This window comes from Nostoc sp., from assembly GCF_036919895.1.
GTDB lineage: Bacteria > Cyanobacteriota > Cyanobacteriia > Cyanobacteriales > Nostocaceae > Nostoc.
The window spans coordinates 1-57,671 of record NZ_JBALBW010000022.1 but is presented as its reverse complement, the minus strand read 5'-3'; the positions used below and the strand labels follow the sequence as shown (position 1 = coordinate 57,671).

Sequence of the window (57,671 nt, the reverse complement as noted above, 5' to 3'; positions counted from 1 at the left end):
TTCGGTGTTTGACATCTGGTAAATTACTCAAAATATCAGCATATTTTTCTAATTGTCCCGGTACTGCTGTAGAGCCAATTTTTGATTCAATAAATATTACATCTGTGCTTAAGCCATTTGATAATTCAACCACAATATCAAATCTACTATCCTCAGTATGGCTTGCTAGTGCTGGATGTTCTTGTTGAGTTGAAATCTTGATGCTGGAATAATTATCATCACTAATGATTGAGTGATGTTTTAGCCAATCAATTAAAATATCCTTATTCAAGGATAAAAAATAAGCAACAATCTCAGTAAAAAAATCTTCACGCGGTTTGTTTCCTGAATGCAGATTGAGTAAATTCGTGAACAAAGACATTTATTTTAAGTATTTAAGGTAATTCCAAAAAAGTTACACACAATAATTAAGCTTGTAGTCCTGATGGAACAAGACTACTGGAAATTTTTATAAGTTCTGTTTGTATTCGATATTACTAACGTTGCAGCAGTTATAACTTAGCCGATCGCAGTTTGACAAGATTACTGTATGATACTTACAACAAATAGGGGTAAAATTTTTACCCCTACAAAATTGTGTATTATTTTAAGAATAGCTAGGAAGGTTACTACTATTGAGTTAAATGACTTTCTAGCAAAGATGCGATCGCATCAGGATGAATATTCTTGTATTTCTTTTTACCAAGGTGTAAAACACAGTTGGGAGCGCTGCTACAGCATTTTTGGCAACTAGTATGTTCAATGGTAACTTTGTCTAACAAACCGCGATCGCACAAAGTTTTTTCTAATTCTGATAATAACCCTTTACCACCACGTTTCAGGCAACCGCCCTTTTGACATACCATAATCCTCGCTTTAGGTTGAGGTGGTAAATCTTGCTTTGGACACCCATTAATTGATGTTACCTGATAGGCTTTAATTTTAATTTCACTTGTACGCGAATCTATCTTACTATAACCACAAACGCGAACTTGCTGGCCAGGAACTAAGGATGAACTTAGAGAACGGCGCAACTCTTTAGACAGTTTAATTTCCACATTTCCAGATGGAACTGCTAATTGCAAGTATTTATATTTTCCTGATTCACCACCAACAAAACCTAGTAACTGTCCCTCAAGGTTCAATTCTGATAACGTCAAATGTTTGTCACCCATGATTGATAAAAAGTTATTGGGGATTGGGGATTGGGGATTGAGGATTGGGAATTGGGAATTGGGGATTAGGGATTGGGGATTGGGGATTGGGTACTGAGAAAGTATTCTTAAATACTTATTTATTTCCTAGTCCCCAGTCCCCAGTCCCTAGTCCCCAGTCCCCAGTCCCCAATCCCCTTACGCGAGGCGTTTAGCTTCTACTGTTTGAGGTAAATTTGCTGCATCTGGCAAATCACGAAATTCCAATTCCCAACCATTTGCTAGGGTGAGAATTTTGCCATCATTTCCATCGGTTTGTTTGACGACTTCTTCTTCAAGGTCTTTTTTAGCAACGTAGACTACTAAAGTACCGGCATCATTCATCCGTAGCATTACTTTCATGAGATTCCTCAACAGATTCTAGTTCTTTTTTCATACAGCCGACGACGAATCCTGTTTCCAAGAAATGCACAGCATATATATAGGAACTCTGCAAATATGTTCCTATACTGGCTATGTAGCCGATATCTCCTTTGTTCACTAAAACTTGCCCAACTTCTTTACCAGGGAAAGTACCATCGTTCTTAAGCAGTTTCCGAACTCTGACTTTTTCACCAATTTCAAAAGCAGGTGGCAAGTTTAGCTCTAATTCATCGCGTTGCATGAGAGTACCTCTGTTCTCTGACCAAATTCAACAATTCTTCTGTCGTCAGGCTGCGTTTTTTCTGTACCGATTGATGGCGCACTGCGTCTAAAACAGATTGGGTTTCTTGGGAGTTCAAGAAAATTCCATGCTGTTCTAGCAAGTTTGAAACCAAATGCCGTCCAGAATGTTTACCTAATACTAAACGCCGTTCCCAACCTACCTCTTCGGGAGCAAATGGTTCGTAGGTAATGGGATTTTGCAATACCCCGTGAGCATGGATGCCAGATTCGTGAGCAAAGGTATTTTCGCCAACGATCGCTTTCCAAGGTGGTACGCTAGCACCTGATGCGGCTGCAACTAGTTGAGACAGTTCCAGTAAACCGGGAGTGTTGATGCCTAAATCAACGCCATAGATGCGTTTTATCGCCATGACAACTTCTTCTAAAGCTGCATTTCCCGCCCTTTCACCTAATCCGTTGACTGTGGTATTTACTGATAAGGCTCCGGCTTTGATACCCGCAAGGGCGTTGGCTGTTGCCATACCAAAATCATTGTGGGTGTGGATTTCTAGGGGAATCATCAAAGCTGAAACCAGCCGTTTGACCTTGGTGTAGGTGGTGAAAGGATCGAGAACTCCTACGGTGTCGCAGAAGCGGAACCGGGATGCACCCCATTCTTGGGCATAAAGCGCTACATCTAAGAGGAAGTTTTCATCAGCCCTGGAAGAATCTTCGCCACCAACTGCTACCCAAAGACCTTGATCGACGGCGAAGCTGATGCAGTCTTTGAGTTTTTGCAAACTTACTCGCCATTGACCGTGGAATTTAGCGGCGATTTGGATACCAGAGACGGGAATGGCGATATGTACCCGGTTCAGTCCGCAAGCAATAGAAGCCTTAATATCTGAGATGACAGCGCGGTTCCAGCCGAGGAGTTTTGCTTGTAAACCCAAGTCAGAAATTGCGGCGATCGCACGGGTTTCTTCGTCGCCCATTGCTGGTATACCGACTTCTAATTCGGGAATACCAATGGAATCGAGAAACTTAGCGATCGCAACCTTTTCTTCTAGGGTAAAAGCAACACCTGCTGCCTGTTCGCCATCACGTAATGTAGTGTCATTAATTATGATTTGATTCATTGCAAATATCCCTCTCTTGGAAGTATTCTTAATATCCTTTCTCTCTACAATCCCCAGCGATGGCAAATGCTAAAAATATCACAATTCATAATGTAGGATACATGATCCTTAATTATTGCCCTATTAGCAGCATCACATCTGTATGACAGGGATCTAAAACCATGTATAATTTACTAATCGTTTTTACCGATGTCAGTTGTAATTTGTTCGAGTAGCAACGAACTAATGTAACTATTAGCAAATCCCGAACAAAGTAAAACACAGAAACCAGCAATTAAGGATGTAATCATCTTTGTAACCTCAGATTTTGTAGAGCATTGGTGTGTAGTTTAGGCAGGTAATGGGACTCAGAGGTACAGGGGACAAATTAGTTAACTGTGTTCTGCTAGCCAATCAAAAATCTTTCCTAGCTGCTCCAAATCAACTAAACCATACTGCCAGAGGAGCATAGGTAGTGGGCCATTTTCTAATTCACGGTGTCGCAGAGCTACAGCAATATCAGCATTTGAAAGTTCAAGTTCGTTTTGCAAAAAATTGAGGAGTTTTATATCTCTATTCCGAGTCGCCATAAATGATTGAACTTTCAATTTCTTAATTTGGGAAAAACTTAAAAATCAGAAATTCCAATTTTTAATTGTTGCTATATGTCAGGGAAGTTTCAGATTTAGGAGAAGAAACAAAATCTAAATTCCATCTAATCCATCTCAGTCTGCAACAAATTCTGCAAGTATACAGTAGCTTCAAACTCTAAACCTATTCGAGCTTTGTGCATCTATGAACAAAAAGGATAAAGTGCAGTGATTTCGTCATGAATTCAAGATTAATAGTCTCTGAATTAGAAGATTCAAGGCTCATCGCTATAAATCCAGCAACGCTCTAGCCACTCTAATAATTCCTGACGAGAACCAAGAAGTTGCATAACTGTACTGCGAATTAGAATTGCTTCCACCAAATTGTTCACTTGCACTCGTAAAGAACCATCGGGGGGACAGCAGCTCTTTATTTTTAACTCTTGCAGTCGGTGATAGATTCGCCAGCGATCGCTCAAAGGTATCTGCAAAACTTGATCGCCTAAAAAGTCATTTGTCATTTGTCATTTGTCCTTTGCTAATGACTAATGACTCTTGTCTTACAATTTGCAGTTGTTTTTCGAGTTCTTCAACGCGCGAGAGCAAAGAACGAATCACGGTTGCTTCCATATCGGGTAGCTTTCCATGTTCTAAAGGAGAAAGACTAGCGTTTTGATTTCGGGAAATAATTCGACCGGGAACGCCCACAACTGTGCAATCATTGGGGATATCCCGCAAGACAATGGAACCTGCGCCAATACGGACGCGATCGCCAATTTGCAGATTACCCAAAACTTTCGCACCCGCCCCAATCACTGCATTTTTGCCCACCGTCGGATGACGCTTACCAGTTTCTTTACCAGTTCCGCCAAGGGTAACGCCCTGGTAAATCAGCGTATAGTCGCCGACGATCGCAGTTTCGCCAATCACAACACCCATTCCGTGGTCGATAAACACGCCCTGGCCAATCTCTGCACCTGGGTGAATTTCAATTCCCGTCAAAAATCTCCCTAAATGGGAAATGAAACGGGGGATAAAACCCACTCCTCGACCATGTAACCAGTGAGCAAAACGATGCAAACAGAGTGCGTGCAATCCGGGATAGCAAAACACCACCTCTAGCCAATTCCGGGCTGCGGGATCGCGCTCAAAAATAATGCGAAAATCACTCAATAATGGCTCAAAAAAAACGCCTGAGAGTAAATTTTTCAGCATGGATCTATGTGCAGAATCCTGCGTTTTGGTAGTTTTGGGATCGCTAATACTGTCTAAAGACTCTTGCATCGGTAATGTCTATCTGGTAAATGAGTCATCTGCTATTTTTATGCTTATATCAGGTGACTTCCAACTCGATACCAAACCCAATGATGATTGGATTTATTGGATTGATTAAAGTTGTACTCAAACGCCAAAACCCCGACTTAACATCAAGTTAAAATTTGTCTGGGGTTAGGGGCGCTAGTATTTAACGATAGGGGTACTAGTATTTTTAGGGCAGGGGTTAAGAATTTTTGTTCACGCTACAAGAAACTTTACCCGTAAGCCTTTGCTAAGTTTTCGTCAAGATATTTTGCAATATATTAAGCTGTACTCAGATGCACTCAAATATGATTTTGATCAGGCTATAAATACATTTTTGTATATGCTACTACTATTAGTATCCTATTATTTCGTTGGGCGAAAGACAGGTTTCTTTATTTTCTTTTAGGATTTGCTGTCTGTATGCAGATATACGTTTCAAAATATAGTCATAGCTCGTAGTGAATATCTTATTATATAGATGTGTTGAAGGAAAGCATTGCAATGAGTGTAAATATACCCCCTGGCAGAGTTGGGGCTAAGAACTAACTTTGAATACCTTCATCATTTTTTCAATTGTTCTAAATAAACAGCAACCTCTATCATAATGCTGTTACATATTCGTTAAGAATAGTTACAAATTCTTAACCCAAGGAAATATTTTTTATGTCAGTTTCACTTGAAAATAATGCACCCCATCAGGTTGTTATTGTTGGTGGTGGTTTTGGTGGACTGTATGCAGCAAAGGGTCTGAATGCAGCGAATGTAAATGTTACTCTAATTGACAAACGTAACTTTCACCTATTTCAGCCGCTTTTATATCAAGTTGCCACAGGTACGCTATCACCTTCTGATATTTCCGCACCATTGCGATCTGTATTTAGCAAAAGCAAGAATACAAAAGTGTTATTGGGAGAAGTAAATGAGATCGATCCAAAAGCGCAACAAGTTATTTTGGGCGATGAAATAGTACCTTATGATACATTAATTGTTGCCACAGGTGCTAACCATTCCTATTTTGGTAAAGATCACTGGGAAAAAGTTGCTCCTGGTTTGAAAACTGTGGAAGATGCCATAGAAATGCGTCGTCGGATATTTGGCGCATTTGAAGCAGCAGAAAAAGAAACCGATCCAGAAAAACGCCGTGCTTTCTTGAATTTCGTGATTGTGGGGGGTGGCCCGACTGGTGTAGAATTAGCAGGTGCGATCGCAGAATTGGCATACAAAACTCTCAAAGAAGATTTCCGCAGCATCGACACTTCAGAAACGAGAATTTTACTATTACAAGGAGGCCCTCGCATCCTCCCACACATGGCACCAGAGTTATCGGCATCAGCAGCAGTATCTTTGCAATCGTTGGGTATAGAACTCCACACTCACACCAGAGTGACAAATATTGAAGGTGATATTGTTACTTTCAAGCAAGACAATGAATTTACAGAAATTGCCTCAAAAACTATCTTGTGGGCAGCTGGTGTTCAAGGTTCCCCAATGGGGAAAGTCTTAAAAGAAAGTACAGGTGTAGAGTGCGATTTCTCAGGGCGGGTAATTGTAGAACCTGACTTGTCTATCGAGGGTTATAACAACATTTTCGTAATTGGAGATTTAGCTAACTTCTCTCACCAAGATAGTAAAGTCTTACCTGGTGTTGCACCTGTAGCTAAACAACAAGGAGAGTATGTAGGTAAATTAATTCAACGACGGCTTCAAGGTAAGACTTTGCCACAATTTCGTTACAGCGATGTAGGTAGTTTGGCGATGATTGGGCAAAATTTAGCTGTTGTAGATTTAGGCATAATCAAACTCACAGGTTTCCTTGCTTGGGCATTTTGGCTACTAGTCCACATCTACTTCTTAATCGAGTTTGACACCAAATTACTAGTAGTCTTTCAGTGGGCGTGGAATTATATCACTCGTAATCGTCGCTCTAGATTGATTACAGGTAGAGAAGCTTTTGTAGAACCAAAAACTGTTAAAGATAGGGTGCAAGAGCCTTCTGTGACAACTCTGTAACAGCAAGGGACTGGGGACTGGGGACTGGGGACTGGGTGAAAAGCCTTTTTGTGTCTAAGTTTCATCATCTGTTGATGTCCTAACCACCAAGGCTTGTGCTATATCACAGCATTAGTCAATTATGGTACAAAGGTTATTGAAGTGATGAGTATTGCGTGGTGGTAAATCTTGGGCGAAGATTGCTGTTCCAAGAAAAGAATATGGGGATGAAATACCGCCCTAAGCAATTTTGGCAATTTGGCATTTCATAACTTCGAGCTACTGTTTCAATGGAGATATCAACACAACGGGACAGTGAAGAAGTTGTACGAGGGATAGAGCAAAACTTCCCGCTTCTGGTGTCCCACCTATGCCAGTTGTCAAATGAGTGCTGTAGAAAAGCTCTACATAATTGATACAGCACTCAACAGGGTTCAGTTCCCGCTCTGCAACTGGCTAGAAATCAACAAAACCAAATATAATCTCAAAAAGTGAAAGATGTAGTTGGCATTTTTCTAGCAGCGATCGCTTAATTTCAATTTTCGACACTCTTTAATGAGTATCAAAGAGTCTTTAATGAAGCTCAAAGACTCTTTAATGAGTATCAAAGAGTCTTTAATGAGGTTCAAAGAGTCTTTAATGAGGTTCAAAGAGTCTTTAATGAGTATCAAAGACTCTTTAATGAGTATCAAAGACTCTTTAATGAGGTTCAAAGACTCTTTAATGAGGTTCAAAGACTCTTTAATGAGTATCAAAGGCTCATTAATGAGGTTCAAAGGCTCATTAATAAGTATTAATTCGTTAAGAACCAGATGCAGTTTTTGTTGGTCTACCTTTGATAGCTTTAAAGCGTTCGCCCAACTGTTCAGCGACAATTTTTAAGCCTGGAGTCTTTTTCGATGCTGTCTTTACGTAGTTATAAACTGTCAAACTGCTAGTCATAGCTTCACTACCGACTGCCATTAGGGTATCATCGACTTGTTCGGCGAGTTGTTGCACTGAGATTAAAAGTTCGGTAAGCGCAGTGGCCAATTGATAATCCCGGACAAGTTCTTCAACGTCAAAAGTGGCTGGAAGAATTTCGCGGTTAGACTGAGCAGCAGTGACGCTATTGTTTACAAAAGCTAGACTTTTATCGCCCATTTTTAGCAACTTGCGCCGTTCTTCAGTGCTAAGAGTAATCAGAAAGGGCATCTTTTGTTGGACTGTCTGTAACGCAGCTTTAATTTCTTGGATATCTTGTGGCGAAAGGGTGGCTGCAATATTTTGATAGGACATTGTATATTTACCTTGGGAGTTCTAATGGTGAAGTAGCAATAGTTGCTAAGTATAGAATTCCCATTGGTGGGTGCGATCGCACATTATAATATGAAGATTGGACAATTAGAAAATTTGTAGGTTGGGTTGAACGGAGTGAAACCCAACAAAACCGGAAAATGTTGGGTTTCGTTCCTCAACCCAACCTACACTAAAGCTGGATATAAACAATACTCGCATAGGTGGGCGGCGCGATCGCAAACTAAACGCCGCAGTTCTGCATTAATATATAGACGAGACACTTTGAATACTCACTTAGAGTTAACGTACTGATTAGCTCTTGCTTTTGCTAAAGTCATAATATGGTCTAGCGTCAGGAAATGATCTAACTCTCGCTGGTCACTTCCTGTAAGACCTTCAGTTTTTGCCCGATAAACTAAATCCTCTAAACGGTCTTTGGCTGCATCTGATAGTTTGAAATCGATAACACTTTGGGGAGTGGTTCCAGCAGCAATAAACTCTATAATTTCGTCGTAGACTTTAGTGGTATTTACAGATTTAGTCATGAGATTACCTCTTTTTATTTAATTTTACTGATTTACAACCCTACTTTTAACGACTTTTCTAGCGTCTTAGTTTTAGAGGATGTTTTAAAAGTCTTCTGGTCGGTAGCAAAACATTTTAGATCCCCCTAAATCCCCCTTCAAAAGGGGGACTTTGATTCTGGTTCCCCCCTTTTGAAGGGGGGTTAGGGGGGATCAATAACTACTTAAATAGATAATACTAAGCTTTTCTTTTGCATCTGTTTACATTTTCACTCCCCTGATTTACCACTACTCTCTTTGTTTATCTATGCAACTTCCAAAGATTTCCCTAGCGTTTTAGGCTCTGGTAGAGGTTCACCGTCAGCTAAAGATGATTCAATCAGCATTTCTAAAACTTCTTGAGCATTTTTAAGAGCGTCTTCATAAGTTTCTCCGTGAGTGCAAGGCTGCATTATATCCGTAAACTCAGGTAAGAAAACCACATAACATTGATCTGCCTCTGACCATTGAATCACGATTGTATATTTCATTCTTCTGTCTCCTCGTCTTCTTTAATTTTATTTAGTTCTTCAAGTGCTGCATTGACTTGTTTTTCTAAATAAGGTTTGGCATCGCTACCATCTTTACCAGCAATAATGATAGCTTTAGGCAATTGCGGATGTATCCATTTACTGTGGCTACCCTTTGCAGGTTTATAAGTAAACCCTGCTTGCAGCAACAAGCTTTTGAGTTCTCTGATTTTCTTGGGCATATACTCAGCTTACATTTACCCTTCCCACTGCTTTAACTTCTTCTGAGCATACTCCCGCACTTGCTCATCTGGGTCATTGTCGGCGCGATCGCGCAACAGTGGTAAAGTCTGGTCATGCTGAGGAAATTGCTTGATAATTATCTCTAGTGCAATGTGCCGAGGATTAGTTTGCCAAGTTGTCATACGCTTAAAAGGGTCATTAATAGAGAGACTCAACAAAAATTCAAATATCCAAGCCTCATCTTTCCACCCCCAAACTAATTGCTCTAATGCTACCCGTCGCACAGACCAATCATAATCAAACTGAACGCATCTTTTGAGATAAAGTAAGGTTTCTGGGTCACTTTTCCAACCTTTAGCTAATGCTTGCACTGCTCCAAATCGTACACTAGCATCAGAGGAGACAGAGCAGGTTTTGAGCCACGATAAAGTTTCAGGGTCGTCTTTCCACTCCTTGGCTAACTCTTGCACTGCTGTATTTTGTATATCCCAATCTCCATAGAAATAAGCAAGATTTTTGAGCCATAGTAAAGTTTCCGGGTCATCTTTCCAAGTATTTGTAATTGCTGTAACAGCTTTAGTACGAATTTCACGAATTAGATCAAATTCCTTACCTGAAGCCATATATCCATATCTCAATAAATCCTTTATACAATTGTGTAATTCATTAGCCGTTGACGCGATCGCCGAACGATTTCTCACCTCTACAAGGCACTTAGCCGCTAAAAAGAGGTTGACAAACTTTTCCTCTTCGCCATCTTGCGCCATTAAATACTCAAGAATTTCGCCAACAAATTTAGATTCAATCATTCCCGCAATTAGCAGCAAGACTTCATGCCAACTTTCATCTTTCCAGTGTTTGCCAAAAACTTCATTCTTAAGTTCCTCAATAGTCAGCGTTTGCGTTTCTTTAAACTGCCAGACAAACTCCCAAGCACAGAAATATTCTAAAAATGTCCGATGCACAAAAGCATAATAATCGGCACCCAGGAAACATAACATAAAGTTGCGAGTCCGCAGTTGATTAATCATCACCCGCGCAACATCTCTGGGTTTATCAAATTCTATAGTTCTCAGATAGTCAGTCAGAACTTTGACTAAATCATTCTCATTAATCAAATTCCCTGCCAAACCTTTCTCACCAGTTTGCATAAGATAAGCAACCTGACGCAACATCGCTTGCTTATCTTTATAATCAATCGTTTTAGGATCTAACCTCTTATCTTCTGTCAAAGCGCGTTCCACATCCCATTGATGCAGCAACACCCGCGATGCTTGATTATAAAGCTCCGCTCTATCTCTTGGTAGCTCTTGATTCCGATTAAGAATTGCCATCATCGTCAACAGCAAAGGATTTCCCGCCAATTCTGCAATAGATTTGGAAGCTACAATTCCTCTTTTTAGCCGTTCCCGTTTTCTCTCTTTATCTACAGCATCGGTAAAAGTTAACTCATGCCAACGGTTGATAAAATCTTGAATTTGTTCTGAGTCTAAATCTTGTAATATAAAGTGGCGAAACTCAGCATTAAGCAATCGTTGCGGTTTATAGCCAATAATCCGAGAAGTGACAATTACCTGCACATCAGGATAGTCATTAGTAAAGCGATGAATATCAGTAATTACATCCTCTCGCTTACCAGGGTCAAATACCTCATCCAAACCATCAAACATCACTAAGGCATTACCAGCTTTTAATTGTTTATCTAATTCAAGCTGATTGAGATGATGAACTGCACCACTACATTGATGAAAGAATTCGAGAAAATTATTGCACTCTTTATCTTCCCGTCGCCGCATATAAGTGCGTAATTCAATTAGCAAGGGAATTGGTAATGATATAACATTATCCAGTGGTGACTCTGCCCAATTCAAAGCCAGAAATTGCAACAAAGTAGACTTCCCGGAACCAGGATCGCCCAAAATCACAAGATATTTATAATCTTGCTTTTTATTGACAACATCTAAAACTGAACGTATCGGCTGTTCAAAATAAACCCGTTTGTGGCGTTCTAATTCTTCTAATTCAACAGCTTCTACTTGGTCACTTTCTCGCAGCCGTCTCAGATGTTCTTTAGGCAGTTCGTGAACTTGTGCTAAAACTTGATGAGTTTCCCGAACATTTTGAGCAGTAAAAACTTTCCATAATTTCAGTTCGTTATAGGCATAGCCGCTTGTATCTAAGCTATCTAACTTGAGATTGCCATAGCGTTCGCGGATTCCTTCTTGATATTTAACTAAATTAAAATCTACAATAACGCCAGCAATTTCTTTTGTATTTATTTCAATATCAGATAACTTTTGTAATTCAAGGATATGGTGTAATTCTTTTGAATCTAAAAGAAGTTCTTGGACTTGTGTAAAATACTGTTCTGTAAGTGATTGCCAGTTAAACTTAGATGGCAGAGGTTTTAATTGCAGCCTGTTCCAACTATCTTCTAACGTTTTAGCGTCTAGAGATTCACAATTAATATCAAAAGCCTTACCAAGAATTTCTGCAACAGACTTATCGCTGATAAATTTCTGGATGTCTTTGGTGTATTCTTTAATCTCAGCTTCAGCAAGTTTGCAACGAACCTTTAACTGCTGCTGCATGAGTTGCAAAAATTCCTTTAACGCTTTCCCAGCAGCAATTTCTATATCTTCTTTCTTAAGTTTCTTTAAAATCTTGCCAGGGATGCCTTTTAATAAATCCTTAGCCCAATCTTTAGCAGCATCCTTGGCTAAGTCTTCCAAAATGGGTTTAAAAATCAACCCGGTGGCCTGAGTTACACCCCAAAGAGCTAACCATTCCAGCATAATACTCGCTTCTGTTGAGAGTTTGATTACGAGTATATCCACTAGCTTGAGTCATATTTCCAGATTTTGGGGTTATTGCACAAATATATTGCGCGATCGCACTTCACCCCACTCACTCCCGCTATAACCATGAGCCGCCGCTAATTCTACCAAGGGATATGTGCAATCAATCACCACAGAAATTTTATCAGCTTCAATCAATTATTTGAGAAAAATCAAGTCCTTGGCGTTGGGTTTTTCAAACACAAACTTGGCTTTCTGATTGGGATGCAACGCTGTTAAGACTATCTGTACAAGGGTTTTGGGGCTAGTTTGATTTGAGGATTGTTTTAGATTGAAAGAGCGATCGCTCTGCCTTTATTTGTAACTCTCGGTTAACTCATTTTTTGATGAAGAAAAAAAAATACGAGTATATAAATATATCTAACGAAGTATTCTCAAAAACTTGCACCACTTAGTAAGGTTTGTTCTAGCTCTCGGAAAAATCGGCTAACCGAGAATTAGGTGTAATATACATCACAACCACGCTAGAGGGAAGTTGAAAATAATTATGTTTGCTTTAAACCCAAAACAGATGCTCGGACGCATACTATCCGCATCATTAGTTAGTCTCATGTCCTTAGAATTTGTTCCCACCGCAGCCTTTGCTAGTCCGCCTGCTGCGTCTGTTGACACCCAGATAAAAGTGCCTAGTACAATGACCTCTTCGCCTTTTAATGCTAACCGTTACTTAAAAGTGCCCCCCAACTTCTCCATATCTGTTTATGCTCGCATTCAGAATGCTCGCTTTATGGCAATTGCTCCCAACGGGGATCTTCTAGTGTCACAGCCCAATACGGGTAAAGTGTTAATTGTCCGGCCAAATGGCAGCAAAGACCCAATTATTTCCGACTTTGCGACCGGTCTACGCAGACCACACGACATTGTGTTTCATCAGATTGATAACACCACATACGTTTATATCTCCGAGACTAATCAAATTAACCGCTTCATCTACAACTCTGGAGACTTAACCGCAAAAAATCGTCAAATCATTATAACTGGCTTACCAGATAGCAGCACATCAGAACTCAAAGGCGCTTATGGTCACGAATTGAAAAATATTGCCCTTGATGGCAATCACAAACTGTATGTGTCCATCGCTTCCACATGCAATGCCTGTAAGGAAGATACTGTCAGTAACCCAAAGCGTGGTGCAATTTACCAGTACGATGCTAATGGAACCAATCAGCGACTTTTTGCCCAAGGTTTACGTAACGCCGAAGGGTTAGCATTCTTACCTGGCACAAATGACCTTTGGGTAGTTGTTAATAATCGAGATAACATCGCCTATCCGTTCAACGATAGCACTGGTAATTACGGTAAAGTTATCCCTTCCTACGTAGACAACCACCCGCCAGAGGAGTTCACAAGAGTCCGAGATGGCGGTAACTACGGTTGGCCATTCTGTAACCCCAATCCTGACACATTAAATGGCTTCAACAACATGCCCTTTGACCGTGACTATCAGTTCAATGCTAATGGAGATGTTAATTGCAACGCAATAGACAGGATTGACAAGGGTATCCAAGCCCATTCGGCTCCCTTGGGATTATCATTCTTACAAAATACCAATTTTCCCAGCCTGTACTCAAGTGGGGCAGTAGTGGGGCTGCATGGTTCATGGAATCGGGAGAAGAAAACGGGCTACAAAATAGCTTACTTTCCGTGGAACAGTACAACAAAGACACTAGAAGAGGAGATAGATTTAGTCAGTGGTTGGCTAGTTCCAGCAACACAAGAAGTCTGGGGGCGGCCTGTAGATATGGTAGTCGATCGGCAAGGTAATTTGTTAATTTCAGATGACTACAGTGGCACTATCTACAAGCTGGCTTACAATGCCCCCTCCACGCCGTCATCAGCTGTTAAGGTCTACACAGAACCTAATTTTGCTGGAGTTTCCCAGTCTTTTCCCACAACTCCAGGAGTATACAAAGCTAACAAAGGTGACTTAAATGTTGTGGGCAATGACACTATTAGCTCATTAAGTGTACCACCAGGTACGGTAGTACGTGTATGCCAAAATGAAACTGGTGGTCGATGCCGTGAGTTCGGTGCTGGTGATTATCCCTCCCTGGGAGACGTGGATAACATCATCTCGTTTATAGAAGTTAATCCGTCATCAGGGGTTAAAGTCTACACAGAACCTAATTTTGCTGGAGTTTCCCAGACTTTTCCCATAACTCCAGGAGTATACAAAGCCAATGAAGGTGACTTAAATGTTGTGGGGAATGACACTATAAGTTCATTAAGTGTACCAGCAGGTGTAGTGGTACGTGTATGTCAAAATGAAACTGGTGGTCGATGCCGTGAGTTCAGTGCTGGTGATTATCAATCTCTGGGAGACGTGGATAACATCATCTCGTTTATAGAGGTCAAGTAGCACCACTCGCTGAATTTTAAATTTTGGATTTTGGTGAAGCAGCTAGCTGGTCTTCTCCCCAAGGAAGAAGCTAGCGCCTTATCTACGAGATACTCTGCGTTGGCAAAGCCTCTCGTAGATAAGGGTTTCCCCCATTGTCCTCCAATCAACTAGAAACCGCGATGTCTACGACGGGCTGCGCGATCGCAATTTTCCCCACTGCCCGACCCGTTTCGCTATAATCATGAGCCGCCGCTAGTTCTTGTAAGGGATATGTGCGATCGATCGCCACACGAATTTTACCCGCTTCAATCAATTCTTTCAGAAAAAGCAAGTCTTTGGCGTTAGGTTTCTCAAAGAGAAATTTAGCTTTTTGACCGGGAAGCAACGCTGTTAAAACGCTCTCTAAAAAGACTTGAGGGCTGGGTACGGTGGTGATGTAAACACCGTTGGGTTTGAGGACTTTTTTGGTTTCTGAGAGCGATCGCTTACCCACTGCATCAAAGATAATGTCATACTGCGCTGTATCTTCAGTAAAATCTTGCTGCGTATAATCAATCACGCGGTCTGCTCCCAAAGATTTCACCAAATCCAAGTTTTTGGTGCTGCTAACTCCTGTCACCTGCGCGCCTAAAGCCTTAGCAATTTGCACCCCAAAAATCCCTACACCACCCGCAGCGCCATTAACCAACACAGTTTGTCCTGTTTGAATATTTCCCTGATCTCGCAGCGCTTGCAAAGCCGTGAGTGCTGCTAAAGGCACAGCCGCAGCTTCTTCATAAGATAGATTCGTTGGTTTGAGCGCCACCACATTTTCTGGAACAGCTGCAAATTCGGCATAACCTCCTCCAGGGAAGTTAGTACTGCCATATATAGCATCTCCTGGTTTAAAACGGGTGACACCGGAGCCAACGGCTACCACATCTCCCGCCACATCAAACCCCAGAATCTTCGGAAATTTGCTGCCAGTAATTAAACTGAACATCCCTTTGCGGATTTTCCAATCAATGGGATTAACGCTACTAGCACGAACTTTAACAAGTAACTGCGTTGGCTCAATTTTCGGTTGCTCCACCTCTTCGTACTGCAAAACCTCAGCCGCGCCATACCGATGGATAACCATTGCTTTCATCGAATTCCTCCTGCTACCCTGTTTTCGTGAATGAACATTAGACAGCTTATGAATAAAGCTAACACGGAACATTCTCTTTATTCTTCAGTGCTAAATACAACACCTTCATACAGCAATTCAATTGGACACTCAAATTCAATGCTCGATAGAGTGACGATATCTCCAGCCGTGTAGGGATAGTAAAGCCACATCCTACCCTCACCTCGGCAGTAACGCTCCACGGAGATTTTTTCCGAGTCAATCAAGATATATTCTTGCAAACTGGGGATTGTCAGATAATAAGTAAATTTTTCATCCCGATCTTTAGCGCTTGTCCCTGGTGAAAGAACTTCAGCAATCAGCTTGGGATGTTGAATAAATTTGCGGGCATTAAGGTCTTGAGGGTCGCAACTGACAATAACATCAGGATAATAGTAGCGACTCTGGGGAGTGAGTTGCACTTTTACGTCTGACACATTCGCTCGACAACCTCTGAAACGCAGATGGGGATGTAAGGCAGTGTACAAGTTAAGTGCAATGTCGTTATGGGGAATTGTACTGCCTGTCATGGCAAATACTTCGCCATTGGCATATTCATAGCGAACGTCTTGCTGAGGTTCCCATTCCAGATATTCCTCAACGGTCATTTTTAGCGGCTGCTGGGGGATGGTTATCATAAACTCAGATTTTTCACGCTTGGCTTGATTGTAGCCGCTTAGGGGGTTAGTTTTTTTGCTAAGGTTTGTATTGAGCAATTCAGAAAATTCATTGCGATCGCTCAATCATGTTAGATTATAGTTTGTTGTTTCTCTTAAACACAAAATCCGACAGTTTCCTACCCATCTCCTCATTGTGGGAATGAAAAAAAAGCAGTTAAAAGTTAAGTTTTTTGAAAATAATATGCAGCAACACACCTATTCTAATTCCCTCATATTGCTTGCCATGCAAGACTTGCAGCCACAGTTGAATATGCTTGTCAAAGCAAAAATTAAAAAAATATGAATTGCATTTTTACCCTCAAAAAAATGATATGTTAGATACAGAATTGAATTTCGCACGTTTCTGGAGTAGAACAATATAGATTACTCCAGTTTTTCACCCTCAAACCCTTGGCATTAACTGCTTTTGACGGAAATTGAGCGCAACCTGAGTACACATTTAAATAACCCAAACCCAGTTTCAATTTAGTTTAATTCCTTGCTGGGGTTGGGTTTTGGCTGAGTACAAAGAAATCCTGAACCCCTATCTATAAACACTAGAACCCCAACCAAAAAATACTAGAACCCCTACCTGAAAAAAACTTTTTTAATTCTTGTAATCCTTGAAGAATTAGGGTTTTTAGTATTTGAGTACAAAAGTAATAAATCCAATAAATTCTATCCTAGAGAGACGCAACATCTGGCTGGGAGACGGCTGCTATAAATCTTATATCGCCAATCACCCAACGCTCCGAAACAAAGCGAAGAGTGAGTGGAGGGATGACATAGCACCATGCCTGAAGTGAAGAGAAGTCGCGGCTGTAAGCACAAATTCTACCCAAGAACCGAACGTTGACACACACCAGCCGAACATCAGATATCTATCGTCTGCCTGACTTGAAAACAAGTCGCCCGAACCCAAGGGTTTGCAGACAGTGTGGAAGACGCGACTTCAATTCTGGGCATAGAGAGCAGCAACAACATCTCCCACAGTGGCAGCCAAGTCCACCGACCTTTTTGCGAAACTCAATGACATCACCGTCTACACGACTCCTCAACTCCAACGCTACGGAATCGCCAACCCAAGCAAAATCCGGTGGTTGCGGCTGCGACAGCCCCAGCAGCGCCACCGTGGAAAGGGATCAAAAGCTCGAAGAACGCATTGCTAAACATCCCTGCTACAGCGAAGACGCTCATCACCACTACGCCCGGATGCACGTTGCAGTTGCTCCAGCTTGCAACATTCAATGCAACTATTGCAACCGGAAATATGATTGCGCTAACGAAAGCCGTCCTGGAGTAGTTAGCGAATTGCTAACACCAGAAGAAGCAGCACACAAAGCTTTGGTCATTGGTGGCAAGATTCCCCAAATGACAGTTGTGGGAATTGCTGGCCCTGGCGACCCTCTGGCGAACCCAGAAAAGACTTTCCGCACATTTGAGTTGATTGCAGCAGAAGCACCAGACATCAAGCTGTGTTTATCAACCAATGGTTTAATGCTACCTGACTACATCGATCGCATTAAACAATTAAATATAGATCACGTGACGATCACCATTAACATGGTAGATCCAGAGATCGGTGCATTGATTTATCCTTGGGTTCACTACAGACGCAAGCGCTATAGAGGCATTGAAGGCGCAAGAATCCTCCACGAAAGACAGATGGAAGGATTGCAAGCCCTGAAAGACGCTGATATCTTGTGCAAAGTCAACTCCGTGATGATTCCCGGAATTAATGACCATCACTTAGTTGAAGTGAATCGAGTCATTCGTGAAAAAGGTGCATTCTTGCACAACATCATGCCATTGATTTCTGCACCAGAACACGGCACACATTTCGGTTTAACCGGTCAACGCGGCCCCACACCCAAAGAACTCAAAGAAGTTCAAGACAACTGCTCCGGTAACATGAAAATGATGCGTCACTGTCGCCAGTGTCGTGCCGATGCAGTCGGATTGTTGGGAGAAGACCGCAGCCAGGAATTTTCCAAAGAGAAATTCTTGGAAATGACTCCAGAATATGACATGGAGCAACGCGCTACCGTTCACGAAGGAATTGAGAAGTTTAAAGAAGAACTTAAAGTAGCCAAAGATAAGGCGCTAGCTGGCAAGAAAACTGCCAACAGTCCGAAAGTTTTAGTTGCAGTAGCAACCAAAGGCGGCGGATTAGTTAACCAACACTTCGGTCATGCCAAAGAATTCCAAATTTACGAAGTGGGTGGAGACGAAGTTCGCTTTGTTGGTCATCGCAAAATTGACCAGTACTGCCAAGGTGGATACAGCGAAGAAGCTTCTTTTGAGCATATTATGAAAGCGATCGCAGATTGCAAAGCAGTTTTAGTCTCCAAGATTGGTAACAGTCCTCAAGAAAAATTGCAACAAGCTGGAATACAGTCTGTTGAAGCTTACGACGTAATTGAAAAGGTTGCTTTAGAGTTCTACGAGCAATACGTTAAGGAATTAGGGAATTAGGGATTAGGGACTGGGGACTGGGGACTGGGGACTGGGGACTGGGAATTAAGGAAGAATTTTCCCAATCAATACCCAGTATCCAGTATCCAGTATCCAGTATCCAGTATCCATTACCCAGTAACCAGTACCCAGTACCCAATCCCCAGTAACCATTCCCCAAAAGGAGAATAAATCATGGCTTACAAAATTCTTACTAGCCAGTGTATTTCCTGCAATCTCTGTCTAACGGTATGTCCCACAAATGCAGTTAAAGTGGTTGACGGACAGCACTGGATTGACCCTGAACTTTGTACAAACTGTATTGGTAGTATTCATACCATGCCTCAGTGTAAAGCTGGTTGTCCCACCTGCGACGGTTGCGTTAAGCAGCCTAGCGATTATTGGGAAGGCTGGTTCGCCGATTACAACCGCGTAGTTGCTAAATTAACAAATAAACAAGATTACTGGGAACGTTGGTTTAACTGTTATTCCCAGAAATACTCGGAACAGTTGCAAAAGCGCCAACCCCAAACAATGGCAGCAGAAGCTTAAATAATTCGTAATTCTTAATTGAAGACAACAATGCAAAATAACTGCATCTATCTCGATAATAATGCCACCACTAAGGTAGACCCAGAAGTTATAGAGGTAATGCTACCTTACCTGACAGATTATTACGGCAATCCCTCCAGTATGCATACCTTTGGTGGGCAAGTCGGTAAAGCAGTGAGAACCGCAAGAGAACAACTTGCAGCCATCCTGGGAGCCGATGAGTCTGAAATTGTCTACACAAGTTGTGGAACTGAGGGAGATAACGCCGCAATTCGAGCCGCACTGTTGGCGCAACCAGAAAAGCGCCACATCATCACCACCCAAGTTGAACATCCAGCAGTCCTCAATGTCTGCAAACAATTAGAAACCCAAGGTTATAGTGTTACCTATCTATCAGTAAATCATCAAGGGCAGCTTGATCTAGATGAACTAGAAGCTTCCTTGACGGGTAACACCGCCTTGGTGACAATTATGTATGCGAATAACGAAACCGGCACGGTTTTTCCGATTGAGCAAATTGGGTTGCGCGTCAAAGAATATGGCGCTATATTCCATGTAGATGCGGTGCAAGCAGTGGGAAAAATCCCGTTGAATATGAAGACTAGCACCGTGGATATGTTAACTCTGTCTGGTCACAAGCTGCACGGGCCGAAAGGAATTGGTGCTTTATATATTCGGCGTGGGGTGCGGTTCCGTCCCTTTATTCTTGGCGGACACCAAGAACGCGGACGTAGGGCGGGAACTGAGAATGTTCCAGCAATTATCGCCTTGGGCAAAGCTGCGGAACTAGAACTGTTACACTTAGAAGAAGCGACCACAAGAGAAAGAAAGCTGCGCGATCGCCTCGAACAAACTTTACTAGCTACAATTCCCGATTGTGTCGTTAACGGTGACGTTACGCAGAGATTGCCAAACACAACCAATATCGGCTTCAAGTACATCGAAGGTGAAGCAATTCTACTGTTATTGAACAAATACGGTATCTGTGCATCATCCGGTTCTGCTTGTACCTCTGGTTCTTTAGAACCTTCCCACGTCCTGCGGGCAATGGGCTTACCCTACACAACTTTACACGGTTCTATTCGCTTCAGTCTTTGTCGCTACACCACAGAAGCCGAAATCGACCAAGTGATAGAAGTAATGCCCAGTATTGTAGAACGTTTACGCGCCCTCTCACCCTTCAAAAATGACAATGCAGGTTGGTTGCAAGGACAAGAACAAGCATTAGCGCATCGTTAATTAGGGAATAGGGACTGGCGATTAGGGACTGGTGACTAGAGACTAGGGAAGAATTTTCCCATCCCCAGTACCCAATCCCCAATCTCCAGTACCCAGTACCCAATCTAAAAATCCAAAATCTAAAATCTAAAATACGTTATGTGGGACTACACTGATAAAGTATTAGAACTGTTTTACGATCCCAAGAATCAGGGAGAAATTGAAGAAACGGGCGAAGCTGGAGTTAAGGTTGCAACGGGTGAAATCGGCAGCATTGCTTGCGGCGATGCTCTGAGATTGCACCTGAAAGTGGAAGTAGAATCTGATAAGATTCTAGATGCTCGCTTTCAAACCTTTGGTTGTACTAGTGCGATCGCATCTTCTAGTGCATTAACCGAAATGGTCAAGGGTTTAACCTTAGATGAAGCCCTGAAAGTATCCAACAGAGACATTGCAGATTACCTGGGTGGTTTACCAGAAGCAAAGATGCATTGCTCTGTCATGGGACAAGAAGCCCTAGAAGCCGCTATCTACAATTATCGTGGCATTCCTCTAGCTACTCATGATGATGATGATGAAGGTGCATTAGTTTGCAGTTGCTTTGGCATCAGCGAGTCCAAAATTCGCCGCGTCGTTCTAGAAAATAATCTCACTGGTGCCGAAGAGGTAACAAATTATGTAAAAGCTGGTGGCGGATGCGGTTCCTGTTTGGCGAACATTGATGATATAATTAAATCAGTTCAACAGGAATACGCCACACCTGCTCTCAACAATTACGGCGTACAAGTTGCCACAGAAATTGTTACGTCCAAAGAGCGATCGCTAACCAACGTCCAAAAGATTGCTCTAATTCAAAAGGTTCTCGATGAAGAAGTCAGACCCGTACTCATTGCAGATGGGGGAGATGTAGAACTCTATGATGTAGAAGGCGATCGCGTTAAAGTTGTCCTGCAAGGTGCTTGCGGTTCCTGTTCTAGTAGTACAGCAACTCTGAAAATTGCGATCGAAGCCAGATTACAAGATCGTGTCAGCAAGAGCCTTGTAGTCGAAGCAGTTTAGGAATTGCTGTAGGACTTAACGTATTCTACAAATACGCTCTAATATGCATTCAGCCAGGAACAGAAAGTAGGATTTGAACCATATAATTGTCTCCACATCAATGCTTCAATCCTACCGACAACCGATAGCTAAATTAGCTATGACGGCTAACAGCATATAGGCAAAAAGATTAAGCGCCTACTTGCAAATTTCATCATCCAACTCGCTTCAAAGGAACAGGATATGAGCACATTGTACGACAACATTGGTGGACAACCAGCTATTGAACAAGTAGTAGATGAACTCCACAAACGCATTGCCGCAGACAGTCTCCTCAGCCCCATTTTTGCTGGTACAGACATGGCGAAGCAACGCAATCATCTAGTTGCTTTCTTAGGTCAAATATTTGAGGGGCCAAAGCAATACGGCGGTCGTCCAATGGACAAAACCCACGCAGGAATGAATTTACAGCAACCACACTTCGATGCGATCGCCAAGCATCTCGGCGAAGCAATGGCTGTACGTGGAGTGTCAGCAGAAAACACCAAAGCTGCACTAGATCGCGTCACAAATATGAAAGGCGCTATTTTGAACAAGTAATAGGACTTATGCATTGATTGTTGACAAATAACAACATCAAATCCTATCGAATCTTGCAAGCTGAAACACATTATGACGTATTTGTAAATTGCGTATTTTTCTTTGTTCTTTGTCAAAACAAATGACAAAGGACAAAGGACAAAAAATCAAAAGAAAAAAATTTTAACGAGGAAGATCGATGTACTTACTGTCAATAACTTGGGCTGTGGAGCGATCGCCCCCAGCAGGCATTTATGCCAACTGTACCAACGATGCTCTACACGCGCTCACTACTGTCGCTCAACTGGCGTGAACGCAACTGACAACGCACAGACCCACCAACCAACCAATTGCAGGGAAACAAGAACCATGACAGAAGAAAAGATCAGACAGATAGCTTTCTACGGTAAGGGCGGTATTGGTAAATCTACCACTTCCCAAAACACCTTAGCAGCTATGGCAGAAATGGGTCAACGCATCCTCATCGTCGGTTGCGACCCTAAAGCTGACTCCACCCGTTTGATGCTGCACAGCAAAGCCCAAACAAGCGTTCTCCAATTGGCTGCTGAACGTGGTGCAGTAGAAGATATCGAACTCGAAGAAGTAATGCTAACCGGTTTCCGTGACGTTCGTTGCGTAGAATCTGGTGGTCCAGAACCCGGAGTAGGTTGCGCCGGTCGTGGTATTATCACCGCCATCAACTTCTTAGAAGAAAACGGTGCTTATAAAGACGTTGACTTCGTATCCTACGACGTATTGGGTGACGTTGTGTGCGGTGGTTTTGCTATGCCTATTCGTGAAGGTAAAGCCCAAGAAATCTACATCGTTACCTCCGGTGAAATGATGGCAATGTATGCAGCTAACAACATTGCTCGTGGTGTTCTCAAGTATGCTCACACTGGTGGCGTGCGTTTGGGTGGTCTGATTTGTAACAGCCGTAACGTTGACCGGGAAATCGATCTCATCGAAACCCTGGCAAAACGCTTGAACACCCAAATGATTCACTACGTACCTCGTGACAACATTGTTCAACACGCAGAATTGCGTCGGATGACCGTGAACGAGTACGCACCTGATAGCAATCAAAGTCAAGAATATCGCGCATTAGCCACGAAGATTATCGATAACAAGAATCTCACCATCCCCACACCTATTGAGATGGAAGAGTTGGAAGAGTTGTTGATTGAATTTGGTGTTCTCGAAAGCGAGGAAAATGCTGCAATGTTGATTGGTAAGAGCGCTGCTGAAGCTCCTGTAGTATAAATCGCTGCTAAGAAATAATGCTTTAGCACCAGGAAAAAGGAAAGATATCAATCTTCCCTTTGACCTTTCATCCTCTCGCTTACATCTCCCCCCTAACTTTAGAGGGGACTCCTAGTCCCCCTATGCCCCGATCCTTACGAGTCACAGAGGCTAAATATGACACCTCCAGAAAATCAAAACATCATCGAAGAAAGAAAAGAACTAATTAAAGAAGTTCTAGAAGCTTACCCCGATAAAGCTAAGAAAAAACGGGAAAAGCACTTAAGTGTATACGAAGAAGGTAAGTCCGACTGCGGCGTTAAGTCTAACGTTAAATCCCTTCCTGGTGTCATGACCGCTCGTGGTTGTGCTTACGCCGGTTCTAAAGGTGTGGTTTGGGGCCCTATTAAGGACATGATCCACATCAGCCACGGGCCTGTTGGTTGCGGTTATTATTCTTGGTCTGGTCGTCGTAACTACTACATCGGTACTACAGGTATTGACTCCTTTGGTACCATGAACTTCACCTCCGACTTCCAAGAACGAGATATCGTTTTTGGTGGTGACAAGAAACTTACCAAGCTCATCCAAGAACTTGATGTGCTTTTCCCACTCAACCGTGGTGTTTCCATTCAATCTGAATGTCCCATCGGTCTAATTGGGGATGACATCGAAGCTGTTGCTCGGAAGACATCGAAAGAAATTGGCAAGCCAGTTGTACCTGTGCGTTGCGAAGGCTTCCGGGGTGTTTCCCAATCTTTGGGACACCACATTGCTAACGACATGATTCGTGACTGGGTTTTCACCAAATCCGACCAAGCCAAGAAAGACGGTACACTCAAGTTTGAAGGTACCCCTTATGACGTAGCCGTTATCGGTGACTACAACATCGGTGGAGATGCTTGGGCTAGCCGCATCCTGTTAGAAGAAATCGGCTTGCGCGTAGTCGCTCAGTGGTCAGGTGATGGCACCATCAACGAAATGTTGATGACCCCCAATGTGAAGATGAACCTCATCCACTGTTACCGGTCGATGAACTACATCAGCCGTCACATGGAAGAAGCTTATGGTATACCCTGGTTAGAATACAACTTCTTCGGCCCCACCAAGATTGCTGAATCTTTACGGGAAATCGCTTCTAAGTTTGACGAAACAATCCAAGCAAACGCTGAGAAGGTAATCGCCAAGTATCAGCCAACAATGGATGTGGTAATCGGTAAGTACCGCCCCCGCTTAGAAGGTAAGACTGTTGCCATCATGGTTGGTGGTCTACGTCCTCGCCACGTTGTCCCAGCGTTCCTAGACTTGGGCATGAAGATGGTTGGTACAGGTTATGAGTTCGGTCATAACGATGACTACAAACGTACCGCTGGCTACATCGAAAACGGCACCATCGTTTATGACGACGTTACCGCTTACGAATTCGAGGAATTTATTAAAGCGCTGAAGCCTGATTTAGTTGCTTCTGGTGTGAAAGAGAAGTACGTCTTCCAAAAGATGGGTCTTCCTTTCCGTCAAATGCACTCTTGGGATTACTCCGGCCCTTATCACGGTTATGACGGCTTCGCCATCTTCGCACGTGACATGGACTTGGCACTCAACAGCCCAACCTGGGGATTAATTGGCGCTCCTTGGAATGAAAAAGCTCAGGCTAAGAAAGCTGAAGCTAAGGCTAAGGCTGCCGTCTAAGGAAATGGGAGAGAGCGATAAGTAAGGATAACCTGGGGCTAAAACCCCAGGGGGGAGTTGGGAATCCAAAATTCAAAACTGAAAGATTAAAAATTTCTTTTGATTTTTGCATTTTGAATTTTGAATCATATTCCCATCTCCCTTGTAGAGACGCGATGAATCGCGTCTCTCCCTCCTCAATCAGTAAAAGAATTCAGTAAGCTTGGAGATCCAGAAATGCCTCAGAATCCAGAAAAAATTCAAGATCACGTCGAGTTATTCCACCAACCTGAGTACCAACAACTTTTTGAAAACAAAAAGCAGTTTGAAAACGGTCACGAAGCCGAAGAAGTACAACGGGTTGCAGAGTGGACGAAAAGTTGGGATTATCGTGAAAAGAACTTCGCTCGTGAAGCTTTAACCGTTAACCCTGCTAAAGCCTGCCAACCACTAGGAGCAATCTTTGCTGCTGTTGGTTTTGAAGGTACTCTACCTTTTGTTCAAGGTTCTCAAGGTTGCGTTTCTTACTTTCGCAGCCACTTAACCCGCCACTACAAAGAACCATTCTCTGGCGTATCTTCTTCAATGACTGAAGATGCAGCCGTGTTTGGTGGTCTGCAAAACATGATTGACGGCTTGGCGAACTCTTACCAACTGTACAAGCCTAAGATGATCGCTGTCTGCACCACCTGTATGGCAGAAGTAATTGGTGATGACTTACAGTCTTTCATCAACAACTCCAAAGAAGCTGGTTCAGTTCCTCAAGATTTCCCAGTACCTTACGCTCACACCCCTAGCTTTGTCGGTTCCCACATCACTGGTTACGACAACATGATGAAGGGAATTCTTTCTAACTTGACCGCAGGTCATAAGAAAGAAACCAGCAATGGTAAAATCAACTTCATCCCAGGTTTTGACACCTACGTAGGCAACAACCGCGAAATCAAGCGGATTGCTTCCTTGTTTGGCTTTGACTACACCATTCTAGCTGACAACAGCGACTACCTGGATTCACCAAACACAGGTGAGTTCGATATGTATCCAGGTGGTACAAAGCTAGAAGATGCAGCAGATTCAATTAATGCTAAAGCTACGATCGCTCTGCAAGCACACTCAACCCTCAAAACCCGCGAGTACATTGAAAAAGAGTGGAAGCAACCAACCTCAGTTTCCCGTCCTTGGGGCATTAAGGGTACTGATGAGTTCTTGATGAAACTCAGCGAATTGAGCGGTATTCCCATTCCTCAAGAATTGGAAATCGAACGTGGTCGTGCAGTTGATGCCATGACTGACTCCCACTCATGGATTCACGGCAAGCGCTTCGCTATCTTCGGTGAACCAGATTTAGTATACTGCGTAGTTGGCTTTATGCTAGAAATGGGTGCTGAACCTGTGCATATCTTGGTTCACAACAGCAACGATGTATTTGAAGCAGAAATGAAAGAACTGCTTGCTTCTAGCCCCTTTGGTAAGAATGCAACTCTTTGGCCAGGTAAAGACCTGTGGCACATGCGTTCTCTAATGTTCACCGAACCCGTAGACTTCCTGATCGGTAACACCTACGGTAAGTATCTGTCCCGCGACACCAAGGTTCCCCTCGTGAGAATCGGCTACCCGATCATGGATCGTCACCACTTACACCGCTACTCCACCATTGGTTATCAAGGTATAATCAACCTCCTCAACTGGGTTGTCAATACCCTCTTTGAAGAAATCGATCGCAACACCAACATTCCTTCTAAGACAGATATTTCCTTCGACTTGATTCGTTAGAAATTGTGTAGAAACACAACGTGTTAATTAAAGGGTAAAGAAGGGGAATAGGGACTAGGGACTGGGGACTAGGGACTGGGAAAACACCCAATGCCCCATGCCCAATCCCCAATGCCCAATCCCCAACTCCCCTTTTTCTTGATAGCATTTACCCAAGGGATTTATACATGGAAACCATCAATCATACTCACGAACATACTCACACTCATCCTCATCCTAATTACCATCCACCTAACCAGAAAAAACCAGGGTGGTTCCACAATCTTCTTAATCCGTTGCGCCGTGTAGTGGATGGAATTCAGGTTAAAAATAATCGCTTCGCTCATCTAATTTGCCAAACAATTCCTTGTTGTTGTCCCTTTGAGCGACAAATTAAATTATTTGGGAAGTGTATTGATATCCCACCACTATGTAAACTCAATCCTTTATATGACGAATTTGTAGGATTGCGTTTCCGCGCTCTATCTTATCTCGCTGATGTATGTGGAGAGGATGTCACAAAATATATTTGTTAGTCATTGGTCATTAGTCATTAGTCATTTAGTCATTGGTCATTATTTATTCAAAGGACAAATGACAAAGGACAATTAACAATTCAGTACGAGAAGAGATATGAAAAGCACCCAAGGCAAAATCAACGAACTGCTGACTGAGACAGGATGCGAGCATAATCAGCACAAACAAACGGAAAAGAAAAATAAATCATGCGCTCAACAGGCACAACCTGGCGCGGCTCAAGGGGGCTGTGCCTTTGATGGTGCAATGATTTCTTTAGTACCGATCGCAGATGCAGCGCATCTAGTCCACGGGCCGATCGCTTGTGCTGGTAATTCCTGGGGCAGTCGTGGTAGTCTCTCGTCTGGCCCTCTACTCTACAAAATGGGCTTTACGACTGACTTGGGTGAAAATGATGTCATCTTTGGCGGCGAAAAGAAACTCTACAAAGCGATTCTGGAACTCAAAGAGCGCTACCAACCCGCAGCAGTATTTGTCTATGCCACTTGCGTTACAGCCTTAATTGGCGATGATATGGATGCTGTCTGCAAAGCTGCGGCTGAGAAAATTGGTATTCCTGTTGTTCCCGTCATTGCACCAGGATTCATTGGCAGTAAAAATCTCGGCAACCGTTTCGGTGGTGAAGCTTTGTTAGATTATGTTGTCGGCACAGCAGAACCGGAACATACAACGCCTTATGATATTAACTTAATCGGTGAATACAACATTGCCGGTGAAATGTGGGGAGTAACACCACTGTTAGAAAAATTAGGCATCCGTATTTTGTCTAAAATTACGGGCGATGCTCGCTACGATGAAATTCGCTACGCCCACCGCGCCAAGCTCAACGTCATGATCTGCTCACGAGCGCTGCTGAATATGGCGAGAAAGATGGAGGAGCGTTACAACATCCCTTACATTGAAGAGTCTTTCTACGGCATCGATGATATGAATCGTTGTCTGCGAAATATCGCTGCTAAATTAGGCGACGCTGATTTACAAGAACGCACAGAAAAGCTTATTGCAGAAGAAACGGCTGCTTTAGATTTGGCACTAGCTCCTTATCGCGCTAGACTCAAAGGTAAGCGGGTTGTTTTGTATACAGGTGGTGTTAAGAGTTGGTCGATTATTTCGGCTGCTAGAGACTTGGGCATTGAAGTTGTTGCTACCAGTACTCGGAAAAGTACTGAGGAAGATAAAGCCAAAATCAAGAAGTTGCTCGGCAACGATGGCATCATGTTGGAGAAGGGCAACGCTCAGGAATTGCTACAAGTGGTTAAAAACACTCGCGCAGATATGCTGATTGCTGGTGGACGTAACCAATACACCGCTTTGAAAGCTCGAATTCCTTTCCTTGATATCAACCAAGAACGTCACCATCCTTATGCAGGTTATGTGGGAATGATTGAAATGGCGCGGGAATTGTACGAAGCTTTGTATAGCCCGATTTGGGAACAAATACGTAAACCCGCTCCTTGGGAAGAAGAGGAGGAAGTTTAATGGCGACAACATCAAATTCTCATCTTCTTCTCTCTGTGCCCTCTGCGTCCTCTGTGGTTCAAAAAAATCATTTTTCAACCGCAGAGGCGCAGAGAACGCAGAGTAAAGAGCTTTCAGAGCTATGTTGGACATGGGATGAGGAGGAAGTTTAATGGCGATCGTTACCGCTTCTAACAAAGCACTGACAGTTAATCCCCTCAAGCAAAGTCAAGCTTTGGGTGCAACCTTAGCCTTTTTGGGATTGAAAGGGACGATGCCCTTATTCCACGGTTCTCAAGGTTGTACTGCTTTCGCTAAAGTTGTCCTAGTGCGGCATTTCCGGGAAGCGATTCCCCTCGCTACGACGGCGATGACAGAAGTCACTACTATTTTGGGTGGCGAAGAGAATGTAGAGCAAGCGATTCTGACTCTGGTAGAAAAGGCTAACCCGGAAATTATTGGTTTATGTAGTACTGGGTTAACGGAAACTAGAGGCGATGACATTGAAGGATTTCTTAAGGAAATCCGCGATCGCCATCCCGAATTGAATGATTTAGCGATCGTTTTTGCACCTACCCCAGATTTTAAAGGTGCGTTGCAAGATGGTTTTGCCGTTGCTGTGGAAAGCATAGTTAAGGAAATTCCTCGCGCAGGTGGACTCAGAACTGAACAAGTCACGATTTTGGCGGGTTCTGCCTTCACCCCTGGGGATGTCCAGGAAATCAAAGAGATAGTCACGTCCTTTGGATTAGTGCCAATCTTTATACCTGACCTTGGCGCTTCTCTAGATGGACATTTAGAGGATAGTTATAGTGCAGTTACAGTTAGCGGAACTACCTTAAAACAGCTACGAGAAGTAGGTAGTTCTGCCTTTACCCTGGCATTAGGTGAAAGTATGCGGGGGGCTGCCAAGATTCTGGAAGAACGCTTTGGCACACCTTATGAGGTGTTTGGCGAACTGACTGGATTAGAACCAGTAGATGAATTTATCCAAGCATTGGCGATTCTCAGTGGTAACAGCGTACCCGAAAAATACCGCCGCCAACGTCGTCAGTTGCAAGATGCGATGCTGGACACCCACTTTTACTTCGGTGCAAAACGAGTTTCCCTCGCGCTGGAACCAGATTTGTTGTGGTCAACAGTGCATTTCCTGCAATCGATGGGTAGTCAAATTCATGCGGCGGTGACAACCACGCGATCGCACCTCTTAGAAAAACTCCCGGTTAAAAGTATTACCATCGGCGACTTAGAAGACTTTGAGAGTTTAGCAGGTGGTTCTGATTTGCTGATTGGTAACTCGAATGTGGGTGCGATCGCAAAACGCCTCTCGATTCCTCTTTATCGTCTCGGATTGCCCATTTATGACCGCTTAGGTAATGGTCAATTTACCAAAGTTGGCTATCGAGGCACGATGGAGCTTTTATTTGGCATCGGCAACCTGTTTTTAGAAGCAGAAGAAGCGAGAGTTAAGCAGTTCCAAGAGTTCGGAATTGTAAGCGCAGAGTTTTGAATTCTTCTTCAAGAATTTAGGAGTCAGAATTCAGAATACTTTCTATCTGAGTTGTGAAAAGGAATGTTTTAACGAACAGCAGAGGCGCAGAGAACGCAGACAAAAGAATCAACAGAAATTGTCTTTCACAAATGATTCAGGACTGCTATCAATATGCAGATTTAGTTCTGCCAGTAGAAATCTAATTACTCCTGAATTCTGACTCCTGAATTACTTCTTCCCAATTCAAAATTCAAAACTTTAGAGAGGAGAATTACAATGAAAATAGCCTTCACGACGAGTGACCGAGTTCATATTAATGCTCACTTCGGATGGGCAAAAATGATTGATGTTTACGAAATTACCGATGAGGGATATCACTTCGTAGAAACCCTCAGCTTTGAAGGCGAACTCAAGGAAGATGGGAATGAAGATAAAATCAACCCAAAACTTGAGGCAATAGGCGACTGTACGATTGTTTATGTAACAGCAATTGGTGGTAGCGCCGCCGCTCGGTTAATCAAGAAAGGTGTCACCCCAGTGAAGGCGCGATCGGAAGAAGAAGAAATCAGCGAAGTGCTGAATAAGCTAGTTAAAACCCTCAAAGGTAATCCTCCACCTTGGTTGCGTAAAGCTTTACAGCCAAAAACCACAAATTTTGCCGATGAAATTGAAAATGAAGCAACAGTATGACCGCAAATAATAGTGTTAACGGAACCGCTACAACAGAAGTCTTGAACTCACCTTTTCTTAAGGTATTAATCAAACAAATCCGCGGTCAAGACAGCTATGGAGTTTATCGTACTTGGTCGGATGAGTTGATTCTCAAACCCTTTATTGTCACCAAACAAAAGAAACGCGAAATCTCCGTTGAGGGCGAAGTTGATGCAGTAACTCAAGCCCGGATTATGGCATTTTTTCGGGCTGTAGCTGCTGGAATTGAACAAGAAACAGGTTTAATATCCCAGGTTGTGGTTGATTTGAGTCATGAAGGATTTGGCTGGGCGCTAGTTTTTTCTGGTCGTCTTTTACTAGCTGTGAAAACCTTGCGAGACGCTCATCGCTTTGGCTTTGACTCCCTAGAGAAATTAGCAGAAGAGGGAGAAAACTACGTCAAAAAAGGACTTGATTTGGCGAAACGCTTTCCTGAAGTTGGCAACCTGTAGCAATTTTAGATTTTGGATTTTGGATTCAAGTTTTAATCATTAGCTTCATCACCATTTGATTAAAACAATATCATCCAATCCAAAATCTAAAATTTAAAATCCAATGTGGAGTGGCTGATTGTGCAAGCAGAAGAAACGAGTATTGAGGAACTACAAGGACAAATCAGACGGCTTAACAGTAAAGCAGGTCAAATGAAAATGGATCTGCATGATTTAGCTGAAGGGCTGCCAACAGATTACACACAACTTATGGATGTTGCCGCCGCAACTTATGAAATCTATCGTCAGTTAGATGAACTTAAGCAACATCTGAAACAATTGGAGAGTGCTAAATGACTGGAACTATTGATGAATTAAAGAAGCTCGTAGATGCAGAAGAATTTTTTCAATTCTTTGATATGTCCTACGATGTAGAAGTTGTGAATGTCAATCGTCTACATATTCTGAAAAAGTTTTCTCAATATATCCAAGAAATTGATAATAATTCTCCTGACTTGAGTCAAGAAGAGAAATTAAATCAATATTCTTTGGCTTTGCAAAAAGCCTACCAGGTATTTATCGAATCAACACCGCACGAACAAAAGCTGTTCAAGGTGTTTAACGACAAGCAGAAAAATGTAGTCACACTGACAGAAATCACTTCTGATTAGGAGGTATAAATTGGTTAACCTAACGCCTACCGAATTAGAACGCTATCGTCGCCAAATGATGCTTCCGAATTTTGGCGAAGCAGCACAGAAACGCTTGAAGTCAGCGACAGTTTTGGTTACAGGTGTGGGGGGATTAGGCGGTACGGCGGCGCTTTACTTAGCAGTAGCGGGCGTTGGGCGGCTAATCTTAGTCCGGGGTGGTGACTTGCGGCTAGATGATATGAATCGTCAGGTTCTCATGACTGATGATTGGGTAGGTAAGCCAAGGGTATTCAAAGCTAAAGAAACTCTGGATGCGATTAATCCTGATGTCCAAGTGGAAGCTGTTCATGATTACATCACCCCGGAAAATGTAGATTCCTTAGTGCAGTCTGCTGATATGGCTCTTGATTGCGCCCATAATTTTACAGAGCGCAATTTGTTAAATGAAGCCTGTGTGCGATCGCGGAAGCCAATGGTGGAAGCCGCAATGAATGGGATGGAGGCTTACCTGACAACGATTATTCCTGGTGTGACTCCTTGTTTATCTTGTCTGTTTCCAGAAAAGCCTGATTGGGATCAGCGCGGCTTTTCAGTTCTAGGCGCTGTTTCTGGAACGCTAGCTTGTCTAGCAGCACTGGAAGCTATCAAGTTGATCACCGGGTTTAGTCAGCCTCTATTATCGCAATTGCTGACAATCGACCTAAATCGGATGGAATTTGCTAAACGCCGTTCTCACCGCGATCGCTCTTGTCCAGTATGCGGCAATAGTGCGCCTTGGAGACACGCACAATCCAATTCGATGGAACCCACAGGGATTGCACAAAATAGTTAATTTTCATCCCCACCTGAAATCAGAACAACCAATCGCTACAAATCAGGAGACTTAATGGCCGTTATTTTATCAGAAAAAGCAGAATTTCATCTGCGAGCATTCCTCAAAGGTTCCGCACCCGATGCTAATGGCGCAACTAAAGGTGTCCGCATCTCGGTAAAAGATGGTGGTTGCAGTGGCTATGAATATGCAATTGATATCACCAGCAAGCCTCAACCAGATGATTTGGTAAGTCACCAAGGCAAAGTGGTAGTTTACGTTGATGCTAAAAGTGCGCCGTTATTAGACGGAGTTATCGTTGACTTCGTTGAGGGAGTGATGGAAAGCGGTTTTAAATTCATCAACCCCAACGCAACTGATACCTGCGGTTGTGGAAAGTCTTTCAAAACAGATGACGGTACGCCTACTGGTGTACCTTGCAGCTAACATCATTCCGTTAGCGCCAAGTCTGATTGTAGAGGCTTTCCATAGATGCGGTAAGCGATCGCGGAGCGTCTCGTAGAGAAGCCATGCCGCAGGCTTATCGCCCCACCTTGAATTAGCTTCTAATTCGCTTTGCATCCCTTACCCCTACTAAGAAGCTGACTAAACTTAGCATCTTTGTAAGCAAAAGGGGAGCAAAAAGTAGGATAGGTTGCTCAAAAACTTCGGAAATTAAACCAACTGTATAACGTTTGAGGAGAATCGGAAAATGGCTTCCTACCAAGTTAGATTAATCAACAAAAAAGAAGACATCGATACAACAATTGAAGTTGATGAAGAGACTACCATTTTAGAAGCAGCAGAAGAAAATGGTATTGAATTGCCCTTTTCTTGTCACGCAGGTTCTTGCTCTAGCTGTGTAGGCAAGGTTGTTGAAGGTGAAGTTAATCAAGAAGATCAAAACTTCCTGGATGACGATCAGGTTTCTAAAGGATACGCTCTACTTTGTGTAACTTATCCTCGTTCTAATTGTACAATTAAGACACATCAAGAAGCTTATCTCGTATAAAGTATTACTTTGGTTGCTGTCTTTGGCAACCAAATAAAACACGAAGGGTGGAGAATGAAAATATACTTCATTCTTCCCTTCACAATTCCTAATTTATAATTAAAATGTTTACTCGCTTTAGTGTAACTGGCTGTTCATTAGAATTATTGAGAACAGGAGAGCGAGGAATCGTCACATTCTGTAAAAGTCAAGATGAAACTATCTTAAAAAACCTTATATCAATAGGGGTGAGCTAAACCCGTAGGGGCAATTCATGAATTGCCCCTACATTGCCTTTTTGCGTAAGTCCTTTTATAGACATGAATGCAATTTGGTATTAAAGATAGAGCCGTTTGCAAGAAAAGGCAACTTACCTATTTTCTACTCAACAGCAACTATCACATCTGAGGATTTAATCACGGCATAAGCCTGCTTGCCTTCTGCAAGTCCTAGCTTTTCTGCTGATGATTTTGTGATTATTGACACTAACTCTACTCCTGGTGCAATTTCTAAAGTTACCTCAGTATTAACTGTACCAGGCACAACTTTCTTTACAGTACCTTTGATAGAATTACGAGCGCTAATTTCCATGTTTCGTGTGTGTTTTACTTATTTATACTTAAACAAGCTAGCAAATTTGGCTTGAAAAAGGAAATTATTTGAGATTTCTTAATAACTTTCAGGGGTATAAAGTAAATCTCAGCCTAATATTTCTATTTTATTAAACGCAAGATTCAATAGAAACGTGATATCAAATTTGAGCAAGATAAGACTATAGGACTCATATCTGATTTTTGAAATACAGGTAGGGTGTGTTAGCATCAGCGTAACGCACCAAAAACCTTAGAATCAGGTGCTACGCATATTTCAAAAATCAAATACTAGTCCTATAGTAGTGATTGACTATTTACGCAAAAAGTCTATTTGCTATTAGTCTAGATATTGAAATAACATTGTAAGAAATACTGCATTGTAATTGTATTTCAATATTTGTCTTAGATATATTTGGGGATCTTTATAAATGATTCATAATTCAAAGTTATCACAGTGATAATATATAACTAAGCTAAATTGTTGCTAGTTAACTTAGTACTCAAACAATTCAAAATCGCTAGGTGAGGGCGGGGAGTAGGGAATGGGAAAATTTTGGTAAAACTAAAATTTTGAATACCTAGTAAAGCTGCTTTGGTAAACTACTAGACTTTAGCTACTCGTATAGCATTTTAAAATAATGGTGGGTAATGCCCACCATTAAGTTTTCCAAGCATAAATTTGCTTAGAGAACGCTTAATTTTTTGACATTGGAAGAATAATTATGAGTCAATTAAACAGACAAGAGTTGAGTGAAATAACAACCCAATGGCTAATAGCAAAAAGCTATAGTCTTGGCGATTTAAATCAACCAGGGGAAAATGGCGATACAGCTTTGATGAAAGCTACAAGAGAGGGAGTTTATGCAGTCGTTAAAGAACTCATTGATGCAGACGTGGATATCAATGCTCGAAATAGCGATCGCAACAATGCTTTGTGGTTTGCTTGTTTTGGAAATCACTACGATTTAATTAATTTGCTGCTGGCTCATAACATTGACATTAATAACCAAAATGATAACGGTGCAACTGTCTTAATGTACGCAGTATCAGCCGGAAAGACAGAAGTCGTCAAGTTACTTTTACAACATCATCCTAACTTGTATTTGAAAAACTTAGACGATTATAAAGCGATAGATTTCGCCAGCAATGTAGAAGTTTTAAGGATACTTAAAAATGCCATCAAGTCAGATATCGGGCAAAGCCTATCATGATGCTACCAAGCATTCTTACTTATCTGTACAACTCGATCCAAATTATGTAGATGCCTCAACACAGCCATCTTCATTTAAAGTTTATCCAAAATTTTATCGGAGAGTGAAATTAAATCTCAATAATCCAGTTCATTCTTTTATCTCCTTAACCAGTGCGATAACTCTGGAGAAAATGTATAAAGATGGCCCTTATAAACTGCGGGTAAATCCATCAGCAGGCGCTTTATACCCGACGGAAATTTACGTACAGATTCGCGGTGTTGAGGGAATAGTAGATGGTATATATCATCTAGAAGTTGAGAGTAATTGTCTAACTCTCATCTATGAATTAATCGATGATGGGTTAGAGAGTTATATTATACCGGGTAAATGTATCAACGGATTCATCTTTTTAATTAGTTGTGTTTATTATAGGTCTAGCTGGAAATATCAAAATAGAAGCATCAGATATTGCTTTTTAGATAGCGGACACCATTTAGGTGCAATTGCAGCTTCAGCTTATCTCCACAACCGAGATATACAACTAGTTTTTGACTTTGATAAACTTGCGCTCAATTCAGATTTGGGATTTGAGAATAAAGAGTTTATTACTGCTTGTGCGGTGTCAGGAGAAATACAAGACAAGAAAATCAGACGCTTAAGGCTGAAAGTTCCTTTTGTTTCTGGTACTGATTATTTTGAATCCAATCAATTTATTGAAGATGCCTATCAAGCAACTACTCTACAAAAGAGTCGCCAGCAGAAATTAGAGTATTCTCAATTTGATTTTGACAAGGATAAATTTTATCAAACTGTTTGGGATAGACGTTCTATTAGACGTTTCCGGAAAGAGTCTATTTCTCAAGAAGACTATTTATATATAGTACAGCAACTTGAGAAGTCAATACCGACAGAAAACTATGAGGAAATAGAAATTTACTCAGTCGTGCATCGAGTAGAGGGAATGACACCTGGGTTATATAGAGGTACACATCTGGTTAAGACAGGTAATTTTAGTGAAAAGACAGGTTACTTATGTATTAATCAGGCTATTGCTAAAGATGGCGCTGTAACTTTATTTTTTGTGTCAGATTATTTAAATTATCAAACTGCTATGCAAATAGCTGGTTTTCTCGGTCATAGACTTTATTTAACTAGTAATTATTTGGGGATTCAGTGTAGTGGAATAGGTGCTTATTATGATGATGAAACCAAAGAATTATTAGAAACAAATAAAGATGTACTTTATGGAATGGTGATTGGAATATAAGCAGGAAGCTAGAGAGAGATGGCTAGAAATATGTATTACTTTAATGGTGATGACTCACATCCTAAGCAACCGACATCAGCAGATATTATACTGCGGCAGCAACTAGAGGATTCTATTAGTAGATACTTTTATGACGCTTGCGATCGCACGATTCAAAATCTGCTGTCTGATTGTCGGTGGTATGTTACAACCCATGCTAATGCTCTGACATTGGTAATTGAATGTCCCGATCAAGTTACTAATTGGCGGGTTTTACAAAAAATTGTGCCAATGGGGACATTGCTATATGGAATTGTTAGCAGTGCTAAAATTCGTGTTTGTCCGCCAGAGAGTCAAGGTATACCTTTTGAAATGAGGGTAGATGAACTTTCTGTTTATCGGGATTGGGCGTAATTCAATTTTGGATTTTGGATTAGTTAATATTCTGTTTGATAAGTGCAGCTACCTCTTCAAAAACTAAATCAGCAGAATGTTTGATAGCAGGACTTAATTCCAGTCCCAAAGCAAGATTTGCCGCCTCAATTAAATAAACTGTCACATCTTCGGGAAAGTCATTGTGAAAGATTTTCCGTCCGGCGGCTAAAGCATTATCCCAGCGAAAATCGTGCAAGTTATAACTAGGTTCTGGTAAAGCTTCCAGTTCTTTTCCTGGAACTTTAAACACAGCACCTGGTTCAGAACCAGTTGAACTTGCATCAATAATTACTAATTGTTTACTACCTCTAGCTTGAAACATTACTTCCATCCCTGCGGTGCCACAGTCATAAACACGCACATGGGGATGAGGGTTTTCAGCTAGATATTTTTGTAAGCGTTGGGCGATGATAACACCTACTGCATCGTCACTGCGATTGAGATTTCCGCAACCAATAATAGTTAGCATGAGATAATAGTTAAACTTTACTCTTCTCAATGATGAAACACAAAAAATATCTCAATCATAAGCGTCTGACGAAAAAACAAGTTCAAGACTTGATTGAATCTGAAGGGAAGCTGCACGAAGAATTCACAAAAATATTTGAAGAAACTTATTCAACTGAATATCAGGATCGTCCCTTAGTGTATGAACTACCCAAAGACAGATTCTTATTCGTGTTTGACCCCAAAGGATATAGCATTCCTGGCAAAGGGGATATTTATGCAAAAGAATATTTTTTGAAATTAATCCAATCAGTAGAAAGAACAAGAGAAGATATTGCCAATAATCGTGCTAATTCTGTTTCTCATTGGGAATATTACTCAAAACATAAAATAGAACTTGTAAAGAAAATTGAAGAGCTAATTAATGAGCTTGCAAAACAGTTACACATTACCCGTCAGCAACTTGATTTATCCTATATAAGTTTGAATTTTGTTTCCCAAAAAGCAGAAGCTTATGGAATCGATCGGATCAAGACTTATTTCTATGATAACTTAGTAGCTTATGTAGGCGAGGTTATGAGACATAAAAAAAATGGGCAGTGGACTATTAATAGTTATTCTGAAGGTGAAAAGTATCCATACATTAGTGCAGGTATTAATGGAGTTCTGATGCCAATTAATGTAGTTTGGCAAGAATTATCTGGTCTTAAATCTATGGATTTACGAAAAGAAACAGCCAATGAAGTACGACGGTTTTCATTAGAGCAAAGGTAGTTAAAGTTTCTAGATGATTTAGTCAGTAGAGAATAAAACAGAGGCTCTGACTAAATAATGCAGACAAAGCCTCTGAGAAACTAAATTATCAGCAGGAAACTAGAACTCTACACCATGTTTCTTGGCGATTTCATTCAGTTTATCATACTGATCTTGTGATACTTTAGTTAATATCTCTTCAGCCTGTTCTTTAGTACTTCCCTCTTTAGGAATTAAGTACTTGATATAAAGAGACACAAAATCAGCAGCGATCGCTAAACCGGATAAAGCGTGTTTGTCAGCTTCCTTACCTGCGATCGCAGCTACCAAACCGGCTTTAATTGGGTCTGGTTTAACTTTCATAAACTGCTCGACAAGTTTAGGAACGTAGTCTTCTGGTGGCAAATTATCTAACTTACTTCTATCAGGAGTAAAATTGCATTCTGCGGCTTTTGCCTGCTCTAAAACACACCATTCGATGAATTCTTGCAATGCTGCATCGGGAACGCGAGGAAGATATTCGTGTAGCGCTAAATCAGACACAAGCTTACCTTGTAAATTTCTATTTTGTTGAAGTGAATTAAGGCAAGCCTAACGCACTGTTTATATATGTTTTAGTGTGTTACGCTACGAGTTTTGAATATAAGGCATTGGGAATATGGCATTGGGCATAGGTTATTTTTCCCTTATTTTACCCACTCTCCACTCCCAGATTAAAATAATTGGTGGCGCGATCGCATTTTTGATGTTGTATATTTGTGTAGACAAAGGCACACTATAAGACAGGTATAAATATATGATTTGTTTATGAAACCTGTTTTACACATAGGACAGCTAACCATCTGGAAGGACGATCGCGGTTTTGGTTTTATACAACCCGATGATGGTAGTCAAGAAGTATTTATACACATTACAGCATTCAAAGACATTAACCGTCGTCCCCAAGTTGGTGATTTCATTTCTTATCAACTGACAGCTAGTAAAGATGGCAAAGTACGCGCTTGTAATGCTTCTATCAAAGAAGTTACATCAAAGTCCTCGTCTTTTGCTGCACCAAAGAAGTATGTATCCAGGACTGTAATCAAATCTTCATCATTAGCATTACAGACATTGCTTCTATCTTTATTACCTGGGTTGGGTTCAATTCATCTTGCAGTAACGACTAGCAACCCAATTCCTTTAATTCTTTATCCTGTCATGAGTTTAATTACCTTTAGGCTATATGCCGATGACAAATCTCGTGCCCAACAGGGACGATGGAGAAGGCAAGAAAATACTTTGCATCTGTGCGAATTTATGGGTGGTTGGTTAGGTGCATTTGTTGCTCAACAGAAGCTACATCACAAAAGCAGCAAAGTTTCTTATCAAGTTATATTTTGGGCGATCTCAATTCTTCACATTGTATTTTGGTTAGATTGGCTATTTTTTGGTAGAGCGTTGATAAATTTGTTTTTTGGTATTGCTTCTAGGGGATAATTGAATCAAGTCATAGTCTGTAAACTTGGATAACCAATCGACTTAAAGCGGCTGAAATCGTTACCATTTATCCCTGCTGCATCACACGTTGAGAGCGCAAGTGCAGCAGAGATAAAAATTCTGCTAACTCAACCAGCCCTTCTGCTTCTCTTCGTTCTGCTTGAGTAATCACTTCGCTTGCATCTTGGCGATCTAGCAGAAGTTGCAGACGCTCTTGGACAGCTTCAGGAAGTTGAAAGTGAGTCAACTCAACAGGTATCTCAATAATTTCAACCATACAAAGGATGTCTAGCAAAATTGCAACCACTTGTAGAGTCAGTGTAATTCAATATGCATTGTGCTAGACGATCTGCTCTTTGAGAATTAAGCAGTCCGAAAACGCGCTAACTCTTCACCAGTCTTCGCATCATGGGCGTGGACTGTACACACTAAACATGAATCAAACGATCGCGCCACATGACCAACTTCCACCGGATCGCTAGAATCGTAAATGGGTGTCCCAATTAAAGCTTCTTCAATTGGGCCGCGAATACCTTCACCGTCACGAGGGCCAATATTCCAAGTACCAGGTGCAATAACTTGGTAGTTCTTAATTTTACCGCCCTCTATTTCTACCCAGTGAGACAAGGAACCCCGCGCTGCTTCCGTTGCACCCCAACCGCGACCATCTTTTTCTTTGGGTTTGATATACCAGGGGTCGTTTAATTTGAATTCGCGTAAACAGTGTTCAGCTTGGCGATATAACTTGACAAGTTCGTGAACTCGTGCTAGTTGACGCACATGAACACTAGCACCACCCATCTTTTTGAAGACATCGAGGATGAAGGGGTCGTAATGTTGCCAAGATTCGCCATGTTGACCACCAGCTACTAATTGCCGCGCTAAGGGGCCAGTTTCCAAACGTCCGAAGTCTTTGTGAAGGACTGCACTCGACCAAGAGTAGGCGTTATCGAAATCTTTTGTATTGATTGCAGTGGGTTTAGTGGTGCGATCGCTAGGATGAATATCTTCTGTCCCTTCATCGTACCAGGAGTGAGTTGTATTCTCGCGGATAAATGACTGATCCATTAAAACGTGAGTGTCTGCGAAGCTATCGTACACACCACTTTTCATAATCATCGCCGCATTTCGTCCTTCGATAGTCGGCTTTTGGTATTTATCTTCATGGGCTAAATATCCCCAAGTGACATATTTACCAACACCAGCGCCATATCTATCTAAACCGATGTCTAAACCCATGCGCCAATAAAAACCTAAATCGGAATCTCGATGATTGCGGTCTTCATCTAGCCAATCTCTGAAATCATCATAAGTTTGGATTTGTTCGTAGCGTTCTAAAGAACAACCTAACCACACTGGTTCTAACCAATTGGTGCGGAAGTATTCGAGAAGCGCCCAAGCGCGGGTAATGTCCGTTAATGTGGGGGCGCACATCACACCACCAGGCACCATATAACTGCTGTGGCAACTGGTGGTAAGCTAAAAATGTTCCTGAGTAACTTATTATATAAAGTTATTTTGCTCAAGAGCAACATTTTATTTTCACCATTTCAGCTTATAAATAAGGGAATATTTAGGGAATGACCGGGCAAAATCAAAACCAGGGTAATTGCGATAAGCAAAACTTAATATCGCAGACATATCCCCCATCTACAGATGAGGATGCAAATGCAGACTCAAGGGACTTGTTCGCCGATATTTTTGCAGATTTTGAGCCGCAGAACACCACAGACGGTAGTTACAGAGGAATAATGGCGAAAATTAAAGCAACAGAATTACAGTATCAAGAAGTTTTTGAGCAGAAGTTTGTCGAAGCTAATACTAATTTAAAGAGGGATAGAATTAGAGTTACCATTAAACAAACTGGCAATTCTCTTCAGTTACGGGCTACCTTACCGTTAAAACCAGGCGATATCAGCTTAGGTAAGGAAAAAAAGCAGTATGACTTGTCTCTAGGGATACCAGCAAATTTAGAGGGACTGAAAACTGCGATCGAGGAAAGTTACGAGTTGGGTAAATTAATCGCTCGTCATACTTTCGAGTGGAATGAGAAGTATTTAGGAATTAAATCTAGAGAAAAGCAAGAGATAAAAACTATTGGGGAATTATTAGATACATTTGATGAAAAATATTATCAAACCCGTCAGAAAACTATAACTAGTCAAAATACTTTTGCTAACTATATATCTGTTATTAAAAGAAATTTTCCTTTAACAACTTTGTCAACAAAAAATCATTTTGAGGAAATTATTAATTCATTTCAGGGAAATAAAAAAAATGAATTAATTGCAGTAACTTCTGTTTTTATTAAAACCTTTCAGTTGGGATTTATACTTGATGTGACACGGGATCATGTCACCCCAGCCCATCGAGAAATACCTGACAATGATAAAATAGTATCTTCTTTTGACCTATTTGAAAAATTCGCCCTCAATCGCAAAAATACAAATATCACTGATGAAATAGACACCTGGGAAATGTGGCGTTGGGTATATGGAATGTTGGCAACCTTTGGGTTAAGGCCAAGGGAATTATTTGTGGAACCAGATATTAATTGGTGGATGTCTCCCCAAAATATAGACCATACTTGGAAAGTCAATAAAAATACAAAAACTGGATATCGAGAAGTTATCCCCTTTGTACCGGAATGGATAGAATTATTTTATTTAAAAAATCCCAAACCATTAAATATTTTAGAAAAAAAGGTGACAAAAATTGCATCTGTGCAAAATATTAATTGGATGCGGAGAGATATATCCAGATGGTTTAGAAAGGTGGGAATTGAGTTTCAACCCTACGATTTGCGTCATGCTTGCGCGATTCGAGCGCATCTTCAAGGAATACCTATTAAAGCCGCAGCAGATAATTTAGGTCATACTGTTGATGAACATACAAAAACCTATCAGCGTTGGTTTGGCATTGAAAACCGTAAAAAAGCCTTTGGTGAGGTAATTAGTCAAAAGTCGTTAATTGAGTTGCAGAAGAATGAAATATTGGCGCTACGGATGGAGAATGAAAGGTTAAAGTTGGAAGCCAAAAAGTTTAAATTATCGGGGAATAAAAATCTAGATAACTGCGAACAGCTTTACCACCAAGGTTAAGAACGTGGGTATCAATCATGGTGGTTTTGACATGGTGAAGGGTGTTTTTGCAGATTATCGGGGTGTGGAGAAAAGGCATTTTAAGGTTATCTGTAGGTGTATGTGCTATAAATTGGTAAAGATTCAGAATTAATAGACCAGTCCTAAATATAATCTTAGGTACAAAAAAGTTTTTATGACAATAGCAAAGCTGTCTCTCAAAGCTTTGCACAGACTCGCTTATAAATTTTCGGACAGGTCTAATGATGCGATCGCACTCCTCCCAATGCATACATCCTCACAACGCTGATTTACTCAAAAACAACACCGCGACAAATGTCTGCCATCGATAATGCGATCGCAACTGAATCTAAAGAAATAGATCCCTTTCTCCATCTCGATATTCGCTGCGTCCCTCGGCTTTTTCTTCAATTGCGCGATATTCGTCTAAACTGTAGCGGCGCTTGATGGTAGAAATCATAGGTCGTAGGCGATCGCATTAGCCATAATACAACAATATTATTTTGTCACAAATTTGATAGTAAGGTAATGTCATCCACCTCTTGTATGCCAGTATACAGAATTTTCTGTAGGGTAACTTTGAAGCATCAATTTACATATCTGTGTCAAAAGCAGTCAAAATAGACAAGTTGGTATAAAAGCAGCCGAAACAAAGATGGTAGAAACAACAAACATCGAAATTAACACTTGCTATGTCAAAGTACCTAACAATGGCTTAGAAATCGATGCTTACTTAGCTCAACCAGCACAGAAGGGAACCTTTGGGGCGGTTATCGTTTTTCCAGAAATTTTTGGCATCAATCGTAATATTCGAGATATCACCGAACTAATCGCTAAACAAGAATATGTAGCGATCGCTCCGGCGATGTATCAACGCACTGCTCCCGGCTTTGAAGCTGACTTTAGCCCAAAATATGCTGGCTATAGTCCAGAATCTTATCAGCTTGGGTTGCAATACTATCAACAAGTTAAATATCAGGAGATATTAAGCAATATTCAAGCTGCGATCGCTTACGTCAAAACTTTACCCAATATCAAAGATAATGCGATCGGTGTCATTGGTTTCTGTTTTGGCGGCCATGTTGCTTATATGGCTGCAACTTTACCCGATATCAAAGCCACAGCTTCGTTTTACGGTGGTGGAATTACTACTTCTAGTTATGGCGAAGAGATTCCAACTATTAATCGCACTTCGGAAATTCAAGGTACTATTTATGCATTTTTTGGTACAAGAGATGCATTAATTTCTCAAGAAGAAAACGAGCAAATTGAGGCAGAATTAAAGAAACATCAAATCAATCATCGTGTATTTCGATACGATGCCGGGCATGGATTCTTTGCCGGATTTTTTAAAGATAAGTACCCATTCTTAGAGCAGCACCCAAGTTACAATCCCGAAGCTGCTCCTGATGCTTGGCAACATGTTTTAGAACTGTTTCAAAATCACTTGTAAAGCAGGGAATAGGGAATGGTGTGTGTTACTGAGGCGTTGCACCGCACTAAAGGCAGTCCCCAATACCGTTCGGTTAAGGTTTTTTGATGAAAATTCTAGATCGCTAAAGACGCGATTTATCGCGTCTCTTACCTTAACCGAACAGTATTGAGGCAGTCCCTATTTCCTTTTACTAAAAATATTATGTGAGTAACGTATATTTGTAAATATTCTCCAAAACAGAAAGGGATTTATAAATGATTTCTTCTCTTATCGTATTCTTTATCTTGGTACTAACTATTCCCTTTATTATTGCTCAGATTATGCCTAATAGAAAGTGGCTAATAGCTTATACTGTTTTTTTTGGAACCTTAGCTATTGTACTGTATTATAACCATATAACAACACCAATCAATCAGCGAGGAAATGGTTTTTCTTATGCGTTTGGAATAACTGCTGCTTGCTTATCTTATACATCAATAATTGTAGGAATTATTAATAGAGCTATTGTGTTATATTTTAAGTCAATAGATTTTACAATCAATATCTGGTTTATAGTTAGCTTAGTTTTGCTTGATGCAATACTTATTGCACTTATTTTTCTTGGATTATTGACAGTCTATTCATAAAGCTATGCAAGGATTTGAGAGTTTGAGAAAGTCATGATTAGCCTTAACGCACCAAGGTATCTGGTGCGTTAAGCGTTGCTATAATGTACCTTACAGTTTAAGGTTTATTGTTTAACCTTTTGAGTTTTTCACCAATAATTGACAACCACATGAAAACGGGTTTGGACTTTCTGTGCGGTCGTCTACAAGCACTTCAATAGTCAGCTTACTGTTGTAAATCAATTCGTCATAATCCATTAATGCATCCCACATAATCGTGCCAGTGGGGAAGCCTACCTTTAAAGCTGCATCAGCTATTAACTCTTGCCATTTCTGAATCTCTGGATCTTGCGATTTGCAGTAATCGAGAATGGCAATAAATGCACCAGGCTTAGTTACTCGTAGGATCTCTTGAAAAGCACGGACAGGATGCTCAAGGATACAGAAGGTAAATCCCGATACTGCTGCATCAAAGGTATTATCAGGAAAATCAAGATTGTAGATATCCGATATCTTAAAAGTGATGTCTGCGGATACAGGCTTTTTCCGGGCTTCATCCATCATGTTCTCAGAAAGATCAACACCGACAACATGTACACCTTTAGGATAGACTGGAAGATTAAGACCTGTTCCTAGCGCAACATCCAGTACGGTTTGTCCAGGCTTCAGCTGCAAGGAAGTAATTAGGGGTTCGCGCTCAATGTGCCAGTAACGCCTCACAATTGCATCATAATCTACTGCCATCTGATCGTAGGTTTCTATCAACCGATCAATCTTCATAGGTTTTTTAACAAATAAGACTACTGATTTAAGTATTTGTTCAACTGTATGATATGTTGATGCCCAAACCTTGTAGATTATACTACTACTTAGATAACTTGACAATTCCAAATCAGTATTAAGTTAAACCACTCCATGAAGCTTTAGCTGGAGAGGAATTTGAATAACAAACTCAGTTCCTTTTCCAGGAGTTGAGAAACACTCCAGTTTACCGCCATGTTTTTCTGTGACGATTTGGTAGCTGATGGACATACCCATTCCAGTCCCTTTACCAACGGGTTTAGTAGTGAAAAAAGGATCGAATATGCGTTGCTGAAATTCTTTAGAAATCCCAATTCCATTATCAGCGATCGCAACTTCTAACCACTTTGAATCAATTACCGATGTGCGAATCCTAATTTGACTGGGATTTTGCTTAATTTCTTCATGGGTAAGCTTAGAATGATTTTCTTCTAACGCATCAATGGCATTGACTAAAATATTCATAAATACCTGATTGAGTTGTCCGGCATAGCATTCTACTAAAGGTACAGTGCCGTAGTCTTTAATTACCTCAATTTCAGGTTGTTCTGATTTAGCTTTCAGGCGGTGCTGCAAAATCATCAAAGTACTGTCGATGCCCTCATGAATATCAACGCTTTTGAATTCCGCTTCGTCGATGCGAGAGAAGTTTCGCAGCGACAGGACAATTTGGCGAATGCGATCGGTTCCCACTTTCATGGAAGATAACATTTTTAGTAAGTCTTCTTGCAAAAACTCTAGATCGATGTCTTCAGCAAAAGTTTGAATTTCAGCCGCAGGATCTGGATCATACTGCTGATACAACTGCACAAATGCTAATAAATCCTTGGTATATTCCTGCACATGGACGAGGTTGCCATTAATAAAGTTGACTGGATTATTAATTTCGTGTGCGATTCCAGCAACTAGTTGTCCCAGACTAGACATTTTCTCACTTTGAATCACTTGAGATTGAGTGCGCTGCAATTCCCCTAATGCATTTTTGAGTTCAGTGGTGCGTTCTTCTACCCGATCTTCTAGTTTTTCTTTGCTTTTCTCTAAAGCAGTAAACGATTCGTGCAATTGCCCTGCCATCTGGTTGAAGGAGTTAGACAGGGTATTAAGTTCTTGAATAACGCTAGTTTCTACTTGCTGATCTAAATTGCCAGATGCCATTGCCTTACTTGCCAAATTTAGCCGCAGAATCGGGCGTACAATCCAATGAGAGGTAAACACGCCTATGACTGAGGCAACGACTAATGCACCAAAACAAAGTGCGATCGTGGTGCGCGTGTTAGCGTTAATTTGCGCCATAAATGTATCTTCAGGCACACTCACTACCACCAGCCAATCTAAACCATATTTGTCACGCCAAGGTACAACATCGACAAAATGCCGTTTTCCTTGCACCTCAAGCTTAAAATCTGTGTCTTGAGTGATGGACTCAAACCCGTTAAAGGTTTGGAGGTGTTTGGCAATGTTCTGTATGATTGGGTCAGAACTATCAATCGCGTCCAATCGTTGAATCTTTTGATTGACGAGGACAAAAGGCTTCTCTGTACCGGAACTGGCAATTAATGTGCCATCTCGCTCCAAAAGGAACACCCGCCCAGACTTACTAATATCCAAACTGCGTAAAAAATTACTGAGTTTTAGTAGATGGATATCCGTTGCAATCATTCCCAGTAACCGATTTTGCGAATCATAAATGGGACGACTAGCAGAGGCGGTGATGTAGGGGCCAGTTGGAAGATTTGCAGTCACAATCTTTCCCCAAATAGGTTTACCCGCTGCAATGGGTTGGCTATACCAAGATTCAGTGAAATTGTTCCAAGTCCACCGAGCATTCACCTGAGTTCGATTACCTTGATTATCTATGGCATAAGTCAAAGTATTATTTGGAAGCTTGGCAGTCCAATCATCAATCGTAATCGTCTTGCCATCGTAACGAGCTGCTCCCATACCCTCACCCGTTGTTAGTCCGATACCAATATAAGTTAGGTCGTAAGCTTGCATCTGATCCCAGAAATACTTACCAAGGGTTTGGCGATCGCGCACATTCAATATTCCCCTGCGGATAGCATCTGCATTGATCTGATTAAGGCTTTGCGGAATGGAAAGATAAGACTTCAGATGTTCATCCACTACCTCAGTGGTGCGATCTATAAACTGTTCTGCTAGGTCGTTAACTGCTCTTTGTCCATTTTTAAAGGACAAATAACCCACTAAACTAACTGCTGCAAAAATTTGGATCAAGAAGGGAACAATAAGAACAATCTGTAATGGGAACGCCTTAGCTTTGCTGAGATAGTGAGTCTTCATTACGGGAAGCTGAAAGTTGTGCTAGTTTGATTTGCTTTATAGTTCCCAAGATGTTCTGCATACTCACCTTTGTTGAATTTTTTTTCTCAAGTCAAAGGTGGCTGTAGGGTCGAATGGTACTTTTTCCTAGATTCTCAACTTCTACTCTCTGGGTGTTTGCCAGCAATGGGGGATTTAATTAAATCCAGCGATTTAGTAATTGACATTTAGATTTAGGGTGCGTTGCTGGACTTCGTTCTCCTGTATTGGTTTTGCTTCCCCGCAAGAAAATCAGGTATTGCCCACCCAACGAACTGAATCTCTGTTGTTGCAACTGGCGCGACACAAAGAAATTAAAGTTTGAGATTGAGACGTTCTAGATATTAGCAATAGCATTAGCATAAAATTTAGTTTTTTAGATGTAGTTTCATCAGTTCAACTTTTAAATTTGGAGTAATTTATGCAGCAATTTCAAGTAACATCGGATAGTTTAAATATACGTTCAACACCTCTTGTTGAAGAATCTAATAAAATAGGAGTTATTCCCCAAGGATATATTGTATCTAAAATCAAAAATTCGGATAATGATAAGTGGTGGAAGATTGCAACCATTCTTGAAGGAAAAACTTTAGAAGGTTTTGTAGTTCAGAAATTCCTGAGTCCAATCACAAAACTTTCGATCGAGACTGTTCTTAAAATTGGTGAAATTTCTATTCTCCAGGCAAATAGAGAATCTGCATTTTTCTATGAAGCAGGTATGAGCATTAATGCTGATGGTGCGCCTAATGCTTATCACCCCGCAGATAAAGGGATTGATTTTTTGGCAAATGCTGGGTATTCAGATAATTGGTGGGCACTAGCTGTAGATAAAAACGGCAATCCATTTATTCAAGACAGTACCGATCCATATCCTGGATACTATGTTTCTACAACTGCATTATTCGACTCTGGATTTGCAAAACAAAATCCACGTCGCTATGTTGATTCAACAAAGATTCCGTATATTGTTCTTCCGGGAAATGGTGATTTTAGAGAGGTTACAGGCGTTAAATTAGGAGATTTTGCAGTTGTTTACAATAGGAATAATGAAAAAATCGCTTTTGCAATTTATGCTGATGTTGGGCCAAGAAACCAGATTGGAGAAGGTTCAATAGCTCTGTCTCAAGCTCTTGGAAACGATCCATTAATCCGCTCAAAAGTCAGGCGAGGAATTCCCAAGGATATCGTTTATATTGTTTTTCCGGGTTCTGGGAATGGACAGCCAAGAACAATTTCAGAAATAGAAGCTGAAACTAAACGGTTCTTTGAAATATGGGGTGGCTTAGAACGGATAAAGTCTCTATAAAAGTTTACCTGATGGAAAATCTGAGGTGCGATCGCATCTCAGATTTTGGTTGCAATCGAGACGTAGCATTGCTATAGCCGTTCTCGGTTGAGTGAGGTACAAGAACCCCACCCCCAACCCCCTCCCCGCAAGCGAGGAGGTGACTATGATGTAACTCATGTGATTAGTAAACGCTATAGGTCTCTTTTTTGAAGAGATCCGTAGGAGTATGCGTCTACGCAATGATTTGGACTAGACCAAATTTTGAGTAAAATAGCACATCCTAACTTATCGCTGCTGATTTATTGCCATTCTTGCTTTCCGCACTAGCAACAAATGACGGTTGCTCACTACTAGGAGTTGACGACTCGCCTCGCAGTCCCTTACGACGCTGGTTCTTAGGAACTCCCCCCGCCATACCATACTCAACACTGCTTTTGCCGTATCGAGTTGCAACTGCCATAAGCATGTGCTCTGTCATATCTCCCAACTCGTCTTCTGTTTCTAGCATTTCACGATATAATTTATCCAAGCTGGAAAGGGCACTATTATAAGCATTTTCTTTAGTTCGCATCGTTTCGATTAGAGTTGAGAAGGTAGGTAAGCTGAGTCCATTACCCAAATCTAAATTTGGAGCAATTGAGGTTATACCAGATGCACGGCGCACTGCTTTTTCTAATACTAGAGAAGTTCTTTTTCTACGAGCCATAATAAGCTAGACCTTATAATACAGTACCGTTGATATTCTTTACCTTAGAAAACTCCGTATAGATTAGCCTGAGAGAATTCCGGTAAATCTGCAATGGTTTTGCTACAAATGCCATATTTGCGATTAATGCGCGAAATACTGAAATTAGAAAGCAAAAGCTGCTTTTGAGTAAGTAAAAGCTCATTTTGCTTGCGGAAAACACCAAAATTAGAAAGCAAAAGCTTGTTTTGCTTGCGGAAAACACCAAAATTAGAAAGCAAAAGCTGCTTTTGAGTAATTAAAAGCTTGTTTGACTTGCGGAAAACACCAAAATGAGTAAGTAAAAGCTGCTTTTGAGTAAGTCAAATGTCGTTTTGCTAACTAAATTTGACTTTATCTATATTTTTTTGCTGTAATGGCTAGTTGCGATCGCTATGATGGTAGTGCGATCGCAAAACATAGTGCCTAAAGGGAGCAATCCAAACAACTGCAAGAAATTCCGAAAACATGAATAAAGCTCGGTTTTAGGTGAACCGAGCATGGATTGCAATTTTATTTGATGATCTTTTAAGGCAAAGGAATTTTACTTGCGAGTTAGGTTAAGCAGTTCTTTAGGAGAAGCAAGTAAATCAATAGCCACGAAATAAATTTGACCTTGAGGATCAAGTAAAAATCGCCAAGCAATGTTCATCCCAACATTACCTCCAAACCAAGGAGTTTCGACTGTACCAGTAACTTTATGCTGTGTATAACCATCTTCGATAGTTTCCGAAACGCCTTTAGTTGGCTTCATCACTAACCCTTGTCCCTCATCTCTTAGGTAAGCAGTGATAGCTTCTCGACCAACAATTGGTTTTTGGAAGGGTGGTTGCAGTGCCCCGTTGTTAGCAAATAAAGCAACAGCAGCTTCCAAGTTATCTGCATTCATAGCTTCAATGTATTTCAGCACTGTTGGCTCTGTAACTCCCTCAATAGTAAATTGGGGACTTACAGATGCACGTGGGAACTTAAAGTTTATGACTTCTGCCTGTTTGTTATCAGCCAGAGACGGATCGAACCCCATATTTACTACAGTATTGCGTAGTACAGTAATTTGCTGACTCTGATCGATTCTCTGAACAGCTTCTAGTACTGCTTTAACTTGGGTTGACATTTGATAGCCAGCTGGCATTGGAGCTACAATACCCTGTTTCATCCACTCTCCTAACTGCCACCAGAATCCCAGCTTGGCGTTGACACCAAAATATGCATAAGAACGGCTGATAGAAGTGTCAGCATTACTCGCTAAATCTCTCATTAATTGGGTTTGTTCTTCATGAGACATCCGCTTAATATCGTTGAATATCCCTTCCATTAATTGGAGATTTGCTTTTCCAGGAGCAGCTGGAGTAATTGTACGACCTAGTTCAGCGTAGGCATACCAAAGAAATGCCAATTGATCGTCAATATTGAGTTCAGCAAACATTGCTGTAGTGGCTGGAACCGCATCTGCCACTTGAGTGCTAGAGAAAATATTGCGTGCAGACTCGATAGTATAATTCATGCTTGTTACCTCAACGATTTACCTGTTGAATAGTTAACTTCGGCTACATTTTGTAGCTTGGAAGATAAATCTAGGGCTTTTTTTGAATGACACAATTATCCCTAGATATCTAAATCCAAATCATTATCATTCACTACTCTGGTATCATACCTGGTAAACGTTAACAAAAGACTAAGATTTATCTAATGAATATCATTGAATTAAATGTATATACTATTATTCTTTAACTTTATAGGCTCCTAATTTTTTTTGAGAAAAATATCTCTCTCTAAAGAAAGATATTAATGATTTAGGATTACTATAGCATCTATAGTAATCCTAAATCATTGGCGAAAATCCCTCTTTATTTTCTCTGTGTTCTCTATGCCACTGTGGTAACCAAGCACAAACCAAAAAAGCCCCAGAAATGTTGGGTTTCTTTCCTAAAATGCCACTTGCTTCTCCCTTGGCACTAACCCAAGTATATTGGTCTAGTAAGCTAACCTTAGCCGAGGTGTAGCCTGGACTGTCGTAGGCATAGTTTATCAAATCCTAAATACTATAGAACTCATATTTGATATTTGAAAAAATTAAGTACAGATCAAAGAGGTTCCTTGACTATTACCATAGCTATATACATTTTGGGTGTGTTTTTCACCTTTAGCCAGAAGCCATGCAAAGAGAGGAAAGCTCAATCGTCCAATAAAGTGCAAGATTCTTAACTCTGGCATTAGCAAATAGCACACATGATCCATAACCATGAACACTGCGGCTAAAATTTTAATGCCAAAAGCTGAAATTTTAATCACAACGTTACAGTTACCTTGGATTCCTTGATATAAAATCCCTAAAATCTGATTAATTTAATATAATAGTTATTCAAAATCCTGGCAATTTGATAACATTAATAAAAGGGGCAATGTCTATAATAAGCTGATTCCACATCACCCTCTTCAGCAGAAAATGCAGAAACACTATGGCAAAGCGTAAGAAAAGCAATCTCCAGTGGATCAAAGAAACGCTTGAATTAAAACCTAACCATCGTTGGGAATCTCCATCAGGTTACAAAATATTTGTAGCAGATCGAGGCGCTGTTCGCTTCAATGTTCCCCAAGATTGGATTCTTGAGCCACAAGAAAAATCTTTCAAGTTCCTCGATAAAAAACCGCCCAACGATGATTGCTGTCTGGAAGTATCTTTTAATCGCCTGCCACCCAACGACTGGAGCCAGTTTCCGCTAAAATCTACCTTGAAGAAAATACTGGAAGACGACAGTCGCAACGTCATTGCTAGGGGAGAAATTATTACTATCAAACGCCAAACCGCCAGAATTGTCTGGACAGAGATGAAGTTCATTGATGTTCAAGAAGAACCACGGGAAGCATTTTCGCGGACTTGCATTGGTTTGGGGTCAAATGTTCAGTGCTTGATTACATTCGATTATTGGGTAGATCAAGCAGAACAATTAATACCCATTTGGGATGAAGCTATGCGTAGCCTCACATTAGGATTATATATTCGTGACCCTATGACTGGTCTAGCTTTCCCAGACTAAGCCACAAGAATAAATCGTGAGCATCAGTCAAATTGAGGCGTAGGCGTAATTCAGTGCAGACATTGTATTTGAAGTAATTGTTTTTTGGGTATTCCTGAATCAAGGGATGATTATTGTAGGGTGAACATCTTGCCTGCCTCAAAATACAAGTGATGGGCAAGATAAGCCTTACAGCACTTCCCGAAGTTAGGAGGTACACTAATTGACCGAATTACCGTTTGTCTGTGCTAATAGCATTCAAAGTATTTGTACCTCATAAGAGCAGGAAGTGCTGTATTGGTGATTCAAACTTTAAAACCCTGACGTTAAAGATTACTTAAGTCCTAATTCAATAGTTACTTTTATCACTAGTTCGTAGCTGTTTTAACTCTTATGCTTATAAACATAAGACATCAACCAGATTAAAGTTTTTTGAACTTTAATCATCCAGTTTACTAAAGGAGATTGAGTGATGAATATCAAACAGATTCTTGCTGGTGTAGCACTTCTTTTACCATTTGCTGTTACTTCTATTCCTTTACAAGCATCAGCATTACAAGTTATTGTGAAACCCCACGCTATTAATAGACCCGCTCAAATAATCGCAAAAAAACCACCGCAAATTAAGCGTTATGCACCACCAGTGAAAAAGAAAGTGTTGGTTCCTGCACATTGGGAAAAAACAAATCATGGTCGCAAGTGGGTTGCGGCTCATTATATATACAAGTAAAAACGTCTAAAATCTCAAGCAATTGGGATATTAGAAGTTAAATCTTCTTATCATCTCCCTACTTCTAGTAGGGAGAGTGCCAAATACAAGGCAAATCAAAACTTTTTACTCAACATTTGAGAGATACTCATGAAATTGGCATCATTGACAAATGTTTTGGTTGCAGGTGGAATTGCCCTCAGCGCGACTGCAACTATCAATCAGCCAAGTCAAGCTGAAAGTAGGCGAGGATTTTATTGTGATACTTCAGGAAACAAACCCGTGACGGTGTACACAAATCCTAGAGGTGTTAGTGAGCCTTGGATTCGCTGGACTTCCAATTACTTCAGAGATGCTGGCTACAATAAAGTAACGCGCTGTCAAGACGTAAGCCAACGTTTAGACAATTACCGTCGCAACAGAGACTTGAGATTTATTACCGTCGGCAAAATGAACGGACAAAATGTGATTTGTACCGCCAATCAAGTCAATGGACGCTGTGAAAAGTTGATATTGACTCTCAAACCCAATGAAGATGGGGTACAAGCGCTAAATAATCTCTTGGCTTGGCGACAACCTTTAAGTAAAAGTAATAGAGCGCCTTACGTTGATTTGAGGGAACATCTAGGGATTCCCAAAGAATAAATTACAGCGATTTTCCTGTGCTACATTTGAACTTGTATAGTAACAAAGTTACAAAGCTATGGTTTAGGTTCTATATCCCTAACTGGTGCGCCAATCTCTGATATAAGCGTATACCGCCTAGTACTTTAAACTATATCGTTTGATTAGCTCAATGGTAGAGCGATCGACTCATAATCGATGCGTTACAGGTTCGACTCCTGTATCAAACCCCAGGAAGTTAGCTCACTGGTAGAGCAATCGACTCATAATCGATGTGTTGTAGGTTCGATTCCTATACTTTCACCCAACCCTGTCCGGGTTAAAAGACACTACTTTGTCACAGTAGCCAATATGGTACGGATCTTAACAGATTCGAGACCCCTCATTTTCTCAACTCTGCGGTGCAAGTGTTCTGCTGTCGATCATTATTCGTAAGGGTGATGTTCGGTAGCCTCAGTCAAGGAGTAAGCGCAACTGCATTTTTCCCTAACTTGAGTATGTCCCTTCGTTTTCTACATCTAGTTTTCCTTTGGGGATTCTGGATTGGTAATCGAACGGTATATTTGAGCGCAGTTCTCTTTTTCTAGATTGCCATTGAGCAGTCTGGTAAAAGTAACAGCAATCTTAATCCAGCTTTGGAGAAGCTTTTGCCCACACCTAAACTGTAAACACTTGCACTTGCAGAGTTCAAAAATATTTTGTAGTATTATAGTAGTACAAGCAGCTAAAACTAATCCTTTAGGTTTTATCCATAAGGTTGAGAACTCCAAGAACTGTAGTATTTAAGCTGGAAGACAACGATGTGCATCGCAGGTGGTATTTGAGTTCAAGCAAGGTTATAAATGTGTTGATCAAATCTTCTTAGCTAGCTTACTTAAGCGATCGCGCAAATTATTTATGCAAATTACTATGTGGGAAACATTTTATATTAAACCTAACGAAATCGGCATTTTATATCACCGCAGTGACTTTAAGAAAATTTTGCAACCCGGCACACATACATATTTTGGTTGGCATTGGCAAGTAAAAATTTATGACCTCAATCAGCCACTAGCTCAGATTGAAAACCTAGAATTGTTGTTGCGAAATCACGAAGCCGAACTACAAACACATTTATTGATTATCAGAACCGCATTTAACCAAGTTGCCTTAGTCCGCTATGGTCAGAATTGGGTAAGCGTTGCACCAAATAAATTGATTGCTTTTTGGCGTGGTTTTATTGAAGTAGAGTCTCATATATTCAACTTGGAAGAAAGCTGGGAATTGTCTACTTATTTTGTGCAGCAATTGCGCTCAGTTACGTTGAATGGATTAAAAAAGTTCCAAATCTCGGAGTCTGAGATTGGTTTACTATATCTGCAAAACAATTTTGTGCGACCTCTAGAAGCAGGAGAGTATGCTTTTTGGTCGATAGATAGAGATGTTATAGTCAGGACTCTCAGCCGAATTATCCCTAACCCAGATTTTCCCCTCGAAGATGTACTCATTGAAAAACATCCCGACTTTATTGCGGCCTATTGTGAAGCAGTGCAATTACAGATATCGCAAGTTGCAATTGTGCGATATCGAGGGAAAGTGATTTCTATTTTGCCACCTACCAGCCGCAAACTATTTTGGCAGGGTGTTGTAGTGGAAGTTCTCGATATCAGCGCTGATGCTCAGTTACAGCCTAACTTAGTGGCTGAGTTAGTTGAGGGTTCAACAGAAGTGAAATTGCTCAGTCGCAACTGTTTGCACATTTGCCAAGTTCCCGCCCAGCACGTTGGACTAGTATATATTAATCAAGGGTTTCAAGGGTTGCGATCGCCAGGAGTACACGCTTGGTGGTTATTTGGCCGCTCTTTTCAAACCGAAGTCATCGACCTACGACTACAAAATATGGAAGTATCCGGTCAAGACATCCTCTCAAAAGATAAAGTACCTCTGCGGTTGAACTTGACGGCTGGCTTCCGCATCCAAGATCCATTGAGAGCAAAAAGCACCTTGTCGGATATTTCCGGCTTCTTATACAAAGAATTACAATTTGCTTTGCGTGGTGCGATCGGGGAACGCAACTTAGATACTTTATTAGAAGATAAAGGTGCAATTGATAGAAGTATCTCTGAATACATTCGTCAGAAGGCCGCAGACTATGGAATTGAAGTAGATTCTGTAGGTGTCAAAGATATTATTTTACCTGGTGAGATTAAAGCTATCTTGAGTAAAGTAGTGGAGGCAGAAAAAACTGCTCAAGCAAACGTAGTCAGACGGAGAGAAGAAACTGCTGCTACTCGCAGTATGCTAAACACTGCCAAAGTGATGGAAGATAACCCCGTTGCATTACGTTTGAAGGAACTGGAAGTATTAGAACGGATTGCAGAGAAGATCGATCGGATTCAAGTTAACGGTAGCTTGGATAGTATTTTGACCGACTTGATTCGGATGAATCCGTAGCAATGAGGATAATCCACATTTTAGTCTAGCGAGTTAGGGCGATGTCTACGACTGGTTCTTGGCTCGATTTTATCCATTTTTTTCGCAACGCGATCGCCTAAGCCGAAACCTATATGAAACTGTAGTTTTACTTTTTGACCTTCATCGATAATCTATAAAGTCGAGCTTATATATGGATCTTTATCACCTAAATACGTGTATATAAAATTTTAGTACCAAATATATTTACTGAAGTCATCTAGTTAAAATTGTTACTAATATTAAGAAGCGTTAGTAACTTAGCCATTATCAAAAGCTTCTGAGGACAGACACATGACGTATAGACTGTTTGAAATTCCATCTGAGAACGGTAGTCATGCAGATGTTGTTTGGGCTGATCCCAGTAGCGGCGATCGCAATGCCTACACTCACCTAGCCTATGCAATTGAAACAACTGACAGTGAAAACAGCGTAATAGATCCCACTTTCCGCACCCCCAAGTGTCACAGTAGGTAAATTACTTAGAAAAAAATGGAACCAAGAATAAAAATACACATCTAGAGATAAAAA

Annotated in this window: 60 protein-coding genes, 2 tRNA genes and 2 pseudogenes (1 of these 64 running past the window's edge); 36 read left to right on the top strand and 28 right to left on the bottom strand. The window is 41.1% G+C overall.

Annotated elements, in window-relative coordinates; all coding sequences use genetic code 11:
• From V7K55_RS03485 to cysE, 8 genes are all read right to left on the bottom strand, one after another.
• Positions 1-361, bottom strand: the start of a protein-coding gene (locus tag V7K55_RS03485; RefSeq protein ID WP_334828238.1) for a PD-(D/E)XK nuclease family protein. 860 nt of this gene lie to the left of the window's left edge; the window shows 361 of its 1,221 coding nt (coding positions 1-361); it begins with the start codon at positions 359-361; the stop codon falls past the left edge of the window.
• A 250-nt stretch (positions 362-611) separates the two neighbouring features.
• On the bottom strand, positions 612-1,154 hold the full coding sequence (locus V7K55_RS03480; RefSeq protein ID WP_334828235.1) for a (2Fe-2S) ferredoxin domain-containing protein: 543 nt from the start codon (positions 1,152-1,154) through the stop codon (positions 612-614).
• Positions 1,155-1,331: 177 nt separating this feature from the next.
• Entirely contained in the window at positions 1,332-1,535 is a 204-nt protein-coding gene (gene nifT, locus V7K55_RS03475) for a putative nitrogen fixation protein NifT (RefSeq protein WP_094327371.1), read from the bottom strand.
• Complete coding sequence (locus V7K55_RS03470) at positions 1,510-1,797, bottom strand: nitrogen fixation protein NifZ (protein ID WP_104909028.1); 288 nt, start codon at positions 1,795-1,797, stop codon at positions 1,510-1,512. The genes nifT and V7K55_RS03470 overlap by 26 nt, the downstream gene beginning before the upstream one ends.
• A complete protein-coding gene (gene nifV, locus V7K55_RS03465; protein ID WP_334828232.1) occupies positions 1,784-2,917 on the bottom strand; it encodes a homocitrate synthase in 1,134 nt (377 codons plus the stop codon). The genes V7K55_RS03470 and nifV overlap by 14 nt, the downstream gene beginning before the upstream one ends.
• Positions 2,918-3,288: 371 nt before the next feature.
• The gene (locus V7K55_RS03460) at positions 3,289-3,486 is read right to left on the bottom strand and encodes a DUF2949 domain-containing protein (RefSeq protein ID WP_094340663.1); all 198 of its coding nucleotides are present in this window, start codon (positions 3,484-3,486) and stop codon (positions 3,289-3,291) included.
• A gap of 275 nt (positions 3,487-3,761) precedes the next feature.
• Complete coding sequence (locus V7K55_RS03455; RefSeq protein WP_334828230.1) at positions 3,762-4,007, bottom strand: Asr1405/Asl0597 family protein; 246 nt, start codon at positions 4,005-4,007, stop codon at positions 3,762-3,764.
• Positions 3,997-4,770: a serine O-acetyltransferase gene (gene cysE / locus V7K55_RS03450; protein WP_334828228.1), complete on the bottom strand. Its 774-nt coding sequence runs from the start codon at positions 4,768-4,770 to the stop codon at positions 3,997-3,999. Before cysE ends, V7K55_RS03455 begins: the two co-directional genes overlap by 11 nt.
• Positions 4,771-5,451: 681 nt before the next feature.
• Between cysE and V7K55_RS03445 the strand changes: the two genes are divergently transcribed.
• Positions 5,452-6,798: an NAD(P)/FAD-dependent oxidoreductase gene (locus V7K55_RS03445; protein ID WP_334828225.1), complete on the top strand. Its 1,347-nt coding sequence runs from the start codon at positions 5,452-5,454 to the stop codon at positions 6,796-6,798.
• Between the two features lie 780 nt (positions 6,799-7,578).
• Here V7K55_RS03445 and V7K55_RS03440 read toward each other — a convergent pair.
• The 5 genes from V7K55_RS03440 to V7K55_RS03420 all read right to left on the bottom strand — a co-directional run bounded on the left by V7K55_RS03440 (position 7,579) and on the right by V7K55_RS03420 (position 12,126).
• On the bottom strand, positions 7,579-8,055 hold the full coding sequence (locus tag V7K55_RS03440; RefSeq protein WP_334828222.1) for a hypothetical protein: 477 nt from the start codon (positions 8,053-8,055) through the stop codon (positions 7,579-7,581).
• Positions 8,056-8,345: 290 nt separating this feature from the next.
• Positions 8,346-8,600 (bottom strand): hypothetical protein, encoded by a 255-nt coding sequence (locus tag V7K55_RS03435; protein ID WP_334828220.1) that lies wholly within the window; start codon positions 8,598-8,600, stop codon positions 8,346-8,348.
• A gap of 284 nt (positions 8,601-8,884) precedes the next feature.
• The gene (locus V7K55_RS03430) at positions 8,885-9,109 is read right to left on the bottom strand and encodes a type II toxin-antitoxin system HicB family antitoxin (RefSeq protein ID WP_334828218.1); all 225 of its coding nucleotides are present in this window, start codon (positions 9,107-9,109) and stop codon (positions 8,885-8,887) included.
• Entirely contained in the window at positions 9,106-9,330 is a 225-nt protein-coding gene (locus V7K55_RS03425; RefSeq protein WP_334828215.1) for a type II toxin-antitoxin system HicA family toxin, read from the bottom strand. The genes V7K55_RS03430 and V7K55_RS03425 overlap by 4 nt, the downstream gene beginning before the upstream one ends.
• A 15-nt stretch (positions 9,331-9,345) precedes the next feature.
• Entirely contained in the window at positions 9,346-12,126 is a 2,781-nt protein-coding gene (locus V7K55_RS03420; RefSeq protein ID WP_334828286.1) for an NACHT domain-containing protein, read from the bottom strand.
• 550 nt (positions 12,127-12,676) lie between these two features.
• On the opposite strand from V7K55_RS03420, the gene V7K55_RS03415 reads away from it, so the two are divergent.
• Positions 12,677-14,548 carry a PQQ-dependent sugar dehydrogenase gene (locus V7K55_RS03415; RefSeq protein WP_334828212.1) on the top strand — a complete coding sequence of 624 codons (1,872 nt, stop codon included), beginning with the start codon at positions 12,677-12,679 and terminating at the stop codon, positions 14,546-14,548.
• A gap of 145 nt (positions 14,549-14,693) precedes the next feature.
• Here the strand turns inward: V7K55_RS03415 and V7K55_RS03410 are convergent, their stop codons facing one another.
• Both V7K55_RS03410 and V7K55_RS03405 read right to left on the bottom strand, forming a co-directional pair.
• A complete protein-coding gene (locus V7K55_RS03410; protein WP_334828210.1) occupies positions 14,694-15,659 on the bottom strand; it encodes an NAD(P)-dependent alcohol dehydrogenase in 966 nt (321 codons plus the stop codon).
• Between the two features lie 77 nt (positions 15,660-15,736).
• Complete coding sequence (locus V7K55_RS03405; protein WP_334828207.1) at positions 15,737-16,315, bottom strand: Uma2 family endonuclease; 579 nt, start codon at positions 16,313-16,315, stop codon at positions 15,737-15,739.
• A 1,050-nt stretch (positions 16,316-17,365) separates the two neighbouring features.
• On the opposite strand from V7K55_RS03405, the gene nifB reads away from it, so the two are divergent.
• The 18 genes from nifB (at position 17,366) to V7K55_RS03315 (ending at position 33,944) form a co-directional block, all read left to right on the top strand.
• Entirely contained in the window at positions 17,366-18,811 is a 1,446-nt protein-coding gene (gene nifB, locus V7K55_RS03400; protein WP_334828204.1) for a nitrogenase cofactor biosynthesis protein NifB, read from the top strand.
• Positions 18,812-18,985: 174 nt separating this feature from the next.
• Entirely contained in the window at positions 18,986-19,342 is a 357-nt protein-coding gene (locus V7K55_RS03395; RefSeq protein ID WP_334828201.1) for a 4Fe-4S binding protein, read from the top strand.
• Positions 19,343-19,372: 30 nt separating this feature from the next.
• Positions 19,373-20,581 (top strand): cysteine desulfurase NifS, encoded by a 1,209-nt coding sequence (gene nifS / locus V7K55_RS03390; RefSeq protein WP_334828199.1) that lies wholly within the window; start codon positions 19,373-19,375, stop codon positions 20,579-20,581.
• Positions 20,582-20,719: 138 nt separating this feature from the next.
• A complete protein-coding gene (gene nifU / locus V7K55_RS03385; protein ID WP_334828195.1) occupies positions 20,720-21,619 on the top strand; it encodes a Fe-S cluster assembly protein NifU in 900 nt (299 codons plus the stop codon).
• A 222-nt stretch (positions 21,620-21,841) separates the two neighbouring features.
• Positions 21,842-22,198: a globin domain-containing protein gene (locus V7K55_RS03380; RefSeq protein WP_323203321.1), complete on the top strand. Its 357-nt coding sequence runs from the start codon at positions 21,842-21,844 to the stop codon at positions 22,196-22,198.
• Between the two features lie 348 nt (positions 22,199-22,546).
• Entirely contained in the window at positions 22,547-23,440 is an 894-nt protein-coding gene (gene nifH / locus V7K55_RS03375; RefSeq protein ID WP_334828188.1) for a nitrogenase iron protein, read from the top strand.
• Positions 23,441-23,596: 156 nt separating this feature from the next.
• Positions 23,597-25,108 carry a nitrogenase molybdenum-iron protein alpha chain gene (nifD, locus tag V7K55_RS03370; RefSeq protein ID WP_334828186.1) on the top strand — a complete coding sequence of 504 codons (1,512 nt, stop codon included), beginning with the start codon at positions 23,597-23,599 and terminating at the stop codon, positions 25,106-25,108.
• 216 nt (positions 25,109-25,324) lie between these two features.
• Positions 25,325-26,860, top strand: a complete 1,536-nt coding sequence (gene nifK / locus V7K55_RS03365; RefSeq protein WP_334828184.1) for a nitrogenase molybdenum-iron protein subunit beta — start codon at positions 25,325-25,327, stop codon at positions 26,858-26,860.
• A 167-nt stretch (positions 26,861-27,027) separates the two neighbouring features.
• On the top strand, positions 27,028-27,375 hold the full coding sequence (locus V7K55_RS03360) for a Mo-dependent nitrogenase C-terminal domain-containing protein (RefSeq protein WP_334828182.1): 348 nt from the start codon (positions 27,028-27,030) through the stop codon (positions 27,373-27,375).
• Between the two features lie 97 nt (positions 27,376-27,472).
• A complete protein-coding gene (gene nifE, locus V7K55_RS03355) occupies positions 27,473-28,855 on the top strand; it encodes a nitrogenase iron-molybdenum cofactor biosynthesis protein NifE (protein WP_334828179.1) in 1,383 nt (460 codons plus the stop codon).
• 151 nt (positions 28,856-29,006) lie between these two features.
• A complete protein-coding gene (gene nifN, locus V7K55_RS03350; RefSeq protein WP_334828176.1) occupies positions 29,007-30,344 on the top strand; it encodes a nitrogenase iron-molybdenum cofactor biosynthesis protein NifN in 1,338 nt (445 codons plus the stop codon).
• Positions 30,345-30,602: 258 nt separating this feature from the next.
• Positions 30,603-31,016: a nitrogen fixation protein NifX gene (gene nifX / locus V7K55_RS03345; protein WP_334828173.1), complete on the top strand. Its 414-nt coding sequence runs from the start codon at positions 30,603-30,605 to the stop codon at positions 31,014-31,016.
• Entirely contained in the window at positions 31,013-31,489 is a 477-nt protein-coding gene (locus V7K55_RS03340) for a NifX-associated nitrogen fixation protein (protein ID WP_334828171.1), read from the top strand. Before nifX ends, V7K55_RS03340 begins: the two co-directional genes overlap by 4 nt.
• A gap of 120 nt (positions 31,490-31,609) precedes the next feature.
• Complete coding sequence (locus tag V7K55_RS03335) at positions 31,610-31,825, top strand: CCE_0567 family metalloprotein (protein WP_334828284.1); 216 nt, start codon at positions 31,610-31,612, stop codon at positions 31,823-31,825.
• Positions 31,822-32,139 (top strand): nitrogenase-stabilizing/protective protein NifW, encoded by a 318-nt coding sequence (gene nifW / locus V7K55_RS03330; RefSeq protein WP_334828169.1) that lies wholly within the window; start codon positions 31,822-31,824, stop codon positions 32,137-32,139. Before V7K55_RS03335 ends, nifW begins: the two co-directional genes overlap by 4 nt.
• Before the next feature lie 10 nt (positions 32,140-32,149).
• Positions 32,150-32,953, top strand: a complete 804-nt coding sequence (locus V7K55_RS03325) for a HesA/MoeB/ThiF family protein (protein WP_334828167.1) — start codon at positions 32,150-32,152, stop codon at positions 32,951-32,953.
• 54 nt (positions 32,954-33,007) lie between these two features.
• The gene (locus tag V7K55_RS03320) at positions 33,008-33,379 is read left to right on the top strand and encodes a HesB/IscA family protein (protein WP_094339971.1); all 372 of its coding nucleotides are present in this window, start codon (positions 33,008-33,010) and stop codon (positions 33,377-33,379) included.
• 265 nt (positions 33,380-33,644) lie between these two features.
• Positions 33,645-33,944: a 2Fe-2S iron-sulfur cluster-binding protein gene (locus tag V7K55_RS03315; RefSeq protein WP_094339973.1), complete on the top strand. Its 300-nt coding sequence runs from the start codon at positions 33,645-33,647 to the stop codon at positions 33,942-33,944.
• Positions 33,945-34,304: 360 nt separating this feature from the next.
• On the opposite strand, the gene V7K55_RS03310 is transcribed toward V7K55_RS03315, so the two are convergent.
• Complete coding sequence (locus V7K55_RS03310) at positions 34,305-34,514, bottom strand: TOBE domain-containing protein (RefSeq protein ID WP_334828164.1); 210 nt, start codon at positions 34,512-34,514, stop codon at positions 34,305-34,307.
• 724 nt (positions 34,515-35,238) lie between these two features.
• Between V7K55_RS03310 and V7K55_RS03305 the strand changes: the two genes are divergently transcribed.
• Genes V7K55_RS03305 through V7K55_RS03295 form a run of 3 tightly spaced genes read left to right on the top strand, consistent with a single transcriptional unit; the run spans position 35,239 to position 37,369 of the window.
• Positions 35,239-35,727, top strand: a complete 489-nt coding sequence (locus tag V7K55_RS03305) for an ankyrin repeat domain-containing protein (RefSeq protein ID WP_334828162.1) — start codon at positions 35,239-35,241, stop codon at positions 35,725-35,727.
• Positions 35,690-36,976 carry a nitroreductase family protein gene (locus V7K55_RS03300; RefSeq protein ID WP_334828160.1) on the top strand — a complete coding sequence of 429 codons (1,287 nt, stop codon included), beginning with the start codon at positions 35,690-35,692 and terminating at the stop codon, positions 36,974-36,976. The genes V7K55_RS03305 and V7K55_RS03300 overlap by 38 nt, the downstream gene beginning before the upstream one ends.
• A gap of 18 nt (positions 36,977-36,994) precedes the next feature.
• Complete coding sequence (locus V7K55_RS03295) at positions 36,995-37,369, top strand: hypothetical protein (RefSeq protein WP_334828158.1); 375 nt, start codon at positions 36,995-36,997, stop codon at positions 37,367-37,369.
• Between the two features lie 19 nt (positions 37,370-37,388).
• Here V7K55_RS03295 and V7K55_RS03290 read toward each other — a convergent pair whose 3' ends face one another.
• Positions 37,389-37,859: a hydrogenase maturation protease gene (locus V7K55_RS03290; RefSeq protein WP_334828156.1), complete on the bottom strand. Its 471-nt coding sequence runs from the start codon at positions 37,857-37,859 to the stop codon at positions 37,389-37,391.
• Positions 37,860-37,888: 29 nt separating this feature from the next.
• Here V7K55_RS03290 and V7K55_RS03285 point away from each other — a divergent pair, with 29 nt between their 5' ends.
• A complete protein-coding gene (locus tag V7K55_RS03285; protein WP_334828154.1) occupies positions 37,889-38,611 on the top strand; it encodes a hypothetical protein in 723 nt (240 codons plus the stop codon).
• 99 nt (positions 38,612-38,710) lie between these two features.
• Here V7K55_RS03285 and V7K55_RS03280 read toward each other — a convergent pair whose 3' ends face one another.
• Positions 38,711-39,133: a hypothetical protein gene (locus tag V7K55_RS03280; RefSeq protein WP_334828151.1), complete on the bottom strand. Its 423-nt coding sequence runs from the start codon at positions 39,131-39,133 to the stop codon at positions 38,711-38,713.
• A 264-nt stretch (positions 39,134-39,397) separates the two neighbouring features.
• Between V7K55_RS03280 and V7K55_RS03275 the strand changes: the two genes are divergently transcribed.
• Positions 39,398-40,066: a DUF1294 domain-containing protein gene (locus tag V7K55_RS03275; protein WP_334828149.1), complete on the top strand. Its 669-nt coding sequence runs from the start codon at positions 39,398-39,400 to the stop codon at positions 40,064-40,066.
• 67 nt (positions 40,067-40,133) lie between these two features.
• Here the strand turns inward: V7K55_RS03275 and V7K55_RS03270 are convergent, their stop codons facing one another.
• Positions 40,134-40,343, bottom strand: a complete 210-nt coding sequence (locus V7K55_RS03270) for a hypothetical protein (protein ID WP_334828146.1) — start codon at positions 40,341-40,343, stop codon at positions 40,134-40,136.
• Positions 40,344-40,429: 86 nt separating this feature from the next.
• Positions 40,430-41,530, bottom strand: a pseudogene (locus V7K55_RS03265) (nickel-dependent hydrogenase large subunit); the annotation flags it as partial.
• Between the two features lie 116 nt (positions 41,531-41,646).
• Between V7K55_RS03265 and V7K55_RS03260 the strand changes: the two are divergent.
• On the top strand, positions 41,647-43,167 hold the full coding sequence (locus V7K55_RS03260) for a site-specific integrase (RefSeq protein ID WP_334828144.1): 1,521 nt from the start codon (positions 41,647-41,649) through the stop codon (positions 43,165-43,167).
• A gap of 367 nt (positions 43,168-43,534) precedes the next feature.
• Here V7K55_RS03260 and V7K55_RS03255 read toward each other — a convergent pair.
• Positions 43,535-43,627, bottom strand: a pseudogene (locus V7K55_RS03255) (Uma2 family endonuclease); the annotation flags it as partial.
• Between the two features lie 195 nt (positions 43,628-43,822).
• Here V7K55_RS03255 and V7K55_RS03250 point away from each other — a divergent pair.
• Both V7K55_RS03250 and V7K55_RS03245 read left to right on the top strand, forming a co-directional pair.
• Positions 43,823-44,620, top strand: a complete 798-nt coding sequence (locus V7K55_RS03250; RefSeq protein WP_334828142.1) for a dienelactone hydrolase family protein — start codon at positions 43,823-43,825, stop codon at positions 44,618-44,620.
• A gap of 236 nt (positions 44,621-44,856) precedes the next feature.
• Positions 44,857-45,228: a hypothetical protein gene (locus V7K55_RS03245; RefSeq protein WP_334828141.1), complete on the top strand. Its 372-nt coding sequence runs from the start codon at positions 44,857-44,859 to the stop codon at positions 45,226-45,228.
• A gap of 111 nt (positions 45,229-45,339) precedes the next feature.
• Here V7K55_RS03245 and V7K55_RS03240 read toward each other — a convergent pair whose 3' ends face one another.
• On the bottom strand, positions 45,340-45,987 hold the full coding sequence (locus V7K55_RS03240; RefSeq protein ID WP_334828139.1) for a class I SAM-dependent methyltransferase: 648 nt from the start codon (positions 45,985-45,987) through the stop codon (positions 45,340-45,342).
• 123 nt (positions 45,988-46,110) lie between these two features.
• Positions 46,111-48,309, bottom strand: a complete 2,199-nt coding sequence (locus tag V7K55_RS03235) for a HAMP domain-containing sensor histidine kinase (RefSeq protein ID WP_334828137.1) — start codon at positions 48,307-48,309, stop codon at positions 46,111-46,113.
• A gap of 439 nt (positions 48,310-48,748) precedes the next feature.
• On the opposite strand from V7K55_RS03235, the gene V7K55_RS03230 reads away from it, so the two are divergent.
• The gene (locus V7K55_RS03230) at positions 48,749-49,633 is read left to right on the top strand and encodes a glycoside hydrolase family 75 protein (RefSeq protein WP_334828135.1); all 885 of its coding nucleotides are present in this window, start codon (positions 48,749-48,751) and stop codon (positions 49,631-49,633) included.
• A gap of 262 nt (positions 49,634-49,895) precedes the next feature.
• On the opposite strand, the gene V7K55_RS03225 is transcribed toward V7K55_RS03230, so the two are convergent.
• The 5 genes from V7K55_RS03225 to V7K55_RS27440 all read right to left on the bottom strand — a co-directional run bounded on the left by V7K55_RS03225 (position 49,896) and on the right by V7K55_RS27440 (position 52,631).
• Entirely contained in the window at positions 49,896-50,321 is a 426-nt protein-coding gene (locus tag V7K55_RS03225) for a hypothetical protein (protein WP_334828132.1), read from the bottom strand.
• 44 nt (positions 50,322-50,365) lie between these two features.
• Positions 50,366-50,581 carry a hypothetical protein gene (locus tag V7K55_RS03220; RefSeq protein ID WP_334828130.1) on the bottom strand — a complete coding sequence of 72 codons (216 nt, stop codon included), beginning with the start codon at positions 50,579-50,581 and terminating at the stop codon, positions 50,366-50,368.
• Between the two features lie 302 nt (positions 50,582-50,883).
• Positions 50,884-51,843 (bottom strand): orange carotenoid protein N-terminal domain-containing protein, encoded by a 960-nt coding sequence (locus V7K55_RS03215; protein ID WP_334828127.1) that lies wholly within the window; start codon positions 51,841-51,843, stop codon positions 50,884-50,886.
• A gap of 318 nt (positions 51,844-52,161) precedes the next feature.
• Complete coding sequence (locus V7K55_RS03210) at positions 52,162-52,371, bottom strand: hypothetical protein (protein ID WP_334828125.1); 210 nt, start codon at positions 52,369-52,371, stop codon at positions 52,162-52,164.
• A gap of 41 nt (positions 52,372-52,412) precedes the next feature.
• Positions 52,413-52,631, bottom strand: coding sequence for a TraX family protein (locus V7K55_RS27440; RefSeq protein ID WP_442949059.1), 219 nt, complete (start codon positions 52,629-52,631; stop codon positions 52,413-52,415).
• A 167-nt stretch (positions 52,632-52,798) separates the two neighbouring features.
• On the opposite strand from V7K55_RS27440, the gene V7K55_RS03205 reads away from it, so the two are divergent.
• The 7 genes from V7K55_RS03205 to V7K55_RS03175 all read left to right on the top strand — a co-directional run bounded on the left by V7K55_RS03205 (position 52,799) and on the right by V7K55_RS03175 (position 57,617).
• Positions 52,799-53,377, top strand: a complete 579-nt coding sequence (locus V7K55_RS03205) for a hypothetical protein (RefSeq protein WP_334828123.1) — start codon at positions 52,799-52,801, stop codon at positions 53,375-53,377.
• Between the two features lie 451 nt (positions 53,378-53,828).
• Complete coding sequence (locus V7K55_RS03200; protein ID WP_334828121.1) at positions 53,829-54,086, top strand: hypothetical protein; 258 nt, start codon at positions 53,829-53,831, stop codon at positions 54,084-54,086.
• Positions 54,087-54,215: 129 nt separating this feature from the next.
• Positions 54,216-54,710 carry a COP23 domain-containing protein gene (locus tag V7K55_RS03195; protein WP_334828119.1) on the top strand — a complete coding sequence of 165 codons (495 nt, stop codon included), beginning with the start codon at positions 54,216-54,218 and terminating at the stop codon, positions 54,708-54,710.
• A 137-nt stretch (positions 54,711-54,847) separates the two neighbouring features.
• Positions 54,848-54,922, top strand: a tRNA-Met gene (locus V7K55_RS03190).
• Positions 54,922-54,996: transfer RNA gene (locus V7K55_RS03185), tRNA-Met, on the top strand. The genes V7K55_RS03190 and V7K55_RS03185 overlap by 1 nt, the downstream gene beginning before the upstream one ends.
• A 602-nt stretch (positions 54,997-55,598) precedes the next feature.
• Positions 55,599-57,122 (top strand): slipin family protein, encoded by a 1,524-nt coding sequence (locus V7K55_RS03180; RefSeq protein ID WP_334828282.1) that lies wholly within the window; start codon positions 55,599-55,601, stop codon positions 57,120-57,122.
• Positions 57,123-57,434: 312 nt separating this feature from the next.
• A complete protein-coding gene (locus V7K55_RS03175; RefSeq protein ID WP_334828117.1) occupies positions 57,435-57,617 on the top strand; it encodes a hypothetical protein in 183 nt (60 codons plus the stop codon).
• Positions 57,618-57,671 lie beyond the last annotated feature (54 nt).

Coding starts and splice junctions, on each gene's coding strand:
- V7K55_RS03480 (WP_334828235.1), bottom strand. CDS start 1,154: ATGGGTGACAAACATTTGACGTTATCAGAATTGAACCTTGAGGGACAG.
- nifT (WP_094327371.1), bottom strand. CDS start 1,535: ATGAAAGTAATGCTACGGATGAATGATGCCGGTACTTTAGTAGTCTAC.
- V7K55_RS03470 (WP_104909028.1), bottom strand. CDS start 1,797: ATGCAACGCGATGAATTAGAGCTAAACTTGCCACCTGCTTTTGAAATT.
- nifV (WP_334828232.1), bottom strand. CDS start 2,917: ATGAATCAAATCATAATTAATGACACTACATTACGTGATGGCGAACAG.
- V7K55_RS03460 (WP_094340663.1), bottom strand. CDS start 3,486: ATGGCGACTCGGAATAGAGATATAAAACTCCTCAATTTTTTGCAAAAC.
- V7K55_RS03455 (WP_334828230.1), bottom strand. CDS start 4,007: ATGACAAATGACTTTTTAGGCGATCAAGTTTTGCAGATACCTTTGAGC.
- cysE (WP_334828228.1), bottom strand. CDS start 4,770: ATGCAAGAGTCTTTAGACAGTATTAGCGATCCCAAAACTACCAAAACG.
- V7K55_RS03445 (WP_334828225.1), top strand. CDS start 5,452: ATGTCAGTTTCACTTGAAAATAATGCACCCCATCAGGTTGTTATTGTT.
- V7K55_RS03440 (WP_334828222.1), bottom strand. CDS start 8,055: ATGTCCTATCAAAATATTGCAGCCACCCTTTCGCCACAAGATATCCAA.
- V7K55_RS03435 (WP_334828220.1), bottom strand. CDS start 8,600: ATGACTAAATCTGTAAATACCACTAAAGTCTACGACGAAATTATAGAG.
- V7K55_RS03430 (WP_334828218.1), bottom strand. CDS start 9,109: ATGAAATATACAATCGTGATTCAATGGTCAGAGGCAGATCAATGTTAT.
- V7K55_RS03425 (WP_334828215.1), bottom strand. CDS start 9,330: ATGCCCAAGAAAATCAGAGAACTCAAAAGCTTGTTGCTGCAAGCAGGG.
- V7K55_RS03420 (WP_334828286.1), bottom strand. CDS start 12,126: ATGCTGGAATGGTTAGCTCTTTGGGGTGTAACTCAGGCCACCGGGTTG.
- V7K55_RS03415 (WP_334828212.1), top strand. CDS start 12,677: ATGTTTGCTTTAAACCCAAAACAGATGCTCGGACGCATACTATCCGCA.
- V7K55_RS03410 (WP_334828210.1), bottom strand. CDS start 15,659: ATGAAAGCAATGGTTATCCATCGGTATGGCGCGGCTGAGGTTTTGCAG.
- V7K55_RS03405 (WP_334828207.1), bottom strand. CDS start 16,315: ATGATAACCATCCCCCAGCAGCCGCTAAAAATGACCGTTGAGGAATAT.
- nifB (WP_334828204.1), top strand. CDS start 17,366: ATGACATCACCGTCTACACGACTCCTCAACTCCAACGCTACGGAATCG.
- V7K55_RS03395 (WP_334828201.1), top strand. CDS start 18,986: ATGGCTTACAAAATTCTTACTAGCCAGTGTATTTCCTGCAATCTCTGT.
- nifS (WP_334828199.1), top strand. CDS start 19,373: ATGCAAAATAACTGCATCTATCTCGATAATAATGCCACCACTAAGGTA.
- nifU (WP_334828195.1), top strand. CDS start 20,720: ATGTGGGACTACACTGATAAAGTATTAGAACTGTTTTACGATCCCAAG.
- V7K55_RS03380 (WP_323203321.1), top strand. CDS start 21,842: ATGAGCACATTGTACGACAACATTGGTGGACAACCAGCTATTGAACAA.
- nifH (WP_334828188.1), top strand. CDS start 22,547: ATGACAGAAGAAAAGATCAGACAGATAGCTTTCTACGGTAAGGGCGGT.
- nifD (WP_334828186.1), top strand. CDS start 23,597: ATGACACCTCCAGAAAATCAAAACATCATCGAAGAAAGAAAAGAACTA.
- nifK (WP_334828184.1), top strand. CDS start 25,325: ATGCCTCAGAATCCAGAAAAAATTCAAGATCACGTCGAGTTATTCCAC.
- V7K55_RS03360 (WP_334828182.1), top strand. CDS start 27,028: ATGGAAACCATCAATCATACTCACGAACATACTCACACTCATCCTCAT.
- nifE (WP_334828179.1), top strand. CDS start 27,473: ATGAAAAGCACCCAAGGCAAAATCAACGAACTGCTGACTGAGACAGGA.
- nifN (WP_334828176.1), top strand. CDS start 29,007: ATGGCGATCGTTACCGCTTCTAACAAAGCACTGACAGTTAATCCCCTC.
- nifX (WP_334828173.1), top strand. CDS start 30,603: ATGAAAATAGCCTTCACGACGAGTGACCGAGTTCATATTAATGCTCAC.
- V7K55_RS03340 (WP_334828171.1), top strand. CDS start 31,013: ATGACCGCAAATAATAGTGTTAACGGAACCGCTACAACAGAAGTCTTG.
- nifW (WP_334828169.1), top strand. CDS start 31,822: ATGACTGGAACTATTGATGAATTAAAGAAGCTCGTAGATGCAGAAGAA.
- V7K55_RS03320 (WP_094339971.1), top strand. CDS start 33,008: ATGGCCGTTATTTTATCAGAAAAAGCAGAATTTCATCTGCGAGCATTC.
- V7K55_RS03315 (WP_094339973.1), top strand. CDS start 33,645: ATGGCTTCCTACCAAGTTAGATTAATCAACAAAAAAGAAGACATCGAT.
- V7K55_RS03310 (WP_334828164.1), bottom strand. CDS start 34,514: ATGGAAATTAGCGCTCGTAATTCTATCAAAGGTACTGTAAAGAAAGTT.
- V7K55_RS03305 (WP_334828162.1), top strand. CDS start 35,239: ATGAGTCAATTAAACAGACAAGAGTTGAGTGAAATAACAACCCAATGG.
- V7K55_RS03300 (WP_334828160.1), top strand. CDS start 35,690: ATGCCATCAAGTCAGATATCGGGCAAAGCCTATCATGATGCTACCAAG.
- V7K55_RS03295 (WP_334828158.1), top strand. CDS start 36,995: ATGGCTAGAAATATGTATTACTTTAATGGTGATGACTCACATCCTAAG.
- V7K55_RS03290 (WP_334828156.1), bottom strand. CDS start 37,859: ATGCTAACTATTATTGGTTGCGGAAATCTCAATCGCAGTGACGATGCA.
- V7K55_RS03285 (WP_334828154.1), top strand. CDS start 37,889: ATGATGAAACACAAAAAATATCTCAATCATAAGCGTCTGACGAAAAAA.
- V7K55_RS03275 (WP_334828149.1), top strand. CDS start 39,398: ATGAAACCTGTTTTACACATAGGACAGCTAACCATCTGGAAGGACGAT.
- V7K55_RS03270 (WP_334828146.1), bottom strand. CDS start 40,343: ATGGTTGAAATTATTGAGATACCTGTTGAGTTGACTCACTTTCAACTT.
- V7K55_RS03260 (WP_334828144.1), top strand. CDS start 41,647: ATGACCGGGCAAAATCAAAACCAGGGTAATTGCGATAAGCAAAACTTA.
- V7K55_RS03250 (WP_334828142.1), top strand. CDS start 43,823: ATGGTAGAAACAACAAACATCGAAATTAACACTTGCTATGTCAAAGTA.
- V7K55_RS03245 (WP_334828141.1), top strand. CDS start 44,857: ATGATTTCTTCTCTTATCGTATTCTTTATCTTGGTACTAACTATTCCC.
- V7K55_RS03240 (WP_334828139.1), bottom strand. CDS start 45,987: ATGAAGATTGATCGGTTGATAGAAACCTACGATCAGATGGCAGTAGAT.
- V7K55_RS03235 (WP_334828137.1), bottom strand. CDS start 48,309: ATGAAGACTCACTATCTCAGCAAAGCTAAGGCGTTCCCATTACAGATT.
- V7K55_RS03230 (WP_334828135.1), top strand. CDS start 48,749: ATGCAGCAATTTCAAGTAACATCGGATAGTTTAAATATACGTTCAACA.
- V7K55_RS03225 (WP_334828132.1), bottom strand. CDS start 50,321: ATGGCTCGTAGAAAAAGAACTTCTCTAGTATTAGAAAAAGCAGTGCGC.
- V7K55_RS03215 (WP_334828127.1), bottom strand. CDS start 51,843: ATGAATTATACTATCGAGTCTGCACGCAATATTTTCTCTAGCACTCAA.
- V7K55_RS03205 (WP_334828123.1), top strand. CDS start 52,799: ATGGCAAAGCGTAAGAAAAGCAATCTCCAGTGGATCAAAGAAACGCTT.
- V7K55_RS03200 (WP_334828121.1), top strand. CDS start 53,829: ATGAATATCAAACAGATTCTTGCTGGTGTAGCACTTCTTTTACCATTT.
- V7K55_RS03195 (WP_334828119.1), top strand. CDS start 54,216: ATGAAATTGGCATCATTGACAAATGTTTTGGTTGCAGGTGGAATTGCC.
- V7K55_RS03180 (WP_334828282.1), top strand. CDS start 55,599: ATGTGGGAAACATTTTATATTAAACCTAACGAAATCGGCATTTTATAT.
- V7K55_RS03175 (WP_334828117.1), top strand. CDS start 57,435: ATGACGTATAGACTGTTTGAAATTCCATCTGAGAACGGTAGTCATGCA.